Source organism: Streptomyces sp. NPDC058157 (assembly GCF_042884105.1).
Taxonomy (GTDB): domain Bacteria; phylum Actinomycetota; class Actinomycetes; order Streptomycetales; family Streptomycetaceae; genus Streptomyces.
Map to the genome: position 1 here is coordinate 1 of NZ_JBHVUQ010000045.1, position 48,958 is coordinate 48,958.

Annotated in this window: 42 protein-coding genes and 2 riboswitches; of the genes, 22 read left to right on the top strand and 20 right to left on the bottom strand. The window is 72.3% G+C overall.

Going from position 1 to position 48,958, the window contains the following annotated elements:
- Nucleotides 1–111: 111 nt before the first annotated feature.
- Nucleotides 112–756 (bottom strand): AAA family ATPase, encoded by a 645-nt coding sequence (locus tag ACFVXK_RS14155; protein WP_389611779.1) that lies wholly within the window; start codon nucleotides 754–756, stop codon nucleotides 112–114.
- Nucleotides 757–997: 241 nt separating this feature from the next.
- Nucleotides 998–1,101, top strand: a riboswitch (glycine riboswitch).
- A gap of 152 nt (nucleotides 1,102–1,253) precedes the next feature.
- Between ACFVXK_RS14155 and gcvT the strand changes: the two genes are divergently transcribed.
- The 6 genes from gcvT (at nucleotide 1,254) to ACFVXK_RS14185 (ending at nucleotide 6,959) form a co-directional block, all read left to right on the top strand.
- Nucleotides 1,254–2,369, top strand: coding sequence for a glycine cleavage system aminomethyltransferase GcvT (gene gcvT, locus ACFVXK_RS14160; protein ID WP_389611780.1), 1,116 nt, complete (start codon nucleotides 1,254–1,256; stop codon nucleotides 2,367–2,369).
- A 94-nt stretch (nucleotides 2,370–2,463) separates the two neighbouring features.
- The gene (gcvH, locus tag ACFVXK_RS14165) at nucleotides 2,464–2,844 is read left to right on the top strand and encodes a glycine cleavage system protein GcvH (RefSeq protein ID WP_389611781.1); all 381 of its coding nucleotides are present in this window, start codon (nucleotides 2,464–2,466) and stop codon (nucleotides 2,842–2,844) included.
- A gap of 17 nt (nucleotides 2,845–2,861) precedes the next feature.
- On the top strand, nucleotides 2,862–4,118 hold the full coding sequence (gene glyA / locus ACFVXK_RS14170; RefSeq protein WP_389611782.1) for a serine hydroxymethyltransferase: 1,257 nt from the start codon (nucleotides 2,862–2,864) through the stop codon (nucleotides 4,116–4,118).
- A gap of 256 nt (nucleotides 4,119–4,374) precedes the next feature.
- The gene (locus ACFVXK_RS14175) at nucleotides 4,375–5,757 is read left to right on the top strand and encodes an L-serine ammonia-lyase (protein ID WP_389611783.1); all 1,383 of its coding nucleotides are present in this window, start codon (nucleotides 4,375–4,377) and stop codon (nucleotides 5,755–5,757) included.
- A 178-nt stretch (nucleotides 5,758–5,935) separates the two neighbouring features.
- Complete coding sequence (locus ACFVXK_RS14180) at nucleotides 5,936–6,343, top strand: SsgA family sporulation/cell division regulator (RefSeq protein WP_389611784.1); 408 nt, start codon at nucleotides 5,936–5,938, stop codon at nucleotides 6,341–6,343.
- Between the two features lie 100 nt (nucleotides 6,344–6,443).
- A complete protein-coding gene (locus ACFVXK_RS14185; RefSeq protein ID WP_389611785.1) occupies nucleotides 6,444–6,959 on the top strand; it encodes a hypothetical protein in 516 nt (171 codons plus the stop codon).
- A 9-nt stretch (nucleotides 6,960–6,968) separates the two neighbouring features.
- Here the strand turns inward: ACFVXK_RS14185 and ACFVXK_RS14190 are convergent, their stop codons facing one another.
- On the bottom strand, nucleotides 6,969–7,679 hold the full coding sequence (locus ACFVXK_RS14190; RefSeq protein WP_389611786.1) for a flavodoxin family protein: 711 nt from the start codon (nucleotides 7,677–7,679) through the stop codon (nucleotides 6,969–6,971).
- A gap of 123 nt (nucleotides 7,680–7,802) precedes the next feature.
- A riboswitch (cobalamin riboswitch) is annotated at nucleotides 7,803–7,998 on the top strand.
- A 29-nt stretch (nucleotides 7,999–8,027) separates the two neighbouring features.
- On the opposite strand from ACFVXK_RS14190, the gene ACFVXK_RS14195 reads away from it, so the two are divergent.
- From ACFVXK_RS14195 to ACFVXK_RS14215, 5 genes are all read left to right on the top strand, one after another.
- Nucleotides 8,028–8,723, top strand: a complete 696-nt coding sequence (locus ACFVXK_RS14195; RefSeq protein WP_389611787.1) for an energy-coupling factor ABC transporter permease — start codon at nucleotides 8,028–8,030, stop codon at nucleotides 8,721–8,723.
- Nucleotides 8,723–9,091 (top strand): energy-coupling factor ABC transporter substrate-binding protein, encoded by a 369-nt coding sequence (locus tag ACFVXK_RS14200; RefSeq protein WP_389611788.1) that lies wholly within the window; start codon nucleotides 8,723–8,725, stop codon nucleotides 9,089–9,091. The genes ACFVXK_RS14195 and ACFVXK_RS14200 overlap by 1 nt, the downstream gene beginning before the upstream one ends.
- 3 nt (nucleotides 9,092–9,094) lie before the next feature.
- Entirely contained in the window at nucleotides 9,095–9,844 is a 750-nt protein-coding gene (gene cbiQ, locus ACFVXK_RS14205) for a cobalt ECF transporter T component CbiQ (protein ID WP_389611789.1), read from the top strand.
- Entirely contained in the window at nucleotides 9,841–10,662 is an 822-nt protein-coding gene (locus ACFVXK_RS14210) for an ATP-binding cassette domain-containing protein (protein WP_389611790.1), read from the top strand. Before cbiQ ends, ACFVXK_RS14210 begins: the two co-directional genes overlap by 4 nt.
- 109 nt (nucleotides 10,663–10,771) lie before the next feature.
- On the top strand, nucleotides 10,772–11,323 hold the full coding sequence (locus ACFVXK_RS14215) for a PadR family transcriptional regulator (RefSeq protein WP_389611791.1): 552 nt from the start codon (nucleotides 10,772–10,774) through the stop codon (nucleotides 11,321–11,323).
- Between the two features lie 58 nt (nucleotides 11,324–11,381).
- Here ACFVXK_RS14215 and ACFVXK_RS14220 read toward each other — a convergent pair whose 3' ends face one another.
- The 8 genes from ACFVXK_RS14220 to ACFVXK_RS14255 form a co-directional block, all read right to left on the bottom strand.
- Nucleotides 11,382–11,594 (bottom strand): EF-hand domain-containing protein, encoded by a 213-nt coding sequence (locus ACFVXK_RS14220; RefSeq protein ID WP_385531704.1) that lies wholly within the window; start codon nucleotides 11,592–11,594, stop codon nucleotides 11,382–11,384.
- Between the two features lie 131 nt (nucleotides 11,595–11,725).
- A complete protein-coding gene (locus tag ACFVXK_RS14225; protein WP_389611793.1) occupies nucleotides 11,726–12,913 on the bottom strand; it encodes a YncE family protein in 1,188 nt (395 codons plus the stop codon).
- A complete protein-coding gene (locus tag ACFVXK_RS14230) occupies nucleotides 12,910–13,716 on the bottom strand; it encodes a polysaccharide deacetylase family protein (protein ID WP_389611794.1) in 807 nt (268 codons plus the stop codon). The genes ACFVXK_RS14225 and ACFVXK_RS14230 overlap by 4 nt, the downstream gene beginning before the upstream one ends.
- Before the next feature lie 382 nt (nucleotides 13,717–14,098).
- Entirely contained in the window at nucleotides 14,099–14,707 is a 609-nt protein-coding gene (locus ACFVXK_RS14235) for an ATP-binding protein (protein WP_389611795.1), read from the bottom strand.
- A gap of 140 nt (nucleotides 14,708–14,847) precedes the next feature.
- Entirely contained in the window at nucleotides 14,848–15,615 is a 768-nt protein-coding gene (locus ACFVXK_RS14240) for an enoyl-CoA hydratase/isomerase family protein (RefSeq protein WP_389611796.1), read from the bottom strand.
- Between the two features lie 117 nt (nucleotides 15,616–15,732).
- Nucleotides 15,733–16,986 (bottom strand): Ig-like domain-containing protein, encoded by a 1,254-nt coding sequence (locus tag ACFVXK_RS14245; protein ID WP_389611797.1) that lies wholly within the window; start codon nucleotides 16,984–16,986, stop codon nucleotides 15,733–15,735.
- A 163-nt stretch (nucleotides 16,987–17,149) separates the two neighbouring features.
- Entirely contained in the window at nucleotides 17,150–19,435 is a 2,286-nt protein-coding gene (locus tag ACFVXK_RS14250) for a choice-of-anchor A family protein (RefSeq protein WP_389611798.1), read from the bottom strand.
- A 137-nt stretch (nucleotides 19,436–19,572) separates the two neighbouring features.
- Nucleotides 19,573–20,775, bottom strand: a complete 1,203-nt coding sequence (locus ACFVXK_RS14255; protein ID WP_389611799.1) for an Ig-like domain-containing protein — start codon at nucleotides 20,773–20,775, stop codon at nucleotides 19,573–19,575.
- A gap of 208 nt (nucleotides 20,776–20,983) precedes the next feature.
- Here ACFVXK_RS14255 and glgX point away from each other — a divergent pair, with 208 nt between their 5' ends.
- Nucleotides 20,984–23,269 (top strand): glycogen debranching protein GlgX, encoded by a 2,286-nt coding sequence (gene glgX, locus ACFVXK_RS14260; RefSeq protein WP_389611800.1) that lies wholly within the window; start codon nucleotides 20,984–20,986, stop codon nucleotides 23,267–23,269.
- Nucleotides 23,270–23,358: 89 nt separating this feature from the next.
- The gene (locus ACFVXK_RS14265; RefSeq protein WP_389611802.1) at nucleotides 23,359–24,081 is read left to right on the top strand and encodes a CDP-alcohol phosphatidyltransferase family protein; all 723 of its coding nucleotides are present in this window, start codon (nucleotides 23,359–23,361) and stop codon (nucleotides 24,079–24,081) included.
- Here the strand turns inward: ACFVXK_RS14265 and ACFVXK_RS14270 are convergent.
- On the bottom strand, nucleotides 24,062–24,583 hold the full coding sequence (locus tag ACFVXK_RS14270) for an adenylyltransferase/cytidyltransferase family protein (RefSeq protein ID WP_389611803.1): 522 nt from the start codon (nucleotides 24,581–24,583) through the stop codon (nucleotides 24,062–24,064). The genes ACFVXK_RS14265 and ACFVXK_RS14270 overlap by 20 nt on opposite strands.
- A 156-nt stretch (nucleotides 24,584–24,739) precedes the next feature.
- Here ACFVXK_RS14270 and ACFVXK_RS14275 point away from each other — a divergent pair, with 156 nt between their 5' ends.
- From ACFVXK_RS14275 to ACFVXK_RS14285, 3 genes are read left to right on the top strand one after another with little or no spacing between them, the layout of a single operon-like run.
- A complete protein-coding gene (locus ACFVXK_RS14275; RefSeq protein WP_389611820.1) occupies nucleotides 24,740–25,945 on the top strand; it encodes a glycosyltransferase family 4 protein in 1,206 nt (401 codons plus the stop codon).
- Complete coding sequence (locus ACFVXK_RS14280; RefSeq protein ID WP_389611804.1) at nucleotides 25,942–27,675, top strand: lipopolysaccharide biosynthesis protein; 1,734 nt, start codon at nucleotides 25,942–25,944, stop codon at nucleotides 27,673–27,675. Before ACFVXK_RS14275 ends, ACFVXK_RS14280 begins: the two co-directional genes overlap by 4 nt.
- On the top strand, nucleotides 27,672–28,898 hold the full coding sequence (locus ACFVXK_RS14285) for a hypothetical protein (protein ID WP_389611805.1): 1,227 nt from the start codon (nucleotides 27,672–27,674) through the stop codon (nucleotides 28,896–28,898). The genes ACFVXK_RS14280 and ACFVXK_RS14285 overlap by 4 nt, the downstream gene beginning before the upstream one ends.
- A gap of 248 nt (nucleotides 28,899–29,146) precedes the next feature.
- Here the strand turns inward: ACFVXK_RS14285 and ACFVXK_RS14290 are convergent, their stop codons facing one another.
- The gene (locus ACFVXK_RS14290) at nucleotides 29,147–29,878 is read right to left on the bottom strand and encodes a hypothetical protein (protein WP_389611806.1); all 732 of its coding nucleotides are present in this window, start codon (nucleotides 29,876–29,878) and stop codon (nucleotides 29,147–29,149) included.
- A 277-nt stretch (nucleotides 29,879–30,155) separates the two neighbouring features.
- Here ACFVXK_RS14290 and ACFVXK_RS14295 point away from each other — a divergent pair, with 277 nt between their 5' ends.
- Complete coding sequence (locus ACFVXK_RS14295; protein ID WP_389611807.1) at nucleotides 30,156–30,743, top strand: pyridoxamine 5'-phosphate oxidase family protein; 588 nt, start codon at nucleotides 30,156–30,158, stop codon at nucleotides 30,741–30,743.
- 7 nt (nucleotides 30,744–30,750) lie between these two features.
- Here ACFVXK_RS14295 and ACFVXK_RS14300 read toward each other — a convergent pair whose 3' ends face one another.
- Both ACFVXK_RS14300 and ACFVXK_RS14305 read right to left on the bottom strand, forming a co-directional pair.
- Complete coding sequence (locus ACFVXK_RS14300) at nucleotides 30,751–31,926, bottom strand: amidohydrolase (RefSeq protein ID WP_389611808.1); 1,176 nt, start codon at nucleotides 31,924–31,926, stop codon at nucleotides 30,751–30,753.
- Nucleotides 31,923–33,389: an MFS transporter gene (locus ACFVXK_RS14305; RefSeq protein WP_389611809.1), complete on the bottom strand. Its 1,467-nt coding sequence runs from the start codon at nucleotides 33,387–33,389 to the stop codon at nucleotides 31,923–31,925. The genes ACFVXK_RS14300 and ACFVXK_RS14305 overlap by 4 nt, the downstream gene beginning before the upstream one ends.
- 305 nt (nucleotides 33,390–33,694) lie before the next feature.
- Between ACFVXK_RS14305 and ACFVXK_RS14310 the strand changes: the two genes are divergently transcribed.
- Complete coding sequence (locus ACFVXK_RS14310; protein WP_389611810.1) at nucleotides 33,695–34,663, top strand: Lrp/AsnC family transcriptional regulator; 969 nt, start codon at nucleotides 33,695–33,697, stop codon at nucleotides 34,661–34,663.
- A gap of 12 nt (nucleotides 34,664–34,675) precedes the next feature.
- Here ACFVXK_RS14310 and ACFVXK_RS14315 read toward each other — a convergent pair whose 3' ends face one another.
- A complete protein-coding gene (locus ACFVXK_RS14315; protein ID WP_389611811.1) occupies nucleotides 34,676–36,187 on the bottom strand; it encodes a hypothetical protein in 1,512 nt (503 codons plus the stop codon).
- Nucleotides 36,188–36,277: 90 nt separating this feature from the next.
- Between ACFVXK_RS14315 and ACFVXK_RS14320 the strand changes: the two genes are divergently transcribed.
- The gene (locus ACFVXK_RS14320) at nucleotides 36,278–36,817 is read left to right on the top strand and encodes a WcaF family extracellular polysaccharide biosynthesis acetyltransferase (RefSeq protein ID WP_389611812.1); all 540 of its coding nucleotides are present in this window, start codon (nucleotides 36,278–36,280) and stop codon (nucleotides 36,815–36,817) included.
- Nucleotides 36,814–37,983: a glycosyltransferase gene (locus ACFVXK_RS14325; protein ID WP_389611813.1), complete on the top strand. Its 1,170-nt coding sequence runs from the start codon at nucleotides 36,814–36,816 to the stop codon at nucleotides 37,981–37,983. The genes ACFVXK_RS14320 and ACFVXK_RS14325 overlap by 4 nt, the downstream gene beginning before the upstream one ends.
- Here ACFVXK_RS14325 and ACFVXK_RS14330 read toward each other — a convergent pair.
- The 3 genes from ACFVXK_RS14330 to gmd form a co-directional block, all read right to left on the bottom strand.
- Complete coding sequence (locus tag ACFVXK_RS14330; RefSeq protein ID WP_389611814.1) at nucleotides 37,946–38,635, bottom strand: hypothetical protein; 690 nt, start codon at nucleotides 38,633–38,635, stop codon at nucleotides 37,946–37,948. The two genes, ACFVXK_RS14325 and ACFVXK_RS14330, sit on opposite strands and share 38 nt — an antisense overlap.
- 74 nt (nucleotides 38,636–38,709) lie before the next feature.
- Nucleotides 38,710–41,484 (bottom strand): LamG-like jellyroll fold domain-containing protein, encoded by a 2,775-nt coding sequence (locus ACFVXK_RS14335; RefSeq protein WP_389611815.1) that lies wholly within the window; start codon nucleotides 41,482–41,484, stop codon nucleotides 38,710–38,712.
- Between the two features lie 257 nt (nucleotides 41,485–41,741).
- The gene (gene gmd, locus ACFVXK_RS14340) at nucleotides 41,742–42,755 is read right to left on the bottom strand and encodes a GDP-mannose 4,6-dehydratase (RefSeq protein ID WP_079429846.1); all 1,014 of its coding nucleotides are present in this window, start codon (nucleotides 42,753–42,755) and stop codon (nucleotides 41,742–41,744) included.
- Between the two features lie 252 nt (nucleotides 42,756–43,007).
- Here gmd and ACFVXK_RS14345 point away from each other — a divergent pair, with 252 nt between their 5' ends.
- A complete protein-coding gene (locus tag ACFVXK_RS14345; RefSeq protein WP_389611816.1) occupies nucleotides 43,008–43,952 on the top strand; it encodes a GDP-L-fucose synthase family protein in 945 nt (314 codons plus the stop codon).
- Nucleotides 43,953–43,968: 16 nt separating this feature from the next.
- Here ACFVXK_RS14345 and ACFVXK_RS14350 read toward each other — a convergent pair whose 3' ends face one another.
- Nucleotides 43,969–45,456 (bottom strand): sugar transferase, encoded by a 1,488-nt coding sequence (locus ACFVXK_RS14350; RefSeq protein WP_389611817.1) that lies wholly within the window; start codon nucleotides 45,454–45,456, stop codon nucleotides 43,969–43,971.
- Between the two features lie 381 nt (nucleotides 45,457–45,837).
- On the opposite strand from ACFVXK_RS14350, the gene ACFVXK_RS14355 reads away from it, so the two are divergent.
- Nucleotides 45,838–48,114 carry a M4 family metallopeptidase gene (locus tag ACFVXK_RS14355; RefSeq protein WP_389611818.1) on the top strand — a complete coding sequence of 759 codons (2,277 nt, stop codon included), beginning with the start codon at nucleotides 45,838–45,840 and terminating at the stop codon, nucleotides 48,112–48,114.
- A gap of 100 nt (nucleotides 48,115–48,214) precedes the next feature.
- Here the strand turns inward: ACFVXK_RS14355 and ACFVXK_RS14360 are convergent, their stop codons facing one another.
- On the bottom strand, nucleotides 48,215–48,724 hold the full coding sequence (locus ACFVXK_RS14360; RefSeq protein WP_389611819.1) for a hypothetical protein: 510 nt from the start codon (nucleotides 48,722–48,724) through the stop codon (nucleotides 48,215–48,217).
- Nucleotides 48,725–48,958: the final 234 nt, after the last annotated feature.

Genomic DNA, 48,958 nt, shown 5'->3' on the forward strand with positions numbered 1-48,958 from the left:
GCTGATATCAGCCCCGCCGGCGCTTGAGGCGCGGGTCCGGGCAGCGCCCGGGGAACGGCGGAAGGGCGGGTAGGGGACCTCGCCCCGCGCAGCGGCACCCGGGGCGGCGGGTCAGGGCGTGAAGGTGATTTCCGTCAGGGCCGTGGCCGCCGGGCGGTCCAGGAGGGTGGTCGAGGCGCAGCCGCGGGGGGAGTGGCCCGATTCGGCCGCCGAGAGGAGGCGGGTCACCGCCGCGCGGTGGCGGGCGAAGGCGTACGCCGAGACCCCGCGGCCGCGGGACTCCTGGCCGTCGAGGGCCTCCTGCGGGGTGGCGTCCAGCAGGAGCAGGTGGAGGCGGCGCCCCCGGCGCCGGGCGGAGGCCGCCAGGAGGGCCCGGACCCAGCTCTGGGTGCCGCAGTCGTGGACGACCAGAGAGGCGCCGGAGCGCAGCTCGCGCCAGAGCGTCCAGTAGTGGGACGCGCGGACCAGCGGGCGGTACACCGCGTACGGCAGCGCGTCCGGCATCCGGCCCTCCCAGCGCTCGCGGACGTCCTGGGAGTCGATGCCCCCGCCCGGCGCGGCCCGCTTGATCAGGGTGGTCTTGCCGCCTCCCGGGAGACCGGACACGACCACGATGTCCCCCACGCGGAAGCTCAGCCGCCGGGGGCCGCGCGCCACCCGTCCGCGCAGGTCGCGGACCGTGCCGGCGGCGGGGGCGGTGCGGGACGCGAGGGGCCGCGCCCGGACCTCATCCACCGTTCCCGTACTGGTCGCCACTCCGAATCTCCGCACCGTGATCGTCTCCCCCCGAGTCGGGCCGCGAGGGCCCCATGCCCGCTGAATGTAAAGAGACGGTAATCCCGGCGGGTCGGTTCCGGGCCGGTCGTCCGGTGGCCGGGACACCGGCGGGAGCGGGCGGCACGGGCGCCGCATGCGTTCTTCCGGGCCCCACTGCCCGCTTCCGCCCGACCCGTGCAATGATGTGCGCCATCTGGACACCAACTGCATACCGGCCGCTTGAATCCGCGCGGGAGAGTCCCGGCTGGCCGCGAGGCCGTGCCCGGGCGCCGAAGGAGCAAGTACCTCCCTTGAATCTCTCAGGCCCCGTACCGCGTGGATGAGGCAGATCTGAAAAGCGAGCTGTCCGCCAGCTCCACCCAAGGTGCAAGTCGGCGTTCCCCCGTGGGAACTCCCGGCGAACCTCTCAGGTTCCGATGACAGATGGGGAGGATCGTCCTCGTCATGTCATGCCCTGGGACCCGGGAGCCACACCCATGAGCACTGCCCCCCGCCTGACCGCGCTCGACGCGCTGCACCGTTCGCTCGGTGCGACCATGACCGACTTCGCGGGCTGGGACATGCCGCTGCGCTACGCCAGTGAGCGCGACGAGCACAACGCCGTACGCACCAAGGCCGGCCTGTTCGACCTGTCCCACATGGGCGAGATCACCCTGACCGGCCCGGAGGCCGTCAAGGCGCTGGACTACGCCCTCGTGGGCAACATCTCCACCGTCGGCGTCGGCCGCGCCCGCTACACGCACATCTGCCAGGAGGACGGCGGGATCCTCGACGACCTGATCGTCTACCGCCTCGGCGAGACCGAGTACATGGTCGTCGCCAACGCCTCCAACGCCCAGGTGGTGCTGGACGCGCTGACCGAGCGCGCCGCCGGCTTCGACACCGAGGTCCGTGACGACCGTGACGCGTACGCGCTGATCGCCGTCCAGGGTCCGGAGTCCCCCGGCATCCTCGCCTCGCTGACCGACGCCGACCTGGACGGCCTGAAGTACTACGCGGGCCTGCCGGGCACCGTCGCGGGCGTGCCCGCGCTGATCGCCCGCACCGGCTACACCGGCGAGGACGGCTTCGAGCTGTTCGTCTCCCCCGAGCACGCCGTGGAGCTGTGGCAGGCGCTGACCAAGGCGGGCGAGGGCGTCGGCCTGGTCCCGGCCGGCCTGTCCTGCCGCGACACCCTGCGCCTGGAGGCGGGCATGCCGCTGTACGGGCACGAGCTCACCACCTCCCTCACGCCCTTCGACGCCGGGCTGGGCCGGGTCGTGAAGTTCGAGAAGGAGGGCGACTTCGTCGGCCGCGCCGCCCTGGAGGCCGCCGCCGAGCGCGCCGCCACCAAGGCCCCGCGCAAGCTGGTCGGTCTGATCGCCGAGGGCCGCCGCGTCCCGCGCGCCGGGTTCTCCGTGGTCGCGGGCGGCAAGGTGATCGGCGAGGTCACCTCGGGCGCCCCGTCGCCGACGCTGGGCAAGCCGATCGCCATGGCGTACGTGGACGCGGAGCACGCCGCGCCCGGCACCTCCGGGGTCGGCGTGGACATTCGCGGTACGCATGAGCCGTACGAGGTCGTCGCCCTGCCGTTCTACAAGCGGCAGAAGTGACCCTCGGGTCCCCGGGACCCCTCGCCGGCGGCCACCCCCCGGCACGCAAGACCACCGTTCGTATCCACCGCACCGCATCCAGGAGAATCAGGTCATGAGCAACCCCCAGCAGCTGCGTTACACCAAGGAGCACGAGTGGCTGTCGGACGCCGTCGACGGCGTCGCGACGGTCGGCATCACGGCCTTCGCCGCCGACGCACTCGGTGACGTCGTCTACGCCCAGCTCCCCGAGGTCGGCGAGACGGTCACCGAGGGCGAGACCTGTGGCGAGCTGGAGTCGACCAAGTCGGTCAGCGACCTGTACTCCCCCGTCTCCGGTGAGATCGTCGAGTTCAACCAGGATGTCGTGGACGACCCGGCGCTGGTGAACTCCGCCCCGTTCGAGGGTGGCTGGCTGTTCAAGGTGAAGCTGTCGGAGGAGCCCAAGGACGCGCTCTCCTTCGACGAGTACACCGCCCTCACCTCCGGTAACTGACACCCCAGGGGATCCTGATGTCCGTTCTGAACACCCCCCTCCACGAGCTCGACCCCGACGTCGCCGCCGCCGTCGACGCCGAGCTCGTACGCCAGCAGTCGACCCTGGAAATGATCGCGTCGGAGAACTTCGCTCCGGTCGCCGTCATGGAGGCCCAGGGCTCGGTCCTGACCAACAAGTACGCCGAGGGCTACCCCGGCCGCCGCTACTACGGCGGCTGCGAGCACGTCGACGTGGTCGAGCAGATCGCGATCGACCGCATCAAGGCGCTGTTCGGCGCCGAGGCCGCGAACGTCCAGCCGCACTCCGGTGCGCAGGCCAACGCCGCCGCGATGTTCGCGCTGCTGAAGCCGGGCGACACGATCATGGGCCTGAACCTGGCCCACGGCGGTCACCTGACCCACGGCATGAAGATCAACTTCTCCGGCAAGCTCTACAACGTGGTCCCGTACCACGTCGACGAGTCCGGCCAGGTCGACATGGCCGAGGTCGAGCGCCTCGCCAAGGAGTCCAAGCCGCAGCTGATCGTCGCCGGCTGGTCCGCCTACCCGCGCCAGCTGGACTTCGCCGCCTTCCGCCGGATCGCGGACGAGGTCGGCGCGTACCTGATGGTCGACATGGCGCACTTCGCGGGCCTGGTCGCCGCGGGCCTGCACCCGAACCCGGTGCCGCACGCCCACGTCGTCACCACCACCACGCACAAGACCCTCGGCGGTCCGCGCGGCGGTGTCATCCTGTCGACGCAGGAGCTGGCCAAGAAGATCAACTCCGCGGTCTTCCCCGGCCAGCAGGGCGGTCCGCTGGAGCACGTGATCGCGGCCAAGGCCGTCTCCTTCAAGGTCGCGGCCTCGCCCGAGTTCAAGGAGCGCCAGGAGCGGACCCTGGAGGGCGCGAAGATCCTCGCCGCCCGCCTGGTCCAGGACGACGTCAAGGCCGTGGGCGTGGACGTCCTCACCGGCGGCACCGACGTGCACCTGGTCCTGGTCGACCTGCGCAACTCGGAGCTGGACGGCCAGCAGGCCGAGGACCGCCTCCACGAGGTCGGGATCACGGTCAACCGCAACGCCATCCCGAACGACCCGCGTCCCCCGATGGTCACCTCGGGTCTGCGGATCGGTACGCCGGCCCTGGCGACCCGCGGTTTCGACGCCGAGGCCTTCACCGAGGTCGCCGAGATCATCGCGCAGGCGCTGAAGCCGAGCTACGACGCGGACGACCTCAAGGCGCGCGTCTCCGCGCTCGCCGCGAAGTTCCCGCTCTACCCGTCGCTGTAGTCACGGGCCAGGAGGGGCCCGGCCTTGTTCCGCACAGGGCCGGGCCCCTTCCTGTCTTCTCCCCCGGCCTCCTCCCCCGCCGGGCACCGGAACGCGAGCTGACTCACGTCCGCCGGACCCTTCCGCGAGCAGAAACGTTCATCTCCACGCGTTACGCTCGTCTGCCGGACAAAATCCGCAGATCCCCCGCGCACCACCCCGCTCCACCACACCCCTGCCCTCTCTCCACCCCACGAGCCGACAAGGGAGTCCGCCAGTGGCCATCTCCGTCTTCGACCTCTTCTCCATCGGTATCGGCCCCTCCTCCTCCCACACGGTCGGCCCGATGCGCGCGGCGCGCATGTTCGTGTCCCGCCTGAAGAAGGACGGCGTCCTCGCCCAGACCGCCTCCGTCCGCGCGGAGCTGTTCGGCTCCCTCGGCGCCACCGGCCACGGCCACGGCACCCCCAAGGCGGTCCTGCTCGGTCTGGAGGGCCACTCCCCGCGCACGGTGGACGTGGAGACCGCCGACGACGAGGTGGAGCGCATCCGCCGGACCCGCAGGCTGCGGCTGCTCGGGACCGAGATAGGGAGCGTCCACGAGATCGACTTCGACGAGCCCAGCCAGCTGATCCTGCACCGCCGCCGCTCGCTGCCCTACCACGCCAACGGCATGACCCTCTTCGCCTACGACGCCTCCGGCGCCCCGCTGCTGGAGAAGACCTACTACTCGGTCGGCGGCGGCTTCGTCGTGGACGAGGACGCGGTCGGCGAGGACCGGATCAAGCTCGACGACACCGTGCTGAAGTACCCCTTCCGCTCCGGTGACGAGATGCTGCGCCTCGCGAACGAGACCGGCCTGTCGATCTCCTCCCTGATGATGGAGAACGAGAAGGCCTGGCGCACCGAGGAGGAGATCCGCGAGGGCCTCCTGGAGATCTGGCGGGTCATGCAGTCCTGCGTCTCGCGCGGCATGTCCCGCGAGGGCATCCTCCCGGGCGGGCTGCGCGTCAAGCGCCGGGCCGCCTCCACCGCCCGCCAGCTGCGCACCGAGGGCGACCCGCTGCTGCACCGCAGCGAGTGGACGACGATCTACGCGATGGCCGTGAACGAGGAGAACGCGGCCGGCGGCCGGGTCGTCACCGCGCCCACCAACGGCGCCGCGGGCGTCCTGCCGGCCGTCCTGCACTACTACGTGAACTTCGTCCCGGGCGCGGACGAGGACGGCGTGGTGCGCTTCCTGCTGGCCGCCGGCGCCATCGGCATGCTGTTCAAGGAGAACGCCTCCATCTCGGGCGCCGAGGTCGGCTGCCAGGGCGAGGTCGGCTCGGCCTGCTCCATGGCGGCGGGCGCCCTGGCCGAGGTGCTGGGCGGCTCCCCGGAGCAGGTGGAGAACGCGGCCGAGATCGGCATGGAGCACAACCTGGGCCTGACCTGCGACCCGGTCGGCGGTCTGGTGCAGATCCCGTGCATCGAGCGCAACGGCATGGCGGCCGTCAAGGCCGTCACGGCGGCGCGGATGGCGATGCGCGGCGACGGCAGCCACAAGGTCTCCCTGGACAAGGTCATCAAGACCATGAAGGAGACCGGCGCCGACATGAAGGTCAAGTACAAGGAGACCGCGCGCGGCGGTCTCGCGGTCAACGTCATCGAGTGCTGACCTGATCGGCGCAGCGTGACGAGGGGCCCGGCGCGGGTGCGCCGGGCCCCTCCGCGCGTGGGCGAAGAGGGGTCCCACGGCCCGCCCGGGTCGGGACCTTCGGCCCCCGGGCAGCGGGCGGTCCGTGCACTAGCGTGCTTCGGGGGGCGCTGTTACCCCGCGAAGAGAGGCAGCCGCCATGGCCATCACCGAACACCGTGTCCTGCCGCTGCGGCTGGAGGCCGCACCGCTGCCGGTCCCCCTGGAGGGCGTCTTCGTCTACCGCACGGACCGGCCCTACGAGGTCGCCGTGGAGTTCCGGGGCGCCGGGGTCCGGATCGCCCGCTGGGTGTTCTCGCGGGAGCTGCTGATCGACGGGCAGACCTGCGCCACCGGGGAGGGCGACATACAGGTGTGGCCGCGCTGGAGCGGCACCGAGCCCCGCGTGCTGCTGGCCCTGAGCAACGGCGAGCGGGGCTGCGTGGTCTCCGCGCGGGCCAAGGACCTGCGCGGGCTGTGCCGGCGGATGACCGAGCTGGTCCCGCGCGGGCAGGAGCACCGCCACTACGACCTGGACGCCGAGCTGAGCGCCCTGCTGACCTTCTGAGCCTTCCGGAGCGCGCGGGCCGCCCCGTGCAACCACGGGGCCCCCGGGAATGTCATACCGGATGACAGTCATTCCCCGTCTCAGAGGATCGGGGGACGCCATGCGTCACCTCCCGCACCGCCGCCGGATCGTGGCCCTGGCCACGGGTGCCCTGCTGACCGCAGGGCTCGCGCTCGCCGCACCGGCCTCGGCGGCCGCCCCGGCCGCCGTCCGCTCCACGACCCCGCTCGTCGTCAACGCCCGCTGGGGCGGTCACTGCACGTACGACCGGATCGTGATCGACCTCCAGGGCTCCGTGCCCCCGTTCACCGTCACTCCCGTCTCCCAGCTGGTCTACGACGGGTCCGGCAAGCCGGTCCCGCTGCCGGGCAAGTACTTCCTGGAGATCCGCCTGCACCCGGCCGCCGGCCACGACGACGCGGGCAACAACGTCTACCAGGGCCCCAAGCTCCAGCAGATCAACCTCAGCAAGCTCAAGGGCATCGCCCTGACCGGCGACTACGAGGGGTACGTGACCTTCGGCGCCGCCTTCGACACCCAGCCCGCCTACACCACCTCCGTCCTGCACGCGCCCGAGCGGCTCGTGGTGGACGTCGCCCACCCGAACACCTGCTGAGGACCCGCCCTAGCGGTGTTCCGGGTTCGGGAAGTCGAAACGGCAGCCGGCGTCCCACTCGGAGCGCTGGTTGCCGTGGGCGGGGACGCCCCCGGCGCGCTTGAGGAGCGCCGCGAGGTGCATCAGGTTCCAGGACATGAACGCCGTGTTGCGGTTGGTGAAGTCGTTCTCGGGACCGCCGGAGCCCGGGTCCAGGTACGAGGGGCCGGGCCCGGCCTCGCCGATCCAGCCGGCGTCCGCCTGGGGCGGGATGGCGTAGCCCAGGTGCTGGAGGCTGTAGAGGACGTTCATGGCGCAGTGTTTGACGCCGTCCTCGTTGCCGGTGATCAGCGCGCCGCCGACCCGCCCGTAGTAGGCGTACTGGCCGTGCTCGTTCAGCAGCGAGGAGCAGGAGTAGAGCCGCTCGATGACCCGCTTCATCACCGAGCTGTTGTCGCCGAGCCAGATGGGGCCGCAGAGGACCAGGATGTCGGCGTCCATGATCTGGCTGTAGAGCACCGGCCACTGGTCGCTCTCCCAGCCGTGGTCGGTCATGTCCGGCCAGACGCCGGTGGCGATGTCGTGGTCGACGGCGCGGATCAGCGAGGTCCGGGCGCCGGCCGCTTCCATGACGGCGCGGCTCCGCGAGATCAGCCCCTCGGTGTTGCTGGTCTCCGGCGAGCGCTTGAGGGTGCAGTTGACGTAGACGGCGGACAGGTCGGAGTAGTCGTAGGTGGCCACGCCCCCACCCTGCGGGCCGGCCGCCGGCCCCGCCAGCGCTCGGGGCCCGTCCGGGGGGCGAAACGGAATCCAGCCATCCGATCGGCCGGATCGGTCCGGGTTGATACCGGTCCGTGCGGGCGACTAGGGTCAGCTGGCCTTGGTGTTCGGGAAACCGGTGGAAAACCGGTGCGGCCCTCGCCACTGTGATCGGGAAGTCCAGCTCCACCCCTCGCGGGAGCCACTGGGACCGCGCGGGAGACCGCACGGACCCGGGAAGGCGGAGCCAGGGCGGCAGTACCCGTCAGCCAGGAGACCGGCCGGGGCGCTCACGTCCATCCACGAGGTGCTGGAGAGGTCTCCCAACTCATGCACATAGCCGAGGGGTTCCTGCCCCCGCTGCACGCGGCCGCCTGGGGCGCCGCGTCCGCCCCGTTCGTCGTCCACGGGGTCCGCGCCCTGACCCGCGAGGTGAAGTCCCACCCCGAGAGCACACTGCTCCTCGGCGCGTCCGGTGCGTTCACGTTCGTCCTGTCCGCCCTGAAGATCCCCTCGGTGACGGGCAGTTGCTCTCACCCCACCGGGACCGGGCTCGGCGCCATCCTCTTCCGGCCGCCCATCATGGCGGTGCTCGGCACGATCACCCTGCTGTTCCAGGCCCTGCTGCTGGCGCACGGCGGCCTCACCACCCTGGGCGCCAACGTCTTCTCCATGGCCATCGCCGGCCCGTGGGCCGGGTACGCGGTCTACCGGCTGCTGCGCAGGTCCGGCGCTCCGCTGATGGTCACCGTCTTCTTCGGCGCCTTCTTCGCCGACCTGGTCACCTACTGCGTGACCTCGGTCCAGCTGGCCCTCGCCTTCCCGGACCCGGCCAGCGGCTTCCTGGGCTCCCTGGAGAAGTTCGCCGGCATCTTCGCCCTCACCCAGATCCCGCTCGCCGTCAGCGAGGGGCTGCTGACCGTGCTCGTGATGCGGCTGCTGATGCAGTCCAGCAAGTCCGACCTGGTCCGGCTCGGCGTCGCCAAGCTGACCGGGGCGAAGCGGACCGAGGGGGCGGCGGCCTGATGAGCAGGAACGGCAAGATCAACACCCTGCTGCTGCTCCTGGTGGCGGCCCTGGCCGTACTCCCGCTCGCGCTGGGGCTCGGCGAGGGCAAGGAGGAGCCCTTCGCGGGCGCCGACGCCCAGGCGGAGTCGGCCATCACCGAGCTGAAGCCGGACTACGAGCCCTGGTTCTCCCCGCTGTACGAGCCCCCGTCGGGCGAGATCGAGTCCGCGCTGTTCGCCCTCCAGGCGGCGCTGGGCGCGGGCGTGCTCGCGTACTACTTCGGGGTCCGCCGGGGCCGCCGGCAGGGCGCCGCGCAGGCCCTCGCCGAAGCGGCGGCCGGAGCCGGGGCACCGCAGGCCCCCGCCGAGCCCGCGCGGGAGCCGTAGCCGGTGCTGCCCATCGACGTCGCGGCGCACTCCAGCCGCTGGCGGGGCCGCCATCCGCTGGAGAAGGCCCTGCTCGGGTTCGGGCTGACCGTCACCGCCGTGTCCCTGCCCCCGTGGCCCGGCGGGCCGCTGGTGGCCGCCGCGACCCTGGCGGTGCTGCTGGGGCCCGCCGGGGTGTCCGGGCGGCAGCTGTGGCGGGCCTTCCGGGTCCCGCTCGGGTTCTGCGTCACGGGCGCGCTGCCGCTGCTGGTGTCGGTGGGCGGCCCGGACGGGTTCCTCGCGCCGGCCCCGGACGGGCCCCGACACGCGCTGGACCTGCTGCTGCGCACCTCGGCCGCCTCGCTGGGGGTGCTGCTGTTCGCCTTCACCACGCCCGTCTCCGACGTGCTGCCCCGGCTGGTCCGGGCCGGGGTGCCGGCGCCGGTGGTGGACGTGGCCCTGGTCATGTACCGGATCGGCTTCCTGCTGCTGGACTCCCTCGCGCAGGTCCGCCGGGCCCAGGCGGCCCGGCTCGGGCAGGCCGGGCGGGCCGCCGCCTGGCGTTCGGTGGCCGGGCTCGCGGCGACCTCGTTCGTCCGGGCCTTCGACCGCGCCGCCCGGCTCCAGGAGGGGCTCGCGGGGCGCGGCTACGACGGCGCGCTGCGGGTGCTGGTCCCGCCGGCGCGGCTGTCCCGGCGGTTCCTGGCGGCCGCCGCCGCCCTCCTGACCGCCCTGGTCGCGGGGACCCTCGTACTGAAGGAGCTGGGGCTGTGACCCCGTTGGTGGAGCTGGTCGGCGCGGGGTACGCGTACGAGGACGGGCCGGCCGTGCTGTCGGGCGTGGACTTCGCGATCGCCGAGGGGCGGGCGCTGGTGCTGCTGGGCCGCAACGGCAGCGGCAAGACCACACTGATGCGGCTGCTGAGCGGGGGCCTGCGGCCCGCGTCGGGGGCGCTGCGGCTGGAGGGTACGGAGGTGGCGTACGACCGGCGGGGGCTGACGCGGCTGCGCACCACCGTCCAGCTGGTGGTGCAGGACCCCGACGACCAGCTGTTCGCGGCCTCCGTGGAGCAGGACGTGTCCTTCGGCCCGATGAACCTGGGGCTGGCGGAGGCGGAGGTCCGCGCACGGGTGGACTCCGCGCTGGCGGCCCTGGACATCACCGCGCTGCGCGACCGGCCGACGCACCTGCTGTCGTACGGGCAGCGCAAGCGGGCGGCGATCGCGGGCGCGGTGGCGATGGCGCCGCGGGTGCTGATCCTGGACGAGCCGACGGCCGGGCTCGACCCGGACGGGCAGGAGCGGCTGCTGGACGTCCTGGCGGGGCTGCGGGCGGCGGGCACGACGGTGGTGATGGCGACCCACGATGTGGACCTGGCGGTCCGGTGGGCGGACGACGCGGCTGTGCTCACGCCCTCCGGGGTTCGGGTGGGGGCCGCCGCCGGGCTGCTGTCGGATCCGGAGCTGCTGGCGTCCGCCGGGCTGCGGGTGGCGTGGGCGCCGGTGGTGGGGGCGTTCCTGCGGGCCAAGGGGATGCTGCCGGACGGGGTTCCGGGGCCGCGTACGCCCGAGGAGCTGGGGGCGCTGGGCTGAGCGGAGGCCGTGCCGGGGCCGGGCGGGGTCGGAGCCGCGGGGCGGGGTTGTCCCGGTGTGCCCACCCGTCCCGCCCTGCGGGACGATTGCCCACACCTAACATGGCGGCATGTCGCTGCCTCATGCCATTCTCACCGCGTTGTTGGAGAAGCCCTCGTCGGGGCTGGAGCTGACGCGGCGGTTCGACAAGTCGATCGGGTACTTCTGGTCGGCGACGCACCAGCAGATCTACCGGGAGCTGGGGCGGCTGGAGGAGGCCGGGCTGATCCGGGCGCTGCCCAGCGAGGCGCCCGTGCGGGGGCAGAAGAAGGAGTACGAGGTGCTGCCCGACGGCAGCGCGGAGCTGGCCCGGTGGGTGGACGAGCGGCAGGACCCCAAGCCGATGCGGGACGCGCTGCTGCTGCGGATCCGGGCGGCGGCCGTGGTGGGGCCGCAGGGGCTGGGTGCGGAGCTGCGGCGGCACCTGGAGCTGCACCGGGCCCAGCTCGCGGAGTACGAGGCCATCGAGGCGAAGGACTTCCCGGCGGGGCGGAACGCCGACCCGGACCGGCTGCGCCGGCTCGTGCTGCACGGGGGGATCGCCCTGGAGGGCTTCTGGCTCGGCTGGCTGGAGGAGGCCCTCGCCGAGGTCGAGGACATGAAGGGTCCGAGCGGGGCCTGACGCGCCCCCGCCCCGGCGGGCGGGACGGAGGCGGGCGCGGCGCCCGTTCGGCGGGGCCTTACTTGTTCAGGTCGGCCCAGAACTCGTCGAAGCTCAGCAGCTTGTCGCCGTTGAGGTCCTTCGCCGCGATGATCGCGTCGGCGATCGCGGGGGTGACGAAGTGGTCCCCCATCGCCTTCATGGCCGCGCTGTACTCGTCGGCCGTGATGACGCCGTCGCCGTTCTCGTCGAACCGGTCGAACGTCTCGCGGGCCTTGTCGATGTCCGCCATGGGGCCACCCCTTCCTGGTGCTTGTTGACCGGCTCAGGGTAGCCGCACCGGGGGCGGCCCCCGCCCACGGGTCCCGGGAGCCGCGGGCGGGCTCCCGGGACGCGGTCGCGTTCCCGTGCGGGCGGGCGGCCCTAGCGGAAGATGCCGGTGTGGCCGAGCGAGTAGCGGCCGGGCTGGGGGTAGACGGCCAGGCCGTGGGGGCCGCTGCCGACGGGGATCTTCGCGAGCTCCTTGCCGGTGGTGGTGTCGATGGCGTAGACCTCGGAGTTGTAGCGGCCGGACAGCCAGAGCACCTTGCCGTCGGCCGAGACCCCGCCCATGTCGGGGCTGCCGCCTTCGGGCAGCTCCCACTTCTTGGTGAGCGCGTTCTTCTTGAAGTCGAAGACCGAGATGCTGCCCTCGCCACGGTTGGAGACGTACATCTCGCGGGAGTCGCGGCTGATGTAGAGGCCGTGGCAGCCCTTGCCGGTGGGCAGCAGCTTGGGGACGTCGAACTTGTCGCCGCTGAGCACCCACATGCCGTGCGCCATCATGTCGGCGACGTAGAAGGTCTTCCCGTCGGGCGAGATCTTCACGTCCTGCGGCATCGCGCCCTCGAAGGGGAGCTTCTGCTGCCCGATGACCTCCATCTTCTCGGTGTCGACCTTGAGCAGCTCCCCGGAGAACTCGCAGCTGACGATGAAGTAGCGGCCGTCGAGGGAGAAGTCGGCGTGGTTGACGCCGAAGCAGGTCACGGGGACGGTCTTGACCCGGTTCATGGTGTGCGGGTCGCGGAAGACCAGCTCGCGGTCCATGGAGGCCATCACGACGGCGTACTTGCCGTTGGGGGTGAAGTAGAGGTTGTACGGGTCGTGGACCTCGACCGGCTCGCCCGCCTCGCCGGTGGCGGGGTTGATGGGGGTGAGGGTGTGGCCGCGGTTGTTGTTGACCCACAGGGTCTTCATGTCCCAGGAGGGCACCACGTGCTGCGGCTGGACGCCGACCGGGATGGTGTCGATGACCTTGTAGGTGGCCGGGTCGATGACGGACACCGTGTTGGAGTTGGTGTTCGGCACGTAGACGCGCGACGGGAAGTTCTTGACCACCGGGGAGAGCTGGTTCGGCCGGTCCGCCGCGTACACGTCGGCCGGGTCGAGCACCGGGGGCATCCCGGCCAGCCCCGGCGGCACGGCGGGCACGGCTTTGACGGGGTTGGCGGGCCCCTTGGAGCCGAGCGCCTCGGCGGGCGACTTGTCGGCCGATCCGCAGCCGGCCAGGGCGGCGAGGACCAGACCGGCCAGCAGCGCGGTGGCCTTCCGGGGAAGGCGGGTGGTCGTCATGGGGTCAGCAGCTCCGTGGTGGTCACCGCGCGCAGCTTGCGGCGCGCGAGTTCTTCGAGGAGGGGCGGCATCGCGTCGACCGTGTCCGCGTAGCCGAAGTGCAGGCTCACCACCGATCCGCCGTGGATGGTCCCGGTGACGTTGCTGATGACGGTCGCGGCGCCGGGCGAGGTGAAGTCGAGGGAGTCCACGTCGTACGAGAGGACGTGCGGGTAGCCGGCCCGCTGGGCCAGCTTCTGGACGAGGGGGGTGGCGTTCTGGGTCTGCGAGGGGCGGAACCAGGTGCCGATGGAGCCGGTGAGGCGCTTGAGGCGCTGGGCGCAGCCGGTGATCTCGGCGTAGGCCTCCGCCTCGGGCAGGGAGTTGATCGCGAGGTGGTGGTGGGTGTGGTTGCCGAGCTCGTGGCCGCCGTCGAGGATCCGGCGGGCCATGTCGGGGTGGTCGTCGAGCCAGGTGCCGATGGCCAGGACGGTGACGTGCGCGCCGGCCTTCTCGGCTTCGGCGAGCACGGCGCGGGCGGTGGCGGGGTCGCCGTTGCCGTGGAAGGTGAGTGCGACCTTCGGCCGGTCGCGCGGGCCGTGCGCGATCTCGACGGGCTGCCCCGGGAAGCGGCGTGGGGCGGGGGCTGCCGCCGGGGCGGGTTTGGCGGCGTCGGGCCGGGCCGCGTCGGGCCGGGCGGGGGCGGCCTGGACGGGCCGGGGAGCCGAGGGGGCGCCGCCCGTGCCGCAGGCCGCGGTGAGGGCACCGGCGGCGACCGCCGCCGTGGCGCGCAGGGCGGTTCGGCGGTCTGGATAACAGAGCACCTGCCCATTTAAGTGGCGAACGCCCCTGAAGGTATTGATTGACCCAGTTTGGGACGTTCGGAAGTGGCGGCCGAGGAGGTGGCCGTCCGGTATACGATCAATGAATTACGCGGAGCGGTGGATAGTCATTCATGGATTGCGAGGCCAGTGGCCCACCTCACCTAAGATTTAGATGAAAACTCTTAGGATATGCCCACTTATGTCCGAGTAGGGACTTTTGGCATTTGGGCCCTCGTCTGTCATAGTCGGAATCACGGCTTCCCATTGACCCGAGCGAAGCCCACCCGCCGAGGACCACACACCCCACCGGTCCTCGGCGCCCACGAAACCCCCGCAGCGCCCCACCTCGGCGACAGGGGGTTTCTGGCGTTCCGGGGGGGGGTCAGCGGTCCGCCACCCGCATCTCGAACCAGGTGATCTTGCCGCGCGGCAGCAGGTCGGCACCCCAGCGGTCGGACAGCTTGTCGACGAGGAAGAGGCCCCGGCCGGTGGTGTCCAGCTCGTGCACCGGCATCAGACAGGGCAGCCCCCGCGAGGGGTCGCGCACCTCCACGCGGATCCAGCCGCGGCGGCGCAGCATCCGTAAGCCGAAGGAACGGGCCCCGGTGTGGCGCACGGCGTTGCCGACGAGCTCGGAGACCAGCAGGACGGCGTGCTCGGCGATCTGCGGCGACAGGCCCCAGTAGCGCACCACCACGCCCTGGGTGAGCCGGCGGGCCGTGCTCGCGGACTCCGGCATGGAGGGCAGGGTCACCTCCGCCTCCGCCGGGTTGCCGTACGACTCCAGCGCCGTGAGGCCCTGCTCGTCCTCGACCGCCACCGTGAGCCGTACGGCCATAGCGCTCCCGCGCTGCCGCGGCTGTTCCACACCCTCCAGGCCCGCCATGCACCCATCATGGAGGGCCGCCGCGCCCGGCCGGGCCGTTCCACGGGAATACGCCCCCCGGAATCGAGGATTCCAGTAGGGCGCACGGGCATATGCGAGGGGCAACCGGATGCCCACCGGCCCGCGTTGACCTGCGGTGACGGTGCGAGGGGAAGCGATCACCCTGCGTTGATCAACCGTTTCGCCTTAAGGCTGGCTTAAGGCCCCGCTAAACCACCCGCAGGGGTTCACCCGTCCGACCGCGCCTAGACGAACTTCGCCTTGCCCGGGCCCTCTTCGACGAAGCTGCGCATGCCGCGCTCGCGGTCCTCCGTGGCGAACAGCCCGGCGAACCAGTTGCGTTCGATGGCCAGACCGGTGTCGATGTCGGCCTCCAGGCCGGCGTCCACGCACTCCTTCGCCGCGCGCAGGGCGATCGCCGGGCCCTGGGCGAGCTTCGAAGCCCAGGCGTGCGCCTGCTCGTACACCTCGGCGGCGGGCACGACCCGGTCCACGAGGCCCAGGGTGAGCGCCTCGTCGGCCTTGACCATCCGGCCCGTGAAGATGAGGTCCTTGGCCCGGGAGGGGCCGACCAGCCGGGACAGCCGCTGGGTGCCGCCCGCGCCGGGGATCAGGCCGAGCAGGATCTCGGGCTGGCCGAGCTTGGCGTTGTCGGCGGCGATCCGGTAGTCGGCGCAGAGCGCGAGCTCGCAGCCGCCGCCGAGCGCGTAGCCGGTGATGGCGGCGACGACCGGCTTGGGGATCCGGGCCACGGCCGTGAAGGCGTCCTGCAGCCCGCGGGACCGGGCGATCATCGCCGCGTGGTCCATGGTCTGCATCTCCTTGATGTCCGCGCCGGCCGCGAACACCTTCTCCCCGCCGTAGATGACGACGGCGCGCACGTCGGCGCGGTCGGTCGCCTCCACGGCGAGCTCGCGCAGCCGGTCCTGGGTGGCGATGTCCAGGGCGTTCATGGGCGGGCGGTCCAGGCGGATGGTGCCGACGCCTTCGGAGACTTCGAGAGAGATGGTCATACGGGGGAGGTTAGCGGCCGGGGGTCCGGGGGTCTCCCCCGGAAGGGCGCTGCACGCGAAGTGGCCCGGTGCTGTGGGTCACAGCCACCGGGCCACCGGATCAGCGGGGCGATCCGTCTACTTCTTCCACTCCGCCCAGTCCATGTTCCAGCCGTTGAGGCCGTTGTCCGGGGCGATCTGCTTGTCCTTGGAGTTCTTCACGATCACCACGTCGCCGATGAGGGACTCGTTGAAGAACCAGGCGGCGGGGGTGTTGGGGTCCCCGGCACCGCGCTCGTCCTCCAGGCCGACGCAGCCGTGGCTGACGTTCTCCGAGCCGAAGGTGCTGGAGGGGGCCCAGTAGTTGCCGTGGACGAAGGTGCCGGAGTTCGACAGGCGCATGGCGTGCGGGACGTCCGAGATGTCGTACTCGCCGCCGAAGCCGACGGTGGCGCCGTTCATCCGGGTCACCTTGTACTTCTCGCTGATGACCATCTGCCCGTTGTAGGTGGTCGTCGCCGGGGCGCCCGCGGTGATCGGGATGTCCTTGAGGACCTGGCCGTCACGGACGACCTGCATCGTGTGCGCGCTCGCGTCGACGGTGGTGACCTGCGAGCGGCCGACGGTGAAGGTGACCGTACGGGTCTGCTTGCCGTAGACCCCGGGGCGGCCCTCGACGCCGTCGAGGGCGAGCTTCACGGTGACCTTGGTGCCGGCGGCCCAGTACTTCTCGGGGCGGAAGTCGAGGCGGTCGTTGCCGAACCAGTGGCCCTCGATCGGGACGGAGGGCTCGGCCGTGACCGTGATGGCCTTCTCCACGGCCTCGGTGTTGGTGATGCCGCGGGTGAAGTTGATCGACACCGGCATGCCCACGCCGACGGTCGAGCCGTCCTCGGGCGTGTAGTGGCCGACGAAGGTGTTCTGCGGGGTGAGGGTGGTGAAGGTGGTGTCCTTGGCGGACTCCCGGCCGGCCTCGTCCTTGGCGACCGCGTGCACCTTGTACTCGGTGGCGGAGGCCAGGTTGCGGGCGGGCTCCCAGCCGGTGCCGTCGGGGGTCAGCTTGCCCTCGACCGCGTTGCCCTTCGTGTCGGCGACCGTGACCGTGGTCAGCTTGCCGCCGGTGCTGGAGATCTTCAGGACGCCGTTGGTGGCGACCTCCTTGGCCCCGTCGTCCGGCTTGACGCTGACCACGGCCTTCGAGGCCTCGGTGTTGGCCTTGGCCGCGTTGCCGCCGCCGGACTTCCCGTTGCCGCCACCGCCGCCGCCCGCGGCGTCGCCGCCGCCGTTGCTGCACGCCGTGGTGAGCAGAAGGGCCGCGCCCAGCAGCAGGGCCGGCAGGCCGGTGCGGACGCGGCCGCGTATCGGCTGCAGGTTCACTCGTGTTCTCCCCATGTCCCCCGCGCACGGACAGTCGCGCGCTTGCCGCCAGGAAATCACATGGGGGGATTACGAATAGGCACGGTCATGTCACCGTTCCGTCCCAACCGCCGTCACGGCGGGCGGGCCCCGGACCTGCGGACGGCCGGTGCGCGGGGGCGCACCGGCCGTCGGTGCGTCAGCTCCGGCCGCGGGTCGCGGTCCAGTCGCCGCCGAGGCCCGGCAGGCCGTGCCCGTCGTGGCCGGGCTTGTCGTGGCCCGGCCCGTGGGGACCGTCGTGCTCGCCGTGCTCCTCGTGGCCCGGCTTGTCGTGGCCCTCGTGGCCCTCGTGGCCCGGCTTGTCGTGGTCCGGCTTGCCGTGCTTGTCCCGCTTGTTGAAGACCAGGGCCACGATCTCCCGGCCCGCGGCGCCGTCCACCTTCAGCGGGCCGGTGACCCGGTCGGCGGGCAGGGCGTAGCCGTCGGGGGCCGCCGTCTCCAGGACGTAGTACGAGCCCGGGTCGAGCCGGTCGAACGTGCAGGCCCCGTTGCCGCCGGTGGTGCAGGGCTCACCGACGCGCTCGTCGGGGTACTGGCCCCCGGTCTGCAGGCCCTCGGTGTTGTTGGCCTCCTTCCACAGCTGGAACACGCCGCCGGCCAGGGGCTTGCGGGTCTTGGCGTCCTTCTTGACGACCTTGATGGAGCCGGGGTGCTCCACGTCCTTGCGCTCGTTGCGGACGGTGACGACGGCACCGTCGACGACGGCGGCCTCGTCCAGGTCGAAGGCGGTGACCGGGTCGGCGGGGCGCTCGTAGCCGTCGGGGACGCCGACCTCACGCCAGTAGTAGCGCTCGCCGACGGGCAGTTCCACGGTGCAGCTGCCCTGGGTGTCCGTCACGCAGGTGCCGTCGAGCCGGGTGTCGGGGTCCTGGCCGCCCGTCTGGAGGTCCGGGACCCCGTTGGTCTCGCGCCACAGCTCGAAGCGGCCGCCGGGGACGGGCTCGCCGCTCTCCAGGTCGACCTTGTGCAGCACCACCTTGGCGCTGGGCTCGGGGGGCGTCGTGCGGCGGTTCGGGGCGGTGACGCTCACCCCCCGCTCGGCGTTCTCCCGCGTCAGGACCAGCGTGGAGACCGGGTTCGCGGGCAGTTCGTACCCGCTGGGCGCGGCCGTCTCGCGCCAGTAGTAGGTGCCGAGCTCCTCCTCGCGGGTGCAGGTGCCGTCGGCGGGGGTGGTGCAGTCGGTCACCTTGGTGTCGGCGTTCGCGCCGTCGGTCTGGAGGCCCGCCACGCCGTTGGTCTCGCGCCACAGCTCGAAGCGGGCCCCGGGCAGGGGGCGGCCCTCCTCGTCGGTCTTCAGCACGGAGACGCGTCCGGTGACCGGCGGGGTGGGGGCGCATTCGGGCAGGTCGCCGTCGAAGGGGTAGGCGTGGAACTCGGCGCCGAGGCCGGTGGTCTCGGTCGGGCTGGTGTGGACGACGCTGCCGGCGGTGAAGAAGCGTCCGTTCATGCCGATGACGGAGACGGTCGCCAGGGAGGCGTCCTTGCCGATCAGCACGCTGCCGCCGAGCTGGGCCGAGCCGGCGATACCGACGGCCGTGGCGTCGGGGAAGTTCCACAGCAGCCGCTCGCGCAGCCCGGGCGGCAGCATGACGTTGTTGACGCGCAGCGTGCGGGCGGCGCCGGTGACGTTGACGAGGACGGTGGCGCCGGCCGGGATGCCCGAGAAGCTGACGCTCTGCTGGGCGGTGCCGGGGCCCGCGAGGTCGAAGTCCACGTTGAAGACCTGGAGCATGGAGACGCCGTCACCGGTGAAGGCCGTCCCCTGCGCACTCCAGACGGCCCGGCCGGTGGCGGTGCGCGGGGCGCCCTGGGGGTAGGCGTAGCAGGTGCTCGCGGCGCCGAGCCGGCCGCGCAGGGCGGTGTAGGGGGCGGCGGCGTTCGCGTCGTGGACGGGGGTGCCGGTGACCGTGCCGGTGAGGGTGCCCGCGTAGCGGACGACGCCGCCGTCGGCGAGGAGCCGCTGGCCGGAGGCGACCGTGATGTCGTCGCCGGTGGTCAGGAAGTCCGAGCCGTCCGCCGGGGGGACCCGGGAGCCGACGCCGGCGATGCCCACGTTGTAGACCCTGCCGCCGGCCGACTTGTTCATGTCGAAGTCGCCGAGGACCACGACCTTGCCCTCGGCTTCGGCGGCCCCGCGGCGGACCTGCATGTCGCCGCCGACGAAGAGGTTGATGCCGTTGTCCCGGCCGGTGAAGGGCCCGTTGTTGGGGTCGGGCCAGACGGGCGGGCAGCCCTGGCCCGGTCCGGTGCCTCCGGGGATGCACGGACCGAGGCCGCCGGGCAGCGGGGCCCTCAGGGCGCGGGCCGCCGGCGGGGCGGTACCGGGGCCGGGGCCGGGGCCGGCCGCCAGGGCCGAGGGGGCCCCGGCGGTGGCCGCGAGTACGGCTCCCACGGCCAGCCCGAGGGTCCAGGTGCTTGCTGACATGACGCTCCGTCCAGGAAATCGGGCCATCGCCTGCGCTGATGGCCCTGCCAGGCTGCGGGCGGGGCCCGGCGTGGCGGACGGAAGACACTCCCCGGCTACGTCATTCCGGTGTGACGATCACTCGATTGCAGCGCGGGTCAGCTGATGGCGGAGCCGGCGACCCAGTCGGCCCAGGACATGTTCCAGCCGCCCAGTCCGTTGTTCGCGGCGACGGTCTTGTCCTGGGAGTTCACGACCTCCACCACGTCCCCGATCAGCGTCCGGTCGAAGAACCAGCCCGCCGGGGTGTCGGAGCCGCCGCCCTTGTCGTCGCGCAGGCCCACGCAGCCGTGGCTGGTGTTGGTGGTGCCGAAGGTCTCGGGGCTGGCCCAGTAGTTCCCGTGCAGGAAGGTGCCGGAGGCGGTGAGCCGGATGGCGTGCGGGACGTCGGGGATGTCGTACTCGCCCTTGCCGTCCTCGCTGGTGAAGCCGACGGTGGCGCCGTTCATGCGGGTGACGTCGAACATCTCCATCACCACCATCTTGCCGTTGTAGGTGGTGTTCTTCGGCGCGCCGGCGCTGACGGGGATGGTGGACAGCAGCTCGCCGCCGCGGCGGACCTCCATGGTGTGGGCGGCGGCGTCGACGGTGGAGACCTGGGAGCGGCCGATGGTGAACTTGATGGTCTTGTCCTGGATGCCGTAGGCCCCCGGGGCGCCCTGGACGTCGCGGAGCTTCATGTTCACCGTGACCTGGGTGCCGGGCTTCCAGTACTCCCTGGGCCGCAGGTCCAGGCGCTCGGAGCCGAACCAGTGGCCGACGACGGGCACGGCCGGGTCGGAGGTGACGGTGATGGCCCGTTCGACGTCGGCGCGGTTCTTGACGGCCCGGCTGAAGTTGAAGGAGACGATCATGCCGGTGCCGACGGTGGAGCGGTTCTCGGGCTTGAAGTAGCCGATGAACCGCTCCTCGGGGACGTAGGTGGTGAAGGTGGTGTGGCGGGCCTGGCGGCGGTTGTGCCCGTCGACGGCGACGGCGTCGACGGTGTACTTGGCGGCGAGCGCGAGGCGCCCCGCCTCCGGGTCGGGGCTCCAGCTGAGCCCGTCGGCGGCGATGGAGCCGGGGACCTGCTCCTGCTGGGCGTCCTCCACCTTGGTGACCGTGACCCGCTCCAGCCGGCCCTCGGGGACGTTGACCCGCAGCGGGCCGTCGGCCGGGACCCCCTTGGCGTTGTCGTCGGGGGTGATGCGGATGGCCTCGTCGGGCGAGCGCGGTTTGCCGGGCAGCTGCACCTCGACCGGGGAGCCGCCGTCCCCGGTGCAGCCGGTGAGGCCGCCCAGCAGGACCGCCCACACCGCCACGGCGGCCCATCCCGCCCCTGCCCGCCTCGTCAGAAGTGTCACGCCCCGTCCAACGACGGGGGCCCTCCGGGGGAAACGTGGGGTCCGGACACGTTCCGGGTACGGCAGTGGGGGCAGAACAGTGTGAAGGACCAGACGGGGGCGGGCCCTGGCCGGGACGCCGGGCCGCACTCCCCCCGCCGGTACCCAGGAGCCGTGGAGGCGGGCAGTGTCGAGCGCAGCCGAGCAAGAGGCGGTGGATACCGCCGCCAGCGATCCCACCGTGGCCGCCCCGCGGGGCGGCCCGGACATGGACGCCGTGCGGGAGCGGGTCCAGGCGCGGGTGTTACGGGCGGCCTCGCATCCGGGGCCGCCGGTGTGGCCCGGTTCCTCGCACCCGCTGGGCGCCCGCTTCCACGTGGGCCCCGACGGGGTGGCGGGCACCAACTTCGCGCTGTGGGCGCCGGGCGCGGAGGCGGTGGAGCTGTGCCTGTTCGACGCCCTGGGCACGGAGACCCGCTGCACCCTGGGCGAGCTGACGCACGAGATCTGGCACGGGTTCGTGCCCGGCGTGCGGCCCGGGCAGCGGTACGGGTTCCGGGTGCACGGGCGCTGGGACCCCTGGACGGGGGCCCGGTACAACCCGGCGAAGCTGCTGCTGGACCCGTACGCGCGGGCCGTGGACGGGGACTTCTCGCTGCCGCCCGAGGTGTACGGGCACGTCCGGGACTGGCCGCAGCAGTACATCGCGGACACCGTGCGCGACGACCGGGACTCGGCGCCGTTCGTGCCGAAGGGGGTCGTCGTCCACGATGACGACGACTGGGCCGACGACGTCCGGCCGAAGACGCCCTGGGCCGACTCGGTCATCTACGAGCTGCACGTGCGCGGGTTCACGATGCGCCATCCGGGTGTGCCCGAGGAGCTGCGCGGCACCTACGCGGGGCTGGCGCACCCGGCGGCGGTGGAGCACCTGGTGCGGCTGGGGGTGACGGCGGTGGAGCTGCTGCCGGTGCACCAGTTCGCGCACGAGGACCACCTGCTGCGGCGGGGGCTGCGCAACTACTGGGGCTACAACTCGGTGGGCTACTTCGCCCCGCACGCCGGGTACTCGGCCAGCGGGACGGCCGGGGAGCAGGTGGGCGAGTTCAAGCGGATGGTGAAGGCCCTGCACGCGGCCGGGATCGAGGTCATCCTCGACGTGGTCTACAACCACACCGCGGAGGCCGGGGAGCTGGGCCCGACCCTGTCGCTGCGCGGGGTGGACAACCGGGGCTACTACCGGCTCCAGTCCGACCAGCGCCGCTACGCCGACTACACGGGCTGCGGGAACACCCTGCACGCCGGGCGGCCGCACGTGCTGCGGCTGATCACCGACTCGCTGCGGTACTGGGTGACGGAGATGGGGGTGGACGGCTTCCGCTTCGACCTGGCGGCGGCGCTGGCCCGCTCCATGCACGACGTGGACATGCTGTCGCCGTTCCTCGCGGTGATCGCCCAGGACCCGGTGCTGCGCCGGGTCAAGCTGATCGCGGAGCCGTGGGACGTGGGCTCGGGCGGCTACCAGGTGGGGGCGTTCCCGCCGCTGTGGACGGAGTGGAACGACCGCTACCGGGACGCCGTGCGGGACTTCTGGCGGGGTGCGCTGCCCGACGTGCGGGACCTGGGGTACCGGCTGTCGGGGTCGAGCGACCTGTACGCCTGGGGCGGGCGGCGGCCGTACGCCTCGGTGAACTTCGTGACGGCGCACGACGGCTTCACCCTGCGCGACCTGGTGTCGTACGAGCGCAAGCACAACGAGGACAACGGCGAGGCCAACCGGGACGGCACCGACGACAACCGTGCGTGGAACTGCGGGGCCGAGGGCGAGACGGACGATCCGCGGATCGCGGCGCTGCGGCGGCGGCAGCTGCGGAACCTGCTGACCACGCTGCTGCTGTCGACGGGCGTGCCGATGCTGGTGGCGGGGGACGAGTTCGGGCGGACCCAGGGCGGCAACAACAACGCGTACTGCCAGGACAACGGGATCGGCTGGGTGGACTGGTCACTGCTGGAGGATCCGGCGTGGAGGGGGCTGTTCGCGCTGGCCCGGCGGCTGGTGGCACTGCGCCGGTCGCATCCGGTGCTGCGCCGCAGGGCGTTCTTCTCGGGCCGGGCCCAGGGCGCGGACGGGCTGCGGGACCTGGCCTGGTTCACCCCGGCGGGGGCGGAGATGACGGAGCGGGACTGGTACGCGCCGTCGGCGGCGGTGGGGCTGTACCTGTCGGGGCGGGACATCCCGGGGCGCGACGAGCGGGGCCGGCAGGTGACGGACGACAGCTTCCTCGCGCTGCTGCACTCCGGGGACCGGCCGGTGGAGTGGGTGCTGCCCGGGCCGCCGTGGGCCGGGGAGTACGAGCTCGTCCTGGACACCTCGCGGGAGGATCAGGAGGCCGCGCCGGGGATCCGGTACCGGGCCGGGCGGCCGCTGACGGTGCCGGCGCGCTCGGTGCTGCTGCTGCGGGTGGCGGGCTGAGGGAGGTGGCCCACTCCGCTGGTTCGCCCTGCGATGATGTGCCCTTTCCGTGAACATACGAACACACGGGCACACGAACGGGAGTACGCATGTCGAGGGTGGGGACGGCGCTGCGCGAGCTGCGCGGGGCGCAGAAGTCGGCGAAGGGCGTGTCGCTCTACTCCCGGTTCGTCAACCGGCCCGCCGGCCGGTACCTGGCCGCGCTCTCGTACGGGCTGGGGCTGACCCCGAACCAGGTGACGCTGGTCAGCGCCGCGTTCAGCTTCGCCGCCGTGGCCGCGGTCGCCCTGGCCGCGCCCTCCTGGGGGCTGGGGGTCGCCGTGTGGGCCGCGCTCGCGGTCGGTTTCGCCTTCGACTCCGCCGACGGCCAGCTGGCCCGGCTGCGCGGGGGCGGGAGCGCGGCGGGGGAATGGCTGGACCACGTCGTGGACGCCGCCAAGCTGACCGCGCTGCACGCCTGCGTGCTCATCGCCTTCTTCCGCTTCCCCGACGCGTACGGCACGGGTGCGCACGGCTGGCTGCTGGTGCCGCTGGGCTTCCAGTTCGCCGCGGTGGTGACCTTCTTCGGCGGGCTGCTGACCGAGAAGCTCAAGCCCAAGGCCGCCCCGGGGAGTCCCGCGGCGGCGCCCTCGACCCTGCGCGCGGTGGCGCTGCTCCCCGTGGACTACGGGGTGTTCTGCCTGGTGTTCCTGCTGCTGGGCGGCGGGGCGCTGTTCCGCTGGGCGTACGCGGGGCTGGGCGCGGTGGCCGCGCTGTTCCTGCTGGCGTTCCTCGCGAAGTGGTTCCGGGAGCTCAGCGCCGTTCGGCGGTGAGGGGCTCGGTCAGCGGCTGGTGCAGGGGGACGGGCTGCGGCTGGGCGAGGGCGTCCAGGGCGCGGCGCAGCTGGGTGCTGGAGGTGTGCACCGTGTAGGGGAAGTAGACGACGTCGACCCCGTGGGCGGCGAAGTCCCGTTCCAGCTTGTCCCCCTTGGGCGTGCCGCGCCAGTCGTCGCCCTTGAAGATGACGTCGAAGCGGACCTGCTTCCAGGTCTCCACCTTGTCCGGGACCGTCTCGACGAAGGCGGCGTCCACGTACTTGACGCTGCGGACGATTTCCAGCCGTTCGACCAGCGGGATCATCGGGCGGCGCCCCTTGGCCAGTTCGGCCATCTCGTCCGAGACCACGCCGGCCACGAGGTAGTCGCACTGGCTGCGGGCGTGCCGGAGGATGTTGAGGTGGCCTATGTGGAACAGGTCGTAGGCACCGGGCGCGTAGCCGACCCGGTACGGCCGGCGCGCCACCGGTGCGGTGTCGGACATCTGGTGCTCCGTCATGAGTTACCCCCCAAGGCTGCGCCCCCCGGCGCGGCGGATTAGCAGACAATAGCGCGCACGTTCCACAGCCTGTCGGTGAACGCATAGGGTGACGTGCGCATCATCCAGGGGAGAAGGGGACGTTCAGTGTCCACATCCGGCCACCGGCGGCTGTTGCTGGTTTCCACCAACTACGCCCCGGAGCACGCGGGCATAGGCCCGTACGCCACCCAGATCGCGGAGCACTGGGCGAGTTCCGGCCATGACACCCACGTCCTGGCGGGTATGCCGCACTATCCGGCCTGGTCCCTGGAGCCCGGGTACAAGGGGGCGCTGCGGCGCACGGAACAGCGTGCGGGGGTCACCGTGCACCGGCGCGCGCACACGGTGCCGGAGCGGCAGACCGCCGTGAAGCGGGCCCTGTTCGAAGGATCGATTCTGCTGCACGGGGCTGTGGCCCCGCCCCGGATGCCGAAGCCGCACGCGGTGATGGCCCAGATGCCCAGCCTGGCCGGCGGGGTGCTGGCCGCGCGGCTCGCCGCCCGCTGGAAGGTCCCGTTCGTCCCCGTGGTCCAGGACCTGATGGGGGCCGCGGCCGCGCAGAGCGGGATCAGCGGCGGGGACAAGGCGGCCGCGCTGGCCGGGCGGGCCGAGGCGTACGCCCTCAAGCGGGCCGCCCTGGTCGGCGTCATCCACGAGACCTTCGTGGACCGGGTCGTCGGCATGGGCGTGGCCCCGGGGCGGATCCGCGTGGTGCCCAACTGGTCGCACGTGCCGGAGCCCACCAAGCCCCGCGGCGAGACCCGCCGGCACCTGGGCTGGGCCCCGGACCAGACCGTGGTCCTGCACTCCGGCAACATGGGCCTCAAGCAAGGCCTCGAAGTCCTCGTCGGCGCCGCCCGGCTCGACCCCCGCGTCCGCTTCGTCCTGATGGGCGACGGCAGCCAGCGCGCGGCCCTCGCCGAACTCGCCGCCGACGTGCCCAACCTCGACATCATCCCCCCTGCCGCCGACGGGGAGTTCCCCGATATCCTCGCCGCGGCGGACGTGCTCGCGGTCACGCAGCACGCGGCCGTGCTGGACATGAGCGTTCCGTCCAAGCTCACCTCCTACTTCCAGGCCGGCCGGCCCGTCGTCGCCTCCGTCGCGGCACAGGGCGGGACCGCCCAGGAGGTGGAACGTTCGGGCGCCGGGGTGCTCGTACCGCCGGAGGACCCCGAGGCCCTGCTGGGGGCCGTCCGGGCCCTGGCGGAGGACCCCGGGGGCGCGGACGCGCTGGGCGCGGCCGGGCCCGTCCACGTGGCGGCCCACCTGAGCCGTGAGGCGGGCCTGGCCCGCATCGACGCACTGATCGACGAAGCACTTGGGGGTCCCCAGTCGTGACCGAGACGAACCGCCCGGCAGCGGCCCCGCCCGAGGACGAACCGGACCTCCTCAGGGACCAGTTCCGGCAGCTGCTGCGCTACCGCCGGCTGCTCGGCGCCGGCCTGGCCGTGGGCCTGCTGGGCGGCGTCTACCTCGGCGTCTCCACGGCCGACACCTACGTGTCCGTCGCGGACGTGGTGCTGCGCGCCCCCACCGACGACCCGTTCAACCCGAGCCTGGCGCCCGACAAGGCCATCAACATCGGCTCCGAGCGGCAGGTCGCCCTCTCCGGCTCCATAGCCGAGCAGGCGGCGAAGACCCTCGGCATCCCGGACAAGGGCGTCGCCGGGCTGCGCGCCGGCCTCCAGGTGACCAACCCGCCGCAGACGATGGTGCTCCGCTTCACCTACACCTCCTCCTCCCCCAAGGAGGCCGCCAAGCGGGCGAACGGCATGGCCCAGGCCTACCTGCACAAGCGGCAGGAAGCCCTCGACGTCACGCGCAACACGATGGTCAAGGGCTACGCGGACCAGCGCGACCCCGTCGCCAAGCAGCTCGACGACCTCGCCAAGCAGATCAACAACATGCCCGCGGGCACGGCCCGCGACGCGGCGCTCGGCTCGAAGACCGACCTCCAGAGCAAGGTCAACACCCTCAACAACAACATCAGCAAGCTCCAGGCCCTGGACATGACCCCCGGCCGGATCACCAGCCCGGCCACCCCGCCCGGCGCGCCCGACGGCCCGGGCCTGCCCATGTCCCTCGCGCTGGGCGCGGCCACCGGCCTGGCCCTCGGCCTGCTCGCCGCCTGGGTGCGGCTGGTCTTCGACCCCGCGCCGCGCTCCGAGGGCGACGTGGCCCGGTCCCTGCGCGCGCCCGTACTCGGCTACCTGCCCCGGGACAAGACGGGCGGCGGCCCGCTGCTCGCGGCCGGCGAGGCCGACCCTCGGCTCGCCGAGGAGTACCGCTCGGTGGCCTTCCGGCTGGCCTACGACTCCCGCTTCGCCGACCGGCGCCGGCTGCTGGTCGTCGCACCGCGCGGCAGCAGCGAGACGGCCGCCGCGGTGGCCGTGAACCTGGCCGCCTCCTTCGCCGAGACCGGCAAGGACGTCCTGCTCATCGAGGCCGACCTGCGCACCCCGGTGCTGGCCAGCCAGCTGCCGACGGACGCGGGCGGCCGGCCGCGCTGGAGCCGGCTGACCGCGGGCACGGGCGGCACGGACCTGCCGGGCGGCGGCACCGTCGGCGGGTCCGGGGAGTCCGAGTGGCCGGACGGGCGGCAGCTGGTGGTCGACGCCGGGGAGTCGGGCGCCTTCGACCTGATCCCGGGCGACCGGGTGCGCAACGTGGCCCGCGCCCTGACCTCCCCGCGCGCCACCCGGCTGATCTCCGAGGCCGACTCCCCCAACTCCACCGTCGTCGTGCTCGCGCCGCCGGTGCTCTCGTACGCCGACGCGCTCGCGCTCGTCGACCGCGTCGACGGGGTCCTGGTCGTCTGCGACCCGCGCGCGGTGCACCGCAGCGACCTCGCCCGGATCCGCGAGCTGATCAGCGGGGCGGGCGGGACCGTGCTGGGCGCGGTGCTGCACCACCCGCTGCCGGGGCAGAAGTCCAAGCGGGACACGTCCCCCGGCGCCGGGGCCGTCCAGCAGCCTCCCGCGCCCGCGCCGGACACGGACGGCGGGCGGCTGCCGGGCGAGGGCGGCGACACCGTCGCCCTGCGCACGGTCCGTTCGGGCCGGAGGTGAGCCGGCGGGGCCTCGCCGCGGTCGCCTCGGTCCTGGACCAGGCCGCCTCCAGCGCCACCAACATCCTGGTGCTGGTACTGGCCGCCCGGCTGTCCTCGGCGGCCGGCTTCGCCGACTTCTCGATGGTGTACGTCACCTTCACCGTGCTCCTCGGGCTGAACATGGCCTACGTCGGGCAGACCGTGGTGCTGGAGAAGGAGGCCGGCGGACGGCTGGGGGCGGTGTGCCGCTCCTCGGTGCTGTTCACGGCAGGGGCGGCGGGGGCGGCCGGGCTGGGGCTCGTGGCCGCCGGGCTGGTCGTACCGGGCGGCGGCGCCGGGTGGGCGTTCGTCGCGCTGGGACTCGTGCTGCCGCTGGTCCTCGTGCAGGACGGGCTGCGGTACTGCTTCTCCGCCCTGCGGGTGCCCGAGCGGGCGCTGGCCGCGGACGCGCTGCGGCTGGTGTGCGTGGTCGCGGCGCTGGCCGTGCAGCCGCAGGGGGCTTCGGCCGGGCGGCTGGTCCTGGTGTGGGGGGTGTCCGCGCTGCCCGCGCTGGGGCTGGGGGTGTGGCTGCTGCGCCCGTACGTGCGGGGGGTGCGCGGGGACGTACGGCCGTACCTGCGCCGGGGACACCTCGGGCAGCGGTTCGTGGTCGAGTTCGCGGTGGGCAACGGCTCCAGCCAGCTCGCGGTGCTCGGACTGGGCGCCTTCGCGACCCCGCTGGCGGTGGGCGCGCTGCGCGGGGCCACCACCCTGTTCGGGCCGCTGAACGTGCTGTTCAACTCCGCCAACGCCTTCGGCCCCCCGATCGTGGGCCGGGCGTCCGGCAAGCGGGGCGTGGTCCGGCTGACCGCCCTGACGGGCGCCGCCCTCGCGGTGGTCGGCGCCGGCTGGGCGGCCGTCCTGTACGCCCTGCCGGACCGGCTGGGCCGCCACCTGCTGGGCGACACCTGGGCGGCCGCCTCCGCCCTGCTCCCGGCGACGGGGGCGCAGTACGCGGTGATGGGCCTGGGCACCTGCGCCCTGCTGACCCTGCGGGTGCTGAACCCGAAGGCGACCCTCTCGCTCCAGGTGGTCTTCTCCCTGCTGTCGGTGGCCCTCCTCCTGGGCGGCTACGCCGCTTGGGGCGTGACGGGCGCCGCCTGGGGCCTGGCGGCCGGCTCGGCGGCGAAGGCGACGGCGGGCTGGCTCCGGGTGGGCCGACTGCGGATCCCGGCGGAGCCTGGGGTGACGGCGGCGGCTTGAGGCGGGGGCCGGCCACCTCCCCCTCGAGGGGTCCACGCCGGGCGGTGCCTGCCCACCCGCGCAGACGTCCCATCCGGGCCGACATCAGCCCTGATCGGGGCCGCCCCCGCGCACCAGATCGCTACGCGCTTCCCATTCTCGGCGTCGGACCGCCGTCTTGGGCCGATACCCGCCGCCTGTACTCCGGCCCGTTCGGTGGCCAGGGCGGCGAAGTCGGGCCGCGATGACCGCCTCTCCGTTGAAGCCGGTCAGAACTTCTCGGGCAGCGCGGTGCCGACCTCCTTGCCGTACCCGTACAGGTTGAAGACCTGTGCCGTCGCCCCTACGACCACCTTCACGCCGTCACCGGCCCCGCGCTCCCCGGTGAACGTGAAGGTCTGCGGGGTGTCCTTGCACGCGTAGGTCTCGTACTGCCAACCGTCGTTGCCGAACTTGAATCCGACTGTGGCGTACTGGGTCGTCATCGCGCCGGGGCCCTCCATGGCGTCCAGCTCACCCGTGACCACGTAACCGGTCGGACCGTCGGAGCGCACCTTGCCGTTGAACCGCACGTCGTACATCACGGTCCCGTTGCTGTCGGCGCTCTGGTACTCCGCCGCCACCGTCTGCCAGGGGCCGCCGGGGTAGACGGTGACCTTGGGCGCGTAGGTGTTGACGCCCGCGCTGGTGCCCTCGTTGAAGCCGATACGGAAGTCGACGGTCTCGTTCGCCAGGCGCGTCCCCGACCCGCTGACCGGGAACGAGGCTTCCACCCCGTCGTCGGGGAGCGCGTATTCCAGGTAGTGGAACACGTCCGAGGTTCCACCGGAGCCGAGGGCCACGGTGTTGCTGAATCCGGCGCCGGACCGGTGCAGGCCCATCGAGGCCTTCAGGGTGCCCCAGAACCGGTAGCCGGTGGCGCCGTCCGGCACCACCTCCCCATCGAACACCGCCTTCGACCCGTACGTGGTCCTGCCGACCTGAATCTGAACGCGCCCCATTGGCCACCCCTCCTCGCGTGCGCCGCCCCATCGGACAGCCACTATCAACATCTCGTCTTACTGCGAATCGAACGCTAAGCGATCAAGAAATTGAGCGGGGACTGTCAGTCATCATTCGCTCGATCGAGTGAATTGAGGCAGAAGGGGCCGCTGTGATGGGCCAAGTAGGCAATCCGGCCGAACGACGCCGCCACCGGACGCGTCGTCCGCGACCCCCTGGCGAACCCCTCGCATAGTCGTTAGACAAGCGAAAGGTTTCCTTACATAATACTTAGACATGGGAAAGACTTACGAACGTATCGACGGCCGGCTGCGCGAGTTCATAGAGCGGCAGCCCGTGTTCTTCACCGCGACCGCGCCCCTCACCGGTGACGGGACCGTCAATCTGTCGCCCAAGGGGCTCTCCGGGTCCTTCGCGGTGCTCGACGAGGAGCGGATCGCCTACCTCGACTTCGCCGGGAGTACCGCCGAGACCATTGCGCACCTGCGGGAGAACGGCCGGATCACGGTGATGTGGTGCGCCTTCCAGGGGCCGCCCAACATCGTCCGGGTGCACGGCCGGGGCGAGCCCGTGTTCCGGGACGACCCGCGTTTCAAGGAACTGCTCGCGCACTTCCCCGACATCGACCCGACCCTGCACGGGCTGCGCGCCATCATCGTGGTGACGGCCGACCTCGTGCGGGACTCCTGCGGCTACGGGGTGCCCTTCATGTCGTACGACGAGGACCGCGATCTGCACGGCAAGCGGTTCGCGCGCGAGGACGACGCCTCGCTGAGCGCGTACTTCGCCAAGAAGGACCACATCGCGCAGAGCATGGACGGCCTGCCCGGGCTGCCCCTCCCCCTGCCGCCGTCCGACTTCTGACCGGACCTCAGCCCCGCGCCGCCAGGCGGGAGAGGAGGCCGGCGCGGTGGAGGGGGTCCGTGGCGAGGTCGATGGTCGTCCAGGCCATGGCCAGGCCGCCGTCCAGGACGGCGCGGTCGGCGGCCGCGCCGATGCCGTAGCGGGTGAACTCCGGGTTGTGCATGATCGCGTCCCCGCAGTCGTAGCCGATCATCGGGTGGATGGTCGGCACGACGTGGGAGACGTTGCCCATGTCGGTGGAGCCGCCCCTCAGGGTCGGGTCGCAGTCCTGGACCCGGCGGCCCAGGTCGCGGGCGGCGGCCAGGTAGCGGCGGCCGATGTCGAAGTCCTGGCGCAGGTCGGCGTAGTCGTTGCCGACCGTCTCCAGGGCGAGTTCGGCGCCCGTGGCCAGCGCGCCCGCCTCGAAGCAGGCCCGTACGCGGGCCTGGAGTTCGGCGAGTTGCTCGGAGGTGACGGCCCGGCAGTCGTAGTCGGCGGTGGTGCGGGCGGGGATGACGTTCGCGGCCTCGCCGCCGCCGGTCACCACGCCCGAGACCACCGCGCCGGGCCGCATCTGCTGGCGGTAGGCGGCGATGGCCACCTGGGCGATCATCATGGCGTCGGCGGCGTTGACCCCGCGTTCGGGCATCGCGGCGGCGTGGGCGGCGCGGCCGGTGTAGCCGACCTTCCAGCTGCTGATGGCGAGCGAGCTCATGCCGACCGAGTCGGAGGGCGCTGCGTGGACCATCATCGCGGCGGCCACGTCGTCGAAGGCGCCCGCGCGGAGCATGTCCACCTTGCCGCCGCCGGACTCCTCGGCCGGGGTGCCGAGGAGCTTGACGGTGAGGCCCAGTTCGTCGGCGAGCGGGGCCAGGGCGAGGGCGGCGGCGACCGAGGCGGCGCCGTTGACGTTGTGGCCGCAGGCGTGGCCGATGCCGGGGAGGGCGTCGTACTCGGCGCAGATCCCGATGACGAGGTCCCCGCCGCCGGCGGTGGCGTCGAGGGCGGTGGGCAGTCCGTACGCCCCCCGGGTGACGGCGAAGCCCGCGCGTTCGAGGAGGTCGGCGATCCGGCGGGCGGAGCGGTGCTCCTCGTAGGCGAGTTCGGGGTCGGCGTGCAGGGCGTGGCTCAGGCCGAGGACCTCGTCCTGGCGGGTGGTCAGGTGGGCGCGGGCGCGCTCGCGCAGGGCGTTGAGGACGGTCATCGGGCGGCCCTTCCGGTGGTGGGGCGCGGGGAGCGGTAGAGGAGGCCGAGGGCGGCGCCCGCCAGGGCGACGGCGGTGCACAGGGTCCAGGAGACGGTGTAGGCGCCGAGCTCGGGGAGGGCCTGGCCGGCGGGGGTGCGGGCGGCGAAGACGGTGAGGACGGCGGCGGCGCCGACGGAGCCGCCGACGTTGATCAGCAGTTCGTTGATGCCGGAGCCGACCGAGGTCCGCTCGTGCGGTACGGATTCCACCGCGAGGGTGCGCGTGGAGTGCTGGAGGAAGCCGGTGCCGAGGCCCGCGACGGTCGTGCCGGCGAGGAACAGGGCCTGGTGGGTGTGGCAGGTGAGCGAGATCAGGTAGCCGGCGGCCATGAGGAGCGAGCCGGAGACGAGGGTGAGCCGGTCGGTGACGGCGGTGGCGACGGCGGGGGCCAGGAGGGCGCCGAGGGCGAGGGAGAGCATGTTGGGGAGCATCGCCAGGCCGGTGGCGAAGGGGTCGAGGCCGAGCCCGTAGCCGTGCTCGGCGGGACTGGTCCCCATGAAGACGGGGTTGGCGACCTGGAGCCCGATCATGCCGAAGGTGAAGGTGAGGGTGACCAGGGAGACGATGACGACGTTGCGGTGGCGGAACATCCGTACGTCGATCATCGGCTCGGCGGTGCGCAGTTCCACCCGCACCCACAGGGCGGTGACGAGGACGCCGCCGGCCAGGACGGCGAGGGTGCGGGCGGAGGTCCACTCCCAGCCGGGAGTGCCGCCGAGGCCGAGGCCGAGCATGAGGGCGACCAGGCCGAGGCAGAGGAGGAGGCCGCCGGCCCAGTCGATGCGGCCGCCGGGCCGGTGCGCGGACTCGGGCAGCAGCGGCCAGGTGACGGCCAAGGCGAGGCTGGTGGCGACGGCGGGCACCCACAGGGCGGCGGTCGGGCTGTCCACGGCCTCGGCCACGAATCCGCTGGCGACCAGGCCGAGGGCGATGCCGCCGACGAGGGCGGCGACCATGAGGCTGATGCCCCTCCTGCTCTCCCCGTCGCCGCCGTCGGCGGTGCGGGCGCGGTTGCGGAGGATGCCGACGAGGAGGGGGAAGAAGCCGGCGAAGGCGCCCTGGAGGATCTGGCCGGCGAGGAGGGTGCCGAAGGAGCGGCTGAGGCCGACCAGGACCGAGCCGAGGAGGACGATCGCCAGGTTCCAGCGGAGCACGCGCCGGTGGCCGTACAGGTCGCCCATGCGCGAGAGCACGGGGGTGAAGGCGACGCTGGCCAGCAGGTTGGCGATGCTGATCCAGTTGAGGTCGGCGGCGGAGACCTCCAGGGTCTCGGTGAGGCCGCGCAGCAGCGGGGACAGGAAGCCCTGGGTGATGCCGCTGGAGAGCTCGACGAGCGCGACGGAGGCGATCACGGCGGTGGCGGGGGTGGCGCGCACGGCGGGTCTGACGGGTCTGACGGGTCGGGCGTCCGTGTGCGTCATACGTACCACCTCAAGGGGAACGGCCGCCTGGGCCGGTGCAGGTTGGTTGGGGAGAGGAGGTCCGCCGCTCCCCCGTCGTCGGCCGGGGGAGCGGCGCCGTCCGCACCACAATGTCCGGTGCGCGCCGCGCCACGGGCAATACCGGCCCCCATAATCGGGTGAACGAGGCATTCGGGCGGGGGACGGCGGCGGATTCCGGCACCGGCGACCGGTCACGGGCGCGGTTCGGACACCTCCCGCGAGCGCGCCGCCGGTGTGCCGTACGGTCGCCCGGCCCCGTTCCCCACGACCTTCCGGAGGCAGCCGTGACCGCAGAGGCCCTCCCGGTGCTGGACGAGGTGGACCACCAGGTGCTGCGCGCCCTGCACCGGGACCCGCGGGCCGGTTTCGCCGAGGTCGCGGCGGCGATCGGGGTGCACGAGCGGACGGTGGCGCGCCGGCTGGAGCGGATGACGGCGGGCGGGCACGTCCGGTTCAGCGCCTCGCTGGTGCCCGAGTACCTGGGCGAGGGGATCACCGCCGAGCTGGCGGTGCGCTGCGCCCCCGGCCGGGTGCACGAGACGGCGCTGGCGCTGGCCCGGCGGCCCGAGACCCGGTCGGTGGAGGTGGCCACCGGCGCCCTGGAGGTCTACGCGGAGCTGCACGCGCCCGACCACGAGGCGCTGCTGGCCCTGGTGGACACGGTGGTCGGCCGGATGGAGGGGGTGGTGGACATCCACTCGGGGGTGGTGCTGCGGCTGCTGCTCACCGCCGCGGACTGGGCCCCGTACGACGACGAGCCGACGCAGGTGCGGCGGCTGGCGATGGCGGGGGTCCCGCTGCCGGAGCCGCTGGTCGTGGACGAGCTGGACCGGGCCCTGGTGGCGCTGCTGCACCGGGACGCCCGGATGTCGACGACCCGGCTGGCCCGGGAGCTGCGGGTCGGGGAGAGCACGGCGCGGCGGCGCCTGGCCCGGCTGATGACCTCGCACGTCCTGCACCTGCGGCTGCACGCGGATCCTGCGGTCCTCGGGTATCCGGTGGAGGCCCGGTTCCGGCTGGGGGTGGCGCACAGCCGGCTGGACGCGGCGGTCCGGCGGCTGGCCCGGGAGCCGGCCGTGCGGCACCTGGTGGTCACCACGGGCGGTGCGGCGCTGCTCGGCTACTCCAGCCACCGGGACATCGGGGACCTGCACGCCTTCACCACCCGGGTGTTTGCCGGGCTCGAAGGGGTCACATCGGCGGAGACGGCGCTGCTGATGCGGACGTACAAGCGGGCGGGCATCGCCGGCTGAGCGGGCGCGCGGCTACCTCAGGGTGGTGTTCCTGTCCGTGCGGTACGTGGCCACCAGCGCGAGGCACATCGCGGCGATGGCGACGCGCCCCGAGGCCTGCAGGAGCGGCCCGCGCAGCAGGATGAACGAGTACCCGGCGACGAGCGGCACCACCACCGAGATCAGGCTGCCGGGCGGTGAGCGGCGGGTGGCGCGCCTGGCGTAGCGGCGGTCGACGCGGGCGGCGGCGTAGCCGATGGCCAGCAGGCCGGCGCCCATGCCGAGGGGGCCGAAGTCCAGCCACAGCTCGGCCCAGATCGGGGAGGAGAGGTTGGTGTTGACCGTTCCCATCCACTGGCCGACCATCACGCCCGTGTCGCGCGGCTTGCCCGGCCAGACCGAGCGGGGCACCGCGAAGAGGACGGATCCGGCGAGCTGGCGGCCGTAGAAGTGGCCGGGGCCGGAGTTGGAGAAGGTGATGGTGTTGGCGAACATGCCGATCTGGTCGTAGTCCTTGAGCGCCATCGGCTCCAGGAAGGAGGTCGTCTCGACGGGCTTGTAGTTCTTCTCGTCGTAGCGGAAGCGGTCCGCGAAGGGGAAGACGAGGAGGGCGACGACCACGGCCATGGACAGCGCGACGCGGTACATGGCGGCGCTGACCGGGAAGAGCGTGAACAGCATCGCGAACATGACGGTCAGGAACCAGTAGCGCGGGTTGGAGACCGGGTTGTTGACGACGAGGTTGAGGGCGAGGAGCGCCGCCCAGGTGACGATGACGGAGACCTTGCGGCGGGCGTAGGTCGAGGTGACCAGCCAGCGCGTGTACAGCAGCATGGCGAGCAGCGCGGGCACGGTGCCGAAGCCGCGCAGCAGGGCCTGGCCTGCCTGGCCGTCGCCGTTGGAGACGCCCGCGTCCTGGATGCCGGCGATGATCTCCTGGCGGCTGGAGAAGAAGACGGCGGGGCCGCCCAGTTTGACGATGAACGCGGCGCTGCACACGAAGGCGACGGCGGTGAGGAGTTGGAGCCGGCGCCGGTGCGCCATGACGGGCCGGGGTTCCTTCGTGGAGCCGCCCGCGCGGCCGGCGGGGCGGTGGCGGGCGAGGAGCACGCCGACGTCGAAGGCGGTGCAGCCGAGGAGGACCAGGCCGATGGCGAGGGTGAGGTCGGAGCGGGGTCCGACGACGGGGGTCGGGACGCGGCCCAACACGGCCTGGGCGAGCGGGGCCACGCCCATGGCCATGTAGACGAACAGCCAGAAGGAGCCCTGGAGGAGCTTGCGGCGGCTGGTGAGCACCATGGCGGAGAGGCGGGCGCCCGCGTACATGGTGAGCACCAACTGGAGCCAGAACGCGGCGTCTTCCTGTCCGTCGCCGGACTGGGCGGCGACGAACACCGGGAGGAAGACGGTGAATCCGAGTGCGAGCGGTACGGACAGGGCGCGGGAGAGGAGGGTGCGCGGGGTGGTGACCCGACCCCACTGGGCCTCGTCCGCGGGTGCCGGGGGCGCCGCTTTCACACTGGGCGTGCGTATGTCCGTAGCCACCTTTGCCCCCACCCCATGTGCGTGATCCGCGCGCAGTCTAGTCTGAGCGTTCCGCGCCAGGGGAGGCGCGTGGGACGACGGGGGCGACCGGTGCGCAATCTTCCTGCCTTCACGCTGGCCGGATACGACAAGGGGCGGGGTCTGCTGACGCAGGCGCTGTGGTTCGCGGTGATGAACACCCTGTTCATGGCGTGGTTCTGCCCGGCCCGGCTGCGCGTGGCGCTGCTGCGGGCGTTCGGGGCGGAGATCGGCGAGGGGGTGCTGATCCGGCACCGGGTGCGGGTGCTGTGGCCGTGGAAGCTGAAGGTCGGCGACCACACGTGGATCGGCGAAGGCGTCTGGCTGCTCAACCTGGAGCCGGTGGCGATCGGTTCGCACGTGTGCCTGTCGCAGGAGTCGATGCTGTGCACCGGCTCGCACGACCACCGGGCCGCCGACTTCCGTTACCGCAACGCCCCGATCACCGTCGAGGACGGCGCGTGGGTGGCGGTACGGGCGACGGTGCTGGCGGGGGTGACGGTGGGCCGCTGCGCGGTGGCCGGAGCCGGTTCGGTGGTCCACAAGGACCTGCCCGCCCTGACCCTGCAGACCCAGGACGGCGGCCGCCGTCCGGTGGAGGAGCCCAAGTGAAGATCCTGCACGCCGTCACGCTGCACTCCCCCTCGCACGCCTTCGGCGGCCCGGTGCGGGTGGCCTTGAACCTGGCCAAGGGGCTGCGCTCGCGCGGTCACGAGGCGCGCCTGCTGGCCCTCGGGGAGGGCTTCGACCCCTGGCCGACGTCGGTGGAGGGCGTCCCGGCGAAGCTGTTCCCGGCCCGCCGGCTGCTCCCCCTGGGCTTCAGCGGGATGACCTCGCCGGCCCTGCTGGCCTCGGCGTCGCGGCTGGTCCGGGATGCGGACGTGGTCCACGTGCACCTGGCCCGCGACCTGGTGACCCTGCCTCTCGCCCTGGCGGCCCTGCGCGCGGGCAAGCCGCTGGTCCTGCAGACCCACGGCATGGTGGACCCGAGCGACAAGCTCCTGGCGAAGCTCCTGGACGCGCTGGCGGTACGCCGCCTGCTGCGCGGCGCGGACGCCCTCCTCTACCTCACCCCGCACGAGCGGACGGGCCTGGACGCGGTGGTCGGCACCCCGCCCCTCGCGCAGGCGGTCCGCCTGGTGAACGGCACCCCGTCCCAGGAGGAGCGGCCGCCGCTGAGCGGCCCGCCCCGGATCCTGTACTCGGCCCGCCTGCAGGCCCGCAAGCGCCCGGTGGACTTCGTGGACGCGGCCCCGGCGGTGCTCGCCGTCCACCCGGACGCGCAGTTCGTGGTGGCGGGCCCGGACGAAGGCGAACTCGCGGCGGTCCGGGCCCGGATCACCGCCCTGGGCCTGACGGACCGCTTCACCGTCCCCGGCGCCCTCTCCACCCCGCAGGTCCTGACGGAACTCCGCCGCGCCCACGTCTACGTCCTGCCGTCGGTGGACGAACCCTTCCCCATGTCGGTCCTGGAAGCCCTGTCGGTGGGCGTCCCCACGGTGGTCACCCACTCCAACGGCCTGGCCCGCGACATCACGGCCGCGGGCGCCGGCCGAGCCGTCGACCCGGGCCCGGAGGGAGTGGCCGAGGCGGTCCTCACCCTCCTCACCCCCTCCGAGAACACCGCGGCGTCGAAGGCGGCCCGCGAACTGGCTGCGGAATCGTTCTCCATGGACGCGGTCCTGGACACCCTCCTCGGGGTGTACGAGGACATCAGCCGCCAGGGTGAGGCGGGGGAACCTACGCCGGGAGCCAGGCGTAGCAGTTCGTCGAGGTGAAGGTGGCTGCGCCCGCGGGGATCGTGGCCTTGATCTGCTCGCCCGGCTTCGGGGGGGTTTCGGGGCCCGAGGTGAGGACCGTGCCGTCCTTCGACTTGGCTTCCCAGGTGCACGTCGTGGTCTGGGTGGCGGCTCGGTAGGTGCCGGGGGTGGGGTTCTCGCGGGAGCCGTCGGGGAAGCCCTTTTCCGCCGTGGCCAGGATGGGCTTCTGGTCGGGGCAGAGGTAGGAGATCGCGTCCCTGGCGCCCGTGACCTCGCCCGAGGCGATCGAGGCGGCCGCCGCGTCCTTGTCGCGCTTCGCGGTGCGCTCCACGCGCTGGCAGGTTTCCTGGCCCGTCTGGAGGACCGCCGCGGGGTCGGTCCTGTCCGGGACGCGGCCGCTCAGGTACTGCTTCTCGTTCGCCTTGAAGCTGCCCGTCTTCGGGGTGAGCTGCGCGTCCGGGAGGACCGGGCCGGTGGGCTTGGCGTTCGGGTCCGGGGTGGCCGGGGGTGCGGTGGCGTCCGCCGGGTCGGGGGCCGGTGAGGCGGCCGGCGGCTTCGGCTTGGCCGGGCCGGCCTCGGCCTTGGCGTCGCCGGAGGAGCTGCATCCCGTGAGGGTGAGGGCGGTGGCCAGGAGGAGGGCTGCGGACGCTGTCGCGGAGCGGAGGTGCATGGAGGGCTCCCGTGGGTGGGAAGGCGTACGGGGCCCGGCGGATGGTCGCGCCGGGCCCCGTGCGTCTCGGGTGGTTACTTCTGGCCGAAGGTGAGGATCAGCTGCGGAGCTGCGTCCGCGGCGGTCGACTCCGAGGACCAGAGCCACAGCGCGTCGGTGCCCGTGCTGGTCAGGCCGAGGCTGTAGCTGCTGCCCAGCACCGCGGAGACCGCGGCGGTGTCGAGCTCGACGTTCTGGATGGCCGAGCCGTCCGGCACGCCCGCGATGCTGCCGAGCGGGGTGGCGCCGAGGGTGGGCTTGGTGTTGAACGTGGTGCCCGCGCCGCTCCAGGTGCCGGTGACCGGGACCACGGAGACGGTGTCGGTGGTGCCGGCGCCGGTCTGCGTGGAGGTCTTGAACTGGAGGGAGGCGGCCTTCAGGACCTGCCCGGCCGGGGCGGCCGGGAGGGTGAAGCGCAGGTAGGACTCGTACGCGGAGCTGCCGCGGACCGCGAGCTGCGTGGAGGTGCCGTAGGCCGTGGCCGGGGCGCCCTGGTTGATGTAGGTGTCCTCGGCCGCGGGGACCTTGGAGACCGTGTCGGTCGGGGCCTTGGCGAGGTCGTAGTGGCTCTTGACCTGGGCCTGGGTGAGGGCCGTCGGGTAGACGGCGGTCTCGTCGATCTGGCCGGCGAAGAAGTTGCTCGTCGGGCGGTTCGGCCAGCTGTTGAGGTTGTCTCCACCCACGTGCCAGTAGCCGGCGTACGGGGTGGAGTTGGTGGCGCTGTTGGTGCCCTTGTTCTGGCCGTCGACGTAGAGCGTCATGCCGCCGGGGCCCTGGGTGCCGACGACGTGGTGCCACTTGTTGTCGTTGTACGTCTCGAACAGGCCCGTGGTGATGGTGCGGGTCGAGCCGTTGTAGACGCCGAAGGCGAGGCGGCCGGTGTTGGTCATGTACAGCTGCTTGTCGTAGGAGCCGCTGTTGTTGGCCGTGTTGTTGCCGAAGCCGATCAGCTTGCCGCCGCGCGTGGTGTTGGTCTTGAACCAGGTCTCGACGGTGAAGCTGCTGCCCACGAACTGGCGGTGGTCGCTGTACACCTGCTGGCTGGTGCCGTTGAAGCCCATGGCCGTGCTGGTGCCGCTGACGGCGCCCGGCGCCTGGTTCAGCGCCGGGGCGTTGACCTGGATGCCGCTGGTGTTGCCGCCGGCCGAGGAGTCGGCCACGTACGGGGTGACGGTGTCGTCGTAGCGCCAGTACAGGTTGGCGCCGTCGGTGCGGACCTTGTCCGGGTAGGCCTGGACCGAGGTCGGGACGGTGACGGAGGCGGTGGCCGACAGGGCGCTGGTGTTGCCGGCGCCGTCGGTGGCGGTCACCCGGTAGGTGTAGGACTGGCCGGCCTTGACGGTGGTGTCGGTCCAGGAGGCCTGGGGGCGCTCGAACTCCAGGGAGTCGGCGGTCATGGTCTGGATCGGGGTGGCCGAGCCGTTGCGGTAGATCCGGTACGTCAGCTTGCTGTCGTCCTGGTCGTAGCTGGTGCGCCAGCGGACCTGGACCTCGCCGGGCTTGACGCTGCCGGCGCTGGCGACCGGGGTGGTGGGCGCGCCGACGTCGCCGGTGTTGGCGAAGCGGGTCAGGCCGGCCTGCGGCTTGCCGTTGATCTGGGTGAACTCACCGCCGACCCAGAGGTACTTGACGTCCGCCTTCTCGGCGACGGCCATGACGCGCGGGCCGATGCCCTCGCCGATGCCGTCGTTGGCGGTGGGGTGCCAGCCGAGCTTGCGCGGGCCGCGCACGAAGCCGTCCACGGGGGCGGGGGGCGTGCCGGTGTGGTCGGTGGGCTGCGCCATCAGGAAGTTGCGCTTGCCGTCGGGGAACTCCAGCTCGGTGGAGCAGTCGTGGCCGTGCGAGGCGCTGTAGAGGACGCCGTCGTACGGGAGCACGAACTGGGTCGCGCCGAGGCAGCGGTCGCGCCACTTCTCGTTGAAGTCGAGGCCCAGGCCGATGCGGCCGTCGAAGACGCCGCCGCCGGAGCCCTCGTTGCCGGTGTAGTAGCCGGTGGCGTCGGCGGCGATGTCCTTGACGACCGAGTTCGACGGGATGTTGGAGTACGTCTTGGCGACCGCGCCGGTGGTCGCGTTGACGACCACCAGGGCGTGCGAGTTGGAGCCGTTGACGGTGAAGAAGTCGCCGCCGAGCAGGACGTTCTTGCCGTCGTTGCTGACCCTGATGGCACGGCCCGGCTCGTCCGCGTTGGCGGTGAAGGGCTTGAGGGCGCCGGAGGCGGCGTCGACCGCGGCGAACCGCTCACGGGTCTGGCCCTCGACGGTACCGAAGTCGCCGCCGACGTACAGGGTGTCGTCGGTGACGGCGAGCGCGCGCACGGTGGCGGGCACGGCGGGGTGGAAGGCGGCCTTGGGGGTGCAGGTCTCGATGTCGATGGCCGCGAGGCTGGAGACCGGGGTGCCGTTGACGGCGCCGAAGTAGCCGCCCGCGTAGAGGGTCTTGCCGTCCTTGGAGACGGTGAGCGCCCGGACGGTGGCGGTGCCGTCGCCGACGGTGAAGGCCAGCTTGCAGGGGGTGGGGTTGCCCGTGGCGGCGTCGAGCGCCACGAAGTTCACCGCGTCCTGCTCGGCGCCGCCGACGGCGTCGGGCGGGCGGACGGCCGAGAAGGTGCCGCCCGCGAAGACGGTGCCGTTCGCCTCGGCCATGGCGAAGACGACGCCGTTCGGCTGCCAGGTGGGCAGCTCGTCGGCCGTGAACGCCACTGGCGGCGTGATGGCCGACGCCGAGGGCATCAGCACCACTCCCATGCCGGCGCCGGCGCCGACCAGTGACAGGACGAGGGCAGCAGTCAGCCCTCTGGATCTACGCATTGGCCCCCCAGGGCAATCGCCCGGTCTGATGGCTGGAACTGTACGAACAGCCGTGTGTATCCGACGCAGACTAGGGCTCGGGTGAAGTCCCGGTCACCTCACTTGACCCTCTGCATACCAACTTGGGATCAACCGGGGTCAGTTCGGAGGGCTGCGGTCGGACGCACGGCAGGTTTGCCCCGGTCAGGGCCACGGAGCACCGCGGACATGACCGGGACATGCAAAACGTAGGCGGATCGTAGGCGAAATATACGGCCTCAGCGGTCGATGCGTACGGTGGCGCCCGCCAGTTGGTCCTCCACCTGCCGGACGTCCGCGTCGACCATGATGCGGGCCAGTTCGGGCACGAGGACCGTCGGCTTCCAGCCGAGGATCTCGCGCGCCTTGGAGGCGTCGCCGATGAGGGCGTCGACCTCGCTGGGGCGCTCGTACTTGGGGTCGTAGCGGACGTGCTCGTTCCAGTCGAGGCCGGCGTGGGTGAAGGAGGACTCGACGAACTCCCGGACGGTGGCGGCGACTCCGGTGGCGACCACGTAGTCGGTCGGCTCGTCCTGCTGGAGCATGCGCCACATCGCCTCGACGTACTCGGGGGCGTAGCCCCAGTCGCGGACGGCGTCGAGGTTGCCGAGGTAGAGGTGGTCCTGGAGGCCGGCCTTGATCCGGGCGACCGCGCGGGTGATCTTGCGGGTCACGAAGGTCTCGCCGCGGCGCGGGGACTCGTGGTTGAAGAGGATCCCGTTGACGGCGAACATGTCGTACGCCTCGCGGTAGTTGACCGTGGTCCAGTACGCGAAGACCTTCGCCGCGCCGTAGGGGCTGCGCGGGTGGAAGGGGGTGTCCTCGTTCTGCGGGGGCGGGGTGGATCCGTACATCTCCGAGGACGAGGCCTGGTAGATCCGGGTGTCGACGCCGCTGGCCCGGATGGCCTCCAGCAGCCGCAGCGCGCCGAGGCCGGTGACGTCGCCGGTGTAGAGGGGCGCGTCGAAGGAGACCCGGACATGGGACTGGGCGCCGAGGTTGTAGACCTCGTCGGGGCGTATGTCGCGCAGCAGGTTCACCAGGGCGACGCCGTCCGAGAGGTCGGCGTGGTGCAGGACGAAGGAACGGTTCGCCGTCTGCGGGTCCTGGTAGACGTGGTCGATCCGCTCCGTGTTGAAGCTGGAGGACCGCCGCACGAGCCCGTGCACCGTGTAGCCCTTCGACAGCAGGAGCTCGGCGAGGTACGAGCCGTCCTGTCCGGTGACGCCGGTGATCAGTGCGGTCTTGCCCATGGGTCCCCCTGGGGTCCGTTGTTGCTGTTCTGGTCGGGGCTTCGCCCCGGTGTGCGGTCTGTGGTGCGTGGTGCGACGGGCGGCCGGCTTCCCTTACGGCGTGGCCCGTGCTCCGGCGGCGTGACGGCGGGCCGTCCCGCCCGCGCCGCCGCGGCCTAAGCCCTCCGGAGCTTGGAGCCAGTCGGCGCGCGGCACCGGGCCGCCCGGACGGCCCCGGGGAGGCCGCGGCAGCGGACTGGCATCATCGGCGGTATGACTAATCCGCAGCCGCTTCTGTCCCCGCACGCCCGCGTCTTCGTCGCCGGACACCGCGGCCTGGTGGGGTCCGCGGTCGTCCGCCGCCTCACCGCCGACGGGTACGAGGTGCTCACCCGCGGCCGCGCCGACCTCGACCTGCGCGACGCCGCAGCGACGGAGGCGTACCTGAGGGACGTCCGCCCCGACGCCGTGGTGCTGGCCGCCGCCAAGGTCGGCGGGATCATGGCCAACAGCACGTACCCGGTGCAGTTCCTGGAGGACAACCTCAAGATCCAGCTCAGTGTCATCGGCGGCTCGCACGCCGCCGGTGTGGGCCGGCTGCTGTTCCTGGGTTCCTCCTGCATCTACCCCAAGCTCGCCCCGCAGCCCATCTCGGAGGACGCGCTCCTGACCGGACCGCTGGAGCCGACCAACGAGGCCTACGCCCTGGCGAAGATCGCGGGCATCGTGCAGGTCCAGTCGTACCGCAAGCAGTACGGCGCCTCGTACGTCTCCGCCATGCCCACCAACCTCTACGGCCCCGGGGACAACTTCGACCTCGAGTCCTCGCACGTGCTCCCCGCGCTGATCCGGCGCTTCCACGAGGCCGCCGCCGAGGGCCGCGACGAAGTGGTCCTGTGGGGCAGCGGCACCCCGCGCCGCGAGTTCCTGCACGTGGACGACCTGGCGGCCGCCTGCGCGGTGCTGCTGGAGCGCTACAACGGGGACGAGCCCGTCAACATCGGCTGCGGCGAGGACCTGACCATCAAGGCGCTGGCCGAGACGGTCGCCGAGGTGACCGGCTTCGCGGGCCGGCTCGCCTGGGACACCACCAAGCCCGACGGGACCCCGCGCAAGCTGCTCGACGTGTCCCGCCTGAACGCGCTGGGCTGGAAGCCGGGGATCGGGCTGCGCGAGGGCATCGCCTCCACCTACCGGTGGTGGCTGGACCAGAACTGACGTCAACGCCGGCCCCTCAGTACGCTCCGCGACCGTCGACGACGGCGCGGAGGGTACGGCCCATGACGTCGACGTCGCTGGTGAAGGACCAGTTGTCCACGTACTGGAGATCGAGCTGAATCGTTTCGTCCCAGGAGAGGTCGGAGCGTCCGCTGATCTGCCACAGCCCCGTCATCCCGGGCCGCACGGTGAGCCGGCGCAGCTCGACCTCGTCGTACTCCGCCACTTCCTCGGGCAGCGGCGGGCGCGGGCCGACCAGGGACATGCTGCCCGTCAGCACGTTGTACAGCTGGGGCAGTTCGTCCAGCGAGGTCCGCCGCAGCAGCCGCCCCACCCGCGTGACCCGCGGGTCGCGGCGCATCTTGAACATCAGCCCGTCGTTCTCGTTGGCCCCCGACAGCTCGGCCTTGAGCCGGTCGGCGTCCTCCACCATGGTGCGGAACTTCCACATGACGAACGGGACCCCGTCGCGCCCGATCCGGCGCTGGCTGTAGAAGGCCGGGCCGCGCGAGCCGAGGCGGATGGCCAGCACCAGCCCGAGGAACAGCGGTGACAGCAGGAGCAGTCCGGTCGCGGCCGCGACCCGGTCGAGCACCGACTTGAGCAGGGGCTGCGCCCCCCGCCGCACGGGCGGGGCGACCCGCAGCACGGCGAGCCCGCCGGCGGAGAGGGTCTCCAGCCGCTTGACGGAGACCTCCACCAGCCCGGGGAACACCGCCATCTCCAGCCCCTCGTCGTGCAGCGCCCACGCCACCCGGCGCAGCCGCTCCCCCGCGATCCGCGCCCCGGGTACGACCAGCACCAGGTCGGCGTGGTGACTGCGGACGGCGCCCAGTACCGCGGCGGAGTCCTCGGTCAGGGCCTCGGGCATCCGGGCGCCGAGCCGGGCCGCGACGGGCACGCCGCCTTCAAGGGCGCCTTCGCCGACCGGGAGCACGCCGACGACCACGTACGGGTGGTCGGTGCGGGCCGCGAGGTGGGCGATGACGTGTTCGGCGGCGGCGGGTTCGCCGACCACCAGGACCCGGCTGACGGCCTGGGCCTCGCGGCGGGCGGCGTGGAGGTGACGGTAGGTCAGTTTGCGGCAGGCGACGGTGACCAGGAGTGCGGGCAGCAGGGCGCCGAGGGCGGCGAGCCGGGGGGTGCTCTCCCCGGTGAGCACGCGGACGACGGCCAGGACGCCGATGAGAATCAGCCAGTCGTGCACGACGGGCAGCACTCCGCGGGATTCCCCGAGGGCCCGGGGGGCGTAACGTCGGCGCAGGGCCTGTACGCCGAACCAGGCGAGGGCCGCACCGAGGGCGCAGTACCCGGGCCTGGCCTGCTGCGCCGCGTCGAAGACCAGGCCGACGGGGACGGCCGCGCCGGCGAGGTCGGCGCACACGGCGACGGGCAGGTACCAGCGGGCCTTGTCACCGATGCGCCGCGCGGGGGCGTCCAGGGGCGCGTCCGCACCGCCGGCCGCGGCGGCCACTCTTTGCGCAGGAAAATGGACATGCCTCATGGGCCCCCCTGGCACGTGGTCTATGTCGGTGACGCTTGCCCGCCGCTTCCCCAAGCAACGAACATCTGTCGCACCGGGAAACAGTACGACAAACACCCGTACGGTAAATGCCGTTCGGGTGAACGGAGCCTCTTGTTACCCAAGGGTTAGCAACCGGTACCAACCGTTCCACGGGATGCCGAGTTCTTTCGCACACGAAGGTGAATGGTCCGGATACCGGATACGTCTCTTCGGACAACGAACCGTTTCCAGCCAACCTTTTGATGTGGCCCTGACATCGGACACTCCAGCTGGCACGCTCTGATCCGTTCATCGCACAGCCCTGATCTGCCCGGAGGCCCACCCAGCCATCCGGAACCCCCCTTGCAGAAGGAGTCTGCGTTGAGTCCCACCCCCCAGCGGCGTGCCACCGCGGCCGGCGCACTCGTAGCCGCGGCGGCCCTGGTCGCCGTAGGTATGCAGGCCGGTACCGCCACCGCCGCCGCCGACGTCACCGCGTCGCAGGCCCGCACGGCCGCCCAGCCCAACCCGGGCGCGGCCAACCTCGTACTCAGCGCTTCGGAGCGTGCGACGCTCATCAGCGAGGCCAACTCGACCACGGCGCAGGCCGCCAAGGCCCTCGGCCTCGGCAGCGGCGAGAAGCTGATCGTCCGTGACGTGTCCAAGGACGCCGACGGCACCACGCACACCACCTACGAGCGGACCTACGACGGCCTGCCCGTACTCGGCGGCGACCTGACCGTCCACGCCAAGGGCGGCGTCACCAAGAGCGTGACCAAGGCGACGCAGCACGAGATCAAGGTCGCGGACACCAACGCCACGGTCAGCACGACCGCCGCCGAGGGCCAGGCGGTCTCCGCCGCCAACTCCGCGGGCTCCAAGCAGTCCAAGGCCGACAAGGGCGCCCGCAAGGTGATCTGGGCGGGCTCCGGCGTCCCGGTCCTCGCCTTCGAGACCGTCGTCGGCGGCCTCCAGGACGACGGCACCCCGAGCCGCCTGCACGTGATCACCGACGCCAAGACCGGCGCGAAGATCACCCAGTGGCAGGCCGTCGAGACGGGCACCGGCAACACGCAGTACAGCGGCCAGGTGACCCTCGGCACCACCCAGTCCGGCAGCAACTACACGCTGACCGACGCCGGGCGCGGCGGCCACAAGACGTACAACCTCAACGGGGGTTCGTCCGGCACGGGCACGCTGTTCAGCAAGACCACCGACGTCTGGGGCAACGGCCTGCCCTCCAACAAGGAGACGGCCGGCGCGGACGCCGCCTACGGCGCCCAGCTGACGTGGGACTACTACAAGACCGTCCACGGCCGCAACGGCCTGCGCAACGACGGCGTGGCCCCCTACAGCCGGGTCCACTACGGCAACGCGTACGTCAACGCGTTCTGGGACGACTCCTGCTTCTGCATGACCTACGGCGACGGCGAGGGCAACAACAAGCCCCTCACCTCCATCGACGTGGCCGCGCACGAGATGACCCACGGTCTGACCTCGGTCACCGGCAACATGACCTACAGCGGTGAGTCCGGCGGTCTCAACGAGGCCACCTCCGACATCATGGCCGCCGCCGTCGAGTTCTGGGCCAACAACCCGACCGACGTGGGCGACTACCTCGTCGGCGAGAAGATCGACATCAACGGCGACGGCACCCCGCTGCGCTACATGGACAAGCCGAGCAAGGACGGCGCGTCCAAGGACGCGTGGTACTCGGGCATCAGCTCCATCGACGTCCACTACTCCTCGGGTCCGGCGAACCACTGGTTCTACCTGGCCTCCGAGGGCTCGGGCGCCAAGGTGATCAACGGCGTGAGCTACAACTCGCCGACCTCCGACGGCCTCCCGGTCACCGCGATCGGCCGTGACGCCGCCGCGAAGATCTGGTTCCGCGCGCTGACGGTGGGCTACTTCAAGTCGACCACCAACTACGCCGACGCCCGCGTCCAGACCCTGAAGGCCGCGGCCGACCTGTACGGCGCCGGCTCGGCCACGTACAACAACGTGGCCAACGCCTGGGCCGCCATCAACGTCGGCCCGCGCATCAACGACGGGGTCACCGTCACCGCGATCGGGAACCAGACCACCCAGATCAACACCGCGGTGAGCCTCCAGGTCCAGGCGACCAGCACCAACCCGGGCGCCCTGACCTACTCGGCGACCGGCCTGCCGGCCGGCCTGTCGATCAACTCCTCCACGGGTCTGATCTCCGGCACGGCGACCACGGCGGGCACGTCCAACGTGACCGTCACCGTCACCGACTCGGCGAGCAAGACGGGCACCGCGTCCTTCACCTGGACGGTCGGCACCTCGCTGCCGAGCGTCTTCGAGAACACGACCGACTACGCGATCAACGACAACGCGACGGTCGAGTCCCCGATCACGGTGAGCGGACGCCCGGGCAACGCGCCGGCCACCCTCAAGGTGGACGTCAACATCCTGCACACCTACATCGGCGACCTGAAGGTCGACCTGGTGGCGCCTGACGGCAGCGTCTACAACCTGCACAACCGCTCGGGCGGCAGCGCCGACAACATCATCAAGAGCTACACCGTCGACGCCTCCTCCGAGGTCGCCAACGGCGTCTGGAAGCTGCGCGTGAGCGACAACGCGACGCTGGACACCGGCAAGATCGACAGCTGGAAGCTCACCTTCTGACCCCTGCGGTCAGGAACCGAGCCGAACTGAACCACGGGGCCGCCCGGGAGGAATCCTCCCCGGGCGGCCCTGTCCCATGCGGCGGCCGGTCGGCGGCGGTTCAGCCGAGCGAGCGGCGGGCGGAGTCGAGGAAGGCCTTGTCGAAGACGACCCGGTCCTTGCCGCGCTCCTGGCGGGGCCGGGCGCGGTCCTCGTCGCCCCAGTCGTCGCGGTCGTGGCGGCCGTGGTGGTGGTCGTCGTCGGGCTTGAGGAAGACGGAGCGGGCGTTCAGGTCGTGCGCCCGCTCGCCCGGCCGCAGCACCTCCTGGGCCTCGCCGCCGCAGCTGTTGTCGCGGAAGACGAGGGCGAGGGAGTCCGTCTCGTTGCTCACCGCGAAGGCCGCGCGGTTGCGGCTGGTGCCCGTCAGGCGGTAGCAGGTGTCGTTGTCGGCCGGCTCGATCGTGCCGTGGCGGACGTCGCCGTCGTCGTCGGTGAAGCGGTAGTGGATCTCGCCGAGGGTGCCGTGGTCGTGGTCCGGGTCGGCGGCGGCCAGGGCCTGGCCGGAGATGGGGAGCAGCAGTGCGGTGGCTGCGAGGAGGGTGGCGGCCGTGGCCGTGGAGCGGAGTCGCATTGGCAGGGTCCGTTTCTCGCGGGGGGCGTCCGCGGGGCAGCCTAGGAGTCGGCCGGGATGCCGGAAGGGCGCCATGCGCCAGACGTTCGAAGGTTCACCCTCCTGCCCCGCCCGTCCCGCCGCTGCGCGGGGCGGGGTTCCCCTACCCGCCCCTCTCCCGCTCACCGGGGCAAGCCCCGGACCCCGGACGTGCGCTCCGCGCCCGTCGCCTCAAACGCCGGCGGGGCTATAGAT

What these genes read in the sequence shown, in the direction of transcription:
- ACFVXK_RS14305 (WP_389611809.1), bottom strand. Translation starts at nt 33,389, where the DNA reads ATGACGCACACGGACGCCCGACCCGTCAGACCCGTCAGACCCGCCGTG.
- glyA (WP_389611782.1), top strand. Translation starts at nt 2,862, where the DNA reads ATGTCCGTTCTGAACACCCCCCTCCACGAGCTCGACCCCGACGTCGCC.
- ACFVXK_RS14225 (WP_389611793.1), bottom strand. Translation starts at nt 12,913, where the DNA reads ATGACGACCACCCGCCTTCCCCGGAAGGCCACCGCGCTGCTGGCCGGT.
- ACFVXK_RS14335 (WP_389611815.1), bottom strand. Translation starts at nt 41,484, where the DNA reads ATGCGTAGATCCAGAGGGCTGACTGCTGCCCTCGTCCTGTCACTGGTC.
- ACFVXK_RS14240 (WP_389611796.1), bottom strand. Translation starts at nt 15,615, where the DNA reads ATGACCATCTCTCTCGAAGTCTCCGAAGGCGTCGGCACCATCCGCCTG.
- gmd (WP_079429846.1), bottom strand. Translation starts at nt 42,755, where the DNA reads ATGGGCAAGACCGCACTGATCACCGGCGTCACCGGACAGGACGGCTCG.
- ACFVXK_RS14300 (WP_389611808.1), bottom strand. Translation starts at nt 31,926, where the DNA reads ATGACCGTCCTCAACGCCCTGCGCGAGCGCGCCCGCGCCCACCTGACC.
- ACFVXK_RS14215 (WP_389611791.1), top strand. Translation starts at nt 10,772, where the DNA reads ATGTCGCTGCCTCATGCCATTCTCACCGCGTTGTTGGAGAAGCCCTCG.
- ACFVXK_RS14350 (WP_389611817.1), bottom strand. Translation starts at nt 45,456, where the DNA reads ATGAGGCATGTCCATTTTCCTGCGCAAAGAGTGGCCGCCGCGGCCGGC.
- ACFVXK_RS14245 (WP_389611797.1), bottom strand. Translation starts at nt 16,986, where the DNA reads ATGGGGAGAACACGAGTGAACCTGCAGCCGATACGCGGCCGCGTCCGC.
- ACFVXK_RS14270 (WP_389611803.1), bottom strand. Translation starts at nt 24,583, where the DNA reads ATGACGGAGCACCAGATGTCCGACACCGCACCGGTGGCGCGCCGGCCG.
- ACFVXK_RS14195 (WP_389611787.1), top strand. Translation starts at nt 8,028, where the DNA reads ATGCACATAGCCGAGGGGTTCCTGCCCCCGCTGCACGCGGCCGCCTGG.
- ACFVXK_RS14200 (WP_389611788.1), top strand. Translation starts at nt 8,723, where the DNA reads ATGAGCAGGAACGGCAAGATCAACACCCTGCTGCTGCTCCTGGTGGCG.
- ACFVXK_RS14250 (WP_389611798.1), bottom strand. Translation starts at nt 19,435, where the DNA reads ATGTCAGCAAGCACCTGGACCCTCGGGCTGGCCGTGGGAGCCGTACTC.
- ACFVXK_RS14345 (WP_389611816.1), top strand. Translation starts at nt 43,008, where the DNA reads ATGACTAATCCGCAGCCGCTTCTGTCCCCGCACGCCCGCGTCTTCGTC.
- ACFVXK_RS14330 (WP_389611814.1), bottom strand. Translation starts at nt 38,635, where the DNA reads ATGCACCTCCGCTCCGCGACAGCGTCCGCAGCCCTCCTCCTGGCCACC.
- ACFVXK_RS14290 (WP_389611806.1), bottom strand. Translation starts at nt 29,878, where the DNA reads ATGGGGCGCGTTCAGATTCAGGTCGGCAGGACCACGTACGGGTCGAAG.
- ACFVXK_RS14295 (WP_389611807.1), top strand. Translation starts at nt 30,156, where the DNA reads ATGGGAAAGACTTACGAACGTATCGACGGCCGGCTGCGCGAGTTCATA.
- ACFVXK_RS14220 (WP_385531704.1), bottom strand. Translation starts at nt 11,594, where the DNA reads ATGGCGGACATCGACAAGGCCCGCGAGACGTTCGACCGGTTCGACGAG.
- ACFVXK_RS14360 (WP_389611819.1), bottom strand. Translation starts at nt 48,724, where the DNA reads ATGCGACTCCGCTCCACGGCCACGGCCGCCACCCTCCTCGCAGCCACC.
- gcvH (WP_389611781.1), top strand. Translation starts at nt 2,464, where the DNA reads ATGAGCAACCCCCAGCAGCTGCGTTACACCAAGGAGCACGAGTGGCTG.
- gcvT (WP_389611780.1), top strand. Translation starts at nt 1,254, where the DNA reads ATGAGCACTGCCCCCCGCCTGACCGCGCTCGACGCGCTGCACCGTTCG.
- ACFVXK_RS14185 (WP_389611785.1), top strand. Translation starts at nt 6,444, where the DNA reads ATGCGTCACCTCCCGCACCGCCGCCGGATCGTGGCCCTGGCCACGGGT.
- ACFVXK_RS14180 (WP_389611784.1), top strand. Translation starts at nt 5,936, where the DNA reads ATGGCCATCACCGAACACCGTGTCCTGCCGCTGCGGCTGGAGGCCGCA.
- ACFVXK_RS14265 (WP_389611802.1), top strand. Translation starts at nt 23,359, where the DNA reads ATGTCGAGGGTGGGGACGGCGCTGCGCGAGCTGCGCGGGGCGCAGAAG.